This is a genomic window from Aeromonas sp. 62-46 (assembly GCF_001898585.1).
GTDB classification, from domain to species: domain Bacteria; phylum Pseudomonadota; class Gammaproteobacteria; order Enterobacterales; family Aeromonadaceae; genus Aeromonas; species Aeromonas caviae.
Map to the genome: position 1 here is coordinate 67,241 of NZ_MKUI01000018.1, position 54,533 is coordinate 121,773.

Genomic DNA, 54,533 nt, shown 5'->3' on the forward strand with positions numbered 1-54,533 from the left:
CTGATCGAAGCCCCGGTCAAGGTGCTCGGCATGAGCCGCGAGGCGGCCATCGACAAGGGAGCCTACCTGCTGGCCCAGTTGCAGCTGGCCGACAAGCGCGATGCCTGGCCGGCACGCCTCTCCGGTGGCCAGCAGCAGCGGGTGGCCATCGCCCGTACCCTGATGATGGATCCCCAGGTGCTGCTGTTTGACGAGCCGACCGCGGCCCTGGACCCCGAAATTACCAAAGAGGTGGCGGAGATCATCCGCACCCTGAGCCAGACCGGCATCACCCAGGTGGTGGTGACCCACGAGGTGGAGTTCGCCCGCAAGGTGGCCAGTCAGGTGATCTACCTGGAGAAGGGGCGGATCATCGAATCCGGCACCGCCGCCATCTTCCAGGCCCCGCAAACCAGCCGGTTTGCCGAATTCTTGATGCATTGATATTGAGTCGATAAGGAAGCTGTCATGAAAAAGAGTCTGTTGCTGGTCGCCGCCATGGGCCTGCTGAGCACTTCTGTGCTGGCGAAAGAGATCAAGTTCGCCACCGAGGCCACCTATGCGCCGTTCGAATACCTGGACGACAAGAACGAGTTCCAGGGGTTTGACATCGATCTGGCCCGCGCCGTCTGCGCCCAGGTCAAGCTGGAGTGCAGCTTCCACAACCAGGCCTTCGACAGCCTGATCCCCAGCCTCAAGTTCCGTCGCTATGATGCCGTCATCGCCGCCATGGACGTGACGCCGGAGCGGGCCGCCCAGGTCGACTTCTCCGACATCTATTACGAGAACTCCGCGGTGTTCGTCGCCAAGAAAGAGACCTTCAAGGGGCCGGACGATCTGGTGGACAAGACAGTCGGCGTGCAGAACGGCACCTCCCACCAGTCCTATCTGGTGGACAACTGGGTGAGCAAGGGTCTGCTGACCGTGCCCTACGCCAGCTACCAGAGCGCCTTCCTCGACATGATGAACGGCCGCACCGATGGCGTGTTTGCCGATACCGCGGTGGCCGCCGACTGGCTCAAGCAGCACAAGGAATACGCCGTGGTGGGTACCCCGGTGACCGACGCCAAGTACTTCGGTACCGGTTTTGGCATCGCGGTGGCCAAGGGCAACCAGGAGCTGCTGACCCAGCTGAACAAGGGGCTGGCCGAGATCAAGGCCAACGGCACCTATCAGAAGATCTATGACAAGTACTTCGCGCAGTAAGCCATGTTGAGCCTGTTGTTGGATGCAGCCTGGATGACCCTCGGGCTGGCCCTGGCATCCCTGGTCGGGGGCATGGCGCTGGCGCTGGCGTTCAGTGCGGCTGAGTTGAGCAAGCAGCGTGCGTTGGTGTGGCCCGTGGCCACCTTGACCACCTTGATCCGTGGTCTGCCCGAGCTGCTGGTGGTGCTGTTCATCTACTTCGGCTCGACCCAGGTGCTGTTCCTCATCACCGGGGAGTATGTGGAGTTCAGCCCGTTCGCCTGCGGTGTGCTGGCGCTCTCCCTGCTGTTTGCGAGCTACGCCACCCAGACCCTGCGTGCCGCCCTCAATGCGGTGCCCGCGGGGCAGCGGCTGGCGGCGCAGGCGCTCGGCCTGGGCAAGGGGCACACCTTCTTTCGCATCGTGCTGCCCCAGGCCTGGCGTCACGCCCTGCCCGGGCTCGGCAACCAGTGGCTGGTGCTGCTGAAAGACACCGCCCTGGTCTCCCTCATCGGGGTGAACGAGATGATGCGCCAGGCGCAGATGGCGTCGGCCAGCACCTATGAACCCTTCACCTGGTACGCCGCCGCGGCCCTCATCTACCTGGCCATCAGTCTGGTGAGTGAATTTGGCTTGAAGCAGGCGGCTCGTTATACCCGCCGTTACGGAGGCTGATCATGCAGGATTACCTGATGACCCTGCTGGGAGGGCTGGCGATCACCTTGCAGCTCACCGCGTTCAGCTTGTTGCTGGGCGTGCTGATGGCGGCCGGCATGACCTGGGTGCTGGAGCGCCGCATTCCGGTGGCGACCCAGCTGGTGCAGCTCTGGGTGCTGGTCTTTACCGGTACGCCGCTGCTCATCCAGATCTTCCTCATCTACTACGGGCCTGGCCAGTTCGAGTGGCTCAAGGCGGGGCCGCTCTGGCCGCTGCTCAAGCAACCCTGGTTCTGCGCCGTGCTGGCGCTCGGTTTCAATACAGCAGCCTACTCCACCCGGCTGTTCAAGGGGGCGCTCGACGCCATCCCCGCCGGTGAGGTGGAGGCCTGCCGTGCGCTCGGCTTCTCGGCCGGACAGACCCTGTGGATGAAGACCCGCCATGCCGCCCGTCGGCTGGTCCCCGCCTATTCCAACGAGGTGATCCTGGTGCTCAAGGGGAGTTCGCTCGCCAGTACCATCACCATCATGGACATCATGGGGCTGGCCCAGCGTCTCAACGCCCAGACCTATGACACCCTGGCGGTGTTCACCGTGGCCGGAGCGCTCTATCTGACCATGAATGGATTGTTAACAATTGGTTTCCGCTGGTGTGAGCGTCGGGCACTGGCTTTCCAGTCCTGAAGCAGTCACATTTACCTCTTAATGGTGAGGGGAGCACAGGAAATCTGTGTCTTTCCTCCCATTTATCGCATATTCCTCTCCGCTTTCATCGCCGCTTGTTCCCTGGCTCACAGAACCCGTGATTACAACTGTTATCAGATTGTTTTTTAGGAGGGGATCCTTTAAGGTGAGGCGCACAATAAGAATCAGCGTTAACCCAACTAGAAACAACCTTAAACCTACGCTTAGACATGGAGTTGATCATGAAAGTTGCCGTTCTGGGTGCCGCCGGTGGCATCGGCCAAGCCCTCGCTCTGCTGTTGAAAAACCGCCTGCCTGCCGGTTCCGAACTGAGCCTGTATGACATTGCCCCGGTCACTCCGGGCGTGGCGGCGGACCTGAGCCACATCCCGACTGACGTGAAAGTAAAAGGTTTCTGCGGTGAAGATCCGAGCCCGGCTCTGGTCGGCGCCGATGTCGTGCTGATCTCTGCCGGCGTGGCGCGCAAGCCCGGCATGGACCGTTCCGACCTGTTCAACATCAACGCCGGGATCGTCAAGAACCTGGTGGAAAAGTGTGCCGCTTCCTGCCCGAAAGCACTGATCGGCATCATCACCAACCCGGTCAACACCACGGTCGCCATCGCCGCCGAAGTGCTGAAGAAAGCCGGTGTCTATGACAAACGTCGCCTGTTCGGCGTGACCACCCTGGATGTGATCCGTGGCGAGACCTTCGTGGCCGAGGCCAAGGGCCTGAACGTTGACAAGGTACGCGTCAACGTCATCGGCGGTCACAGTGGCGTGACCATTCTGCCGCTGCTCTCCCAGGTTGAAGGCGCCAGCTTCACCGCTGAGGAAGTGGCTGCCATGACCAAGCGCATCCAGAATGCCGGTACCGAAGTGGTGGAAGCCAAGGCCGGTGGCGGTTCCGCCACTCTCTCCATGGGTCAGGCAGCCTGCCGTTTCGGTCTGTCGCTCATCAAGGGTCTGCAAGGGGAAGCCAACGTCATCGAGTGTGCCTATGTGGAAGGCAACGGTGAGCACGCCACCTTCTTCGCGCAGCCGGTGCTGCTCGGCAAGAACGGTGTCGAAACCGTGCTGGACTACGGCAAGCTGAGCGCCTTCGAGCAGGAAGCGATGGACAGCATGCTGGCCACCCTGAAGGCCGACATCCAGCTGGGCGTCGACTTCGTCAAGTAAGTCTCTACGTCGACCGCAAGGGGAGCCCAGGCTCCCCTTTGTCATTTTCGGGGTTGGGTGTAGCGGGCTAATGTGGTGGGCTAAGGAGATGGCCCTGGCTGCCGATAACAGAAGGCAGCAGGAGATCCCTATGATAAAACCAAGAACCCTCATCGCCATTATCGGTGTGTGCAGCTTCCCCTTGCAGGGTGCGGAGCCCACCTCGGCCGCCGCGCCCACCCAGGCGGTGGCGGTTGCAGCCGCGCCGCCATCCGCGGCGTCTGCACCCTTGTCACCGGCCTCATCATCGGCCCAGCCAGCCCTGACGGCAGCCTCTTCTGTCGCCACGCCATCCCTCCCTGTGCCAGCAGCGCCAGCCCAGGCGCCATCCTCATCCGCACCTGTACCGTCCGCACCGGCAGCTGCGCCGCTGCCCAGGGCGACGACGCAGGCATCCGCTGCTGCAGGAGAGTTGCAGGCCGTGCCGCTTTATCGCCAGGACGAACTGCTCAACTGGATAGAGCAGGGGCGCCATCTGGCCCGGGTGAAGCAGGACAGGTGCCAGCTCACCCAGGATATCGAGGCGCGGGCCTCGGTGATGAAGATCCCTGCCTATCAGTTCCTCTGGGGGGACATGCTGGCGTGGGGGGTTTGCACCAAGCCGGATGCCCAGATCGGAGTGCAGTACATGTGGGAGGCCGCCAACCAGGGGCTGGCGCCGGCGCTGGAACAGCTTGGCCGCTATTACTGGAAGGGGATCCTGGTTCAGAAGGATCTGGTGCGGGCCGAGACCCTGATGCGGGAAGCCGCGAGCCTCGGCTTCTTACGGGCACAGATGGAGTGGGTGGAGATGTTGCTGCAGGGCATGGGGAGTCCGCTGGATTACGAGGAGGCGTATCACTGGCTGCACGGCGCCGTCATCGGTGACAAGGCCATGCACCAGAAGGCGGCGAGCCTGCTCAGCCGGCTCGGCAACCGGATGCCCGCCAATGCCATCGCTCGTGCCAAGGCGATGCACTGAGTCCTGGTAGCCCGCTTTGATATTACAAGGCCCACGAAGCAGTGCTTGTGGGCCTTGTGCATTTTCCCGGTCAGGGGAGGGATCAGAGGCCCTGATGGGGGCCGAAGACCTCGTAGTGCATCCGCTTGGCAGGCACGCCCACATTCTCCAGCTGAGCTTTGACTGCCTTCATGAACGGGACAGGGCCGCAGAAATAGTAGTGGGCGTCGGCCGGAATGAGGTCGGTGACCTGCTCCAGTGCCAGAGTGCCGCTGAAGTCGTAATCCTCTCCTTTGACATCCTGCTCCCCCGGCTCCCGATACCAGATCCGGCTCTCCAGTTTCCCGTATTGCCTGCTCTTTGCCCGGATCTCGTCCCTGAACGCGTGGTGGGCGCCATGTTCGCAGGCGTGAAGCCAGCGAATATCCACATCCGGGCCATCGGCCAGCAAGTGGTTGAGCATGCTCAGCAGGGGGGTGAGGCCGACCCCGGCGGAGATCAGCACCACAGGCGTGTCTGTCACCTCTTGCAGGAAGAAGTCGCCGGCCGGCGGCATGATGTCGACCGTGTCACCGATGTGAAGATGATCATGCAACAGGTTGGAGGCCTGACCCCTGGGTTCGCGCTTGACGCTGATGCGGTAGTCGCGGCCATTGGGGGTGTCCGAGAGGGAGTACTGGCGGATCTCCTGATGCTCGAGGGCGGGATGAACCAGCTTGATACTGAGATATTGCCCCGGTTTGAAACGCAACACGGGGTTGCCATCGAGGGGGGCCAGGACGAAAGAGGTGATGAGTTCACTCTCTTGACGCTTCTCCTTGATGATGAAAGGGCGGGTTCCCTGCCAACCACCGTCCTGGCTTGCCTTCTCCCGATAGAGCTCGCTCTCCCGGCCGATAAAGATGTCGGCCAGCACACCGTAAGCCTTGCCCCAGGCGGTAAGGACCTCCTCCGTGACAGCGTTGCCACCCATTTCTTTGAGCGTGGCCAAGAGATGACTACCCACAATGTGATATTGTTCCGGTTGGATCAGGAAACCCGTGTGTTTGTGGGCGATGCGTTCAACGGCTCCGGCCAGGGCCCCCAGATTGTCAATGTTCCTGGCATAGGCCGCCACCGCACTGAACAGTGCCAAGGGCTGTCCCCCGCTACGCTGGTGAGCCAGGTTGAAGAGATCCTTCAACTCGGGATTGTGGCTGAACATGCGCTGATAAAAGTGCCGTGTGAGGTCAGGGCCCGCCGATTCGAGCAAAGGAATGGTGCTCTTGATGACGGCGATGGTGGCTTGGTCTAACATAGGAGGTCCTTTCTAATTGAACATCTGGAATGTCACTTATTAAGTTGCATCCTAAATGTTTAATTGATCTGGATCAATCATCAATTCTTCGCGCTAGGCGCTACAGGCACTATGAGACTAACGAGCTATACCGATTTTGGATTGAGAGCCCTGCTCTATCTGGCCACCCTGCCGGAGGGGGAACTGTCGAGCGTGGCCAAGGTATCCGCCTTGTACGACGTATCCCGCAACCACATGGTGAAGGTGGTGAACCAGTTGGTAAAACTGGGCTATCTGCAGTCACAACGCGGCAAGAATGGTGGCATCCGCATGGCGCGCTCCCCCGACGAGATCAATATCGGGAAAGTGATCCGGGCGTTGGAAGGCAATCTGGACGGGATCGACTGCAGCTCCCCGGTCTGCCATATCGTCTCCGTCTGCCTGCTCAAGAGTGCCTTGAAGGAGGCGATGAACGCCTTCCTCGCGGTGATGGATGGCTATACGCTGCAGGATTTGCTGGCAAACCGTGACGAGTTGCAGCAGGTGTTCGGTGAGCTCATCCCCACTCTGGTGCTGGAGCCGGATGACGAGAGCGAGTGAAACAAAAAGGCTGCCATCGGCAGCCTTTTTTCAATCCTCGTACCCTGAATCGTCCCGGTACAGGTGCGGCATGATCCTCGCCATCTTCACCATGTTGTTCTCCACTTCGAGAATCTCGATAGGGTAGCCCGCCAGCCTGACACTGATGTTGGGTTGGGGGATCTCCTCAAGGTACTCCAGGATGGCGCCATTGAGGGTCCGTGGGCCGTCCATGGGCAGGTGCCAGTCCATCTCCTTGTTCAGCTCGCGGATGCTGGCGGAGCCTTCGACCAGGAAGGAGCCGTCCGGCTGGGGATGGATCTCGTCACTCGGGGTCGGTGTCATGGAGGTGGTGAAGTCACCGACAATCTCTTCCAGGATGTCGTCCAGGGTGATCAGCCCCTGAATATCGCCATATTCGTCGACGATAAGGCCAATTCGCTCCTTGTTGCGCTGGAACTTGGCCAACTGCACGTTGAGGGGGGTCCCCTGGGGGATGAAATAGATGGGGTCGACTTCCCGCAGCAGGCTGGACTTGCTGAACTGATCCCGGGCGACCAGTCTCAGGGCGTCCCGTGAGTGCAGGAAGCCGACGACGTCATCGATGTTGTCGCGATAGAGCAGGATCTTGGTGTGGGCGCAGTGGGCCAGCTGGCGCAGTATGATCTTCCAGTCGTCATTGATGTCGATGGCGGAGATCTCGCTGCGCGGGACCATGATGTTCTCCACCGTCATCTTGTCGAGATCCAGAATGCTTATCAGCATCTCCTGGTGGTGCTTGGGAATGAGATTGCCCGCCTCGTTGACGATGGTGCGCAGCTCTTCGGAATTGAGGGAGTCATCCTTGTTGTGCTCGAGACGCAAGAGTTTCAGCAGCAGGTTCGTGATGCTGTTGATGAGCCAGACAAGGGGGGCGAACGGCACCATCAGCCCCTTGAGGATCCAGGAGGCAGGGTAGGCTATCCGCTCGGGGAACATGGCCGCAAGTGTCTTGGGGGTGACTTCCCCGAATACCAGTACCACCAGGGTCAGCCCGAAGGTGGCAATGGCGACGCCGAGATCCCCGAACAGCCGGATGCAGACGATGGTCGCGATGGCGGAGGCCAGGATGTTGACCAGATTGTTGCCGATGAGAATGAGGCCAAGCAGGCGGTCCGGCCTGGCCAGCAGCTTCTCGACCCGGCGGGCAGCCTTGTGCTTGGTCTGGGCCAGATGCCGCAGCTTGTAGCGGTTGAGCGACATCAGACCGGTTTCGGAACTGGAGAAGAAGGCTGACAAAAGGATCAAGATAACGAGAACAATCAGCAATGTACTCGTTGAGATACTGTCCAAGAAGGGCTCCTGTAAGGATGGTTGGGGAATGTTCGTGTGTCAGCTAAGCAGCACTTCCTTGACGAAACGGCTGCCAAAATAGGCCAGTGTCAGGATGAAGCTGCCGATGAGGCTCAGCATGATGACCTTGCGGCCGCGCCAGCCACGGGTATGGTGACCCCAGAGCAGCAGAGCGTAGACGCACCAGGCCAGGATAGAGAGGATGGCCTTGTGGGACTTGCCCTGGGCAAACATGTCTTCCAGGAAGAACAGGCCGGATGCGATGGAGAGGGTCAGCAGCAGCAGACCTGCGGAAATGAGCTGAAACAGGCGTTTCTCCACCGTCATCAGGGGTGGCATGGCTGGCAGGTGGCTGATCTTTCTGGATTTCAGTTGCCTGTCCAGGCAGGCAAGCTGGAGGGCAAACAAGCAGGCGATCATCAGTACCGAATAGGCCATCAGCGCGAGGCCTATGTGCAGCAGTAACTGGGGGTGCGCTTCCAGATGGGTGATGTAGCGCCCGGGAATGAGCGCGCTGGCCGCCAGCAGCAGGGCTGAAAAACTGTAGACGACGGGCAGCAGGATCCAGCCGTTGAAGCGTCGGGTGACGCAGGTCATGAAGCAACTGATGATAAGGCTGACCAGGGACGCCACGTTCAACATGCTGAGATTCTGGCCGGAATGGGTGGCCAGCACTTCGCTGCCCACCGCCATGCCATGGGCGGTCAGGGCCAGGCCGACACAGGCGAACAGCGATACTTGCCCGACGGGCTTGGCGCTGAGCAGCAGGTGCAGCGAGGCGATGATGGCCAGCAGGTAAAACGCCAGGGCCAGAACAGAGATCACGATCATAACCAGGTCGTTGTCAAACAAGCTTTATGGATAAGAGGGGCAGTATACCTTGCACAAGATATGCTCGCCAGTTGTGCCAGAGGCTAACTGCCCACATATAAGTAGGCGTTGATGGTCACCGTGCGGCGAATAATCGTCCTCCGGCGTTGACTGGGGTATACTGCCCTCCATTTGTTGACCTGCCCGCTCGATGGCAGGCCGCCGCGGCAAGCGGCGAGTAATCGTCCCTAGAGTGCTGACCGGGGTATAATGCCCCCAGTGTCACGCCAAGAACCGGAAAGCGTCATGTTTGAGAATTTGACTGAACGACTCTCGCGCACCCTGCGCAATGTCAGCGGCCGCGGCCGCCTGACCGAAGAGAACATCAAGGATACCCTGCGCGAAGTCCGCATGGCGTTGCTCGAGGCTGACGTCGCCCTGCCGGTGGTGCGCGATTTCGTGGCGCGCGTCAAGGAACGAGCCGTGGGCCAGGAAGTGGCCAAATCCCTGAGCCCGGGCCAGGCCTTCATCAAGATCGTCCATGGCGAACTGGTCACCGTGATGGGGGAGGCCAACGAACAGCTCAACCTGGCTGCCCAGCCGCCGGCCATCATCCTGATGGCAGGTCTTCAGGGGGCCGGTAAGACCACTACGGTCGGCAAACTGGCCAAACTGCTCAAGGAGCGCAGCAAGAAGAAGGTGCTGGTGGTCAGTGCGGACGTTTACCGTCCGGCGGCGATCAAGCAGCTTGAGACCCTTGCGGGCGACATCGGTGTCGACTTCTTCCCGAGTGATGCCAGCCAGAAACCGATCGCCATTGCCACTGCCGCCATCGATCAGGCGCGCAAGAAGTTCTATGACGTGGTGATCGTCGATACTGCCGGTCGTCTGCACGTCGATGGCGAAATGATGGCGGAGATCCAGGATCTGCACGCCTCCATCAAGCCGGTCGAAACCCTGTTCGTGGTGGATGCCATGACAGGTCAGGATGCTGCCAATACCGCCAAGGCCTTCAACGAGGCGCTGCCGCTCACCGGTGTGATCCTTACCAAGGCAGACGGTGATGCCCGCGGTGGTGCCGCACTGTCGGTTCGCCATATCACCGGCAAGCCGGTCAAGTTCATCGGTATGGGTGAGAAGACTGACGCGCTGGAGCCGTTCCACCCGGATCGTCTCGCCTCCCGCATCCTCGGCATGGGGGATGTGCTCTCTCTCATCGAAGAGGTGGAGCGCAACGTCGATAAAGAGAAGGCGGCCAAGCTGGCCAGCAAGGTCAAGAGCGGCAAGGGCTTCGATCTGGAAGACTTCCGTGAGCAGCTGGCCCAGATGCGCAACATGGGTGGCATGATGGGGATGCTCGACAAGCTGCCCGGCATGTCCGGCCTGCCGGACAACATCAAGGATCAGATGGATGACAAGCTCACCGTGCGGATGGAGGCCATCATCAGCTCCATGACGCCGAAAGAGCGTGCCCATCCCGATCTCATCAAGGGCTCCCGCAAGCGCCGCATCGCTGCGGGCTCCGGCATGCAGGTCCAGGATGTGAACAAGCTGCTCAAGCAGTTCACCGAGATGCAGCGCATGATGAAGAAGATGTCCGGCAAGGGCGGCATGCGCAAGATGATGGGCCAGATGAAGAACATGCTGCCCCCCGGATTCGGTGGTGGCGGTCGCGGTCCGTTCTGATTTTCCTGCTGGTCAGGCAGAAAGGCTCACCCTGGTGAGCCTTTTTCATGCCAATCCCTGCGCAAAAAATAGCTGGCTTGGTTGCAATTATTACGAATCCAAGTAGAATTACGCGGCTTATTTTAAGCTAGGGTCTGCGTATTTGCAGGCCTTGTTCATTAGATGTTTATGAGGACGATATGGTAACCATTCGTTTACAACGTGGTGGCGCGAAAAAGCGTCCGTTCTACCAGGTAGTAGTTGCTGACAGCCGTAACGCCCGTGACGGTCGTTTTATCGAGCGCGTCGGTTTCTTCAACCCGGTTGCTGCTGGTAACGCTGAAAAGCTGAACCTGGACCTGGCTCGTATCGAGCATTGGGTTGCTACTGGTGCCGCTGTTTCTGACCGCGTTGCCAAGCTGATCAAAGACGCTGCCAAAGCTGCTTAATCAGCCAAACGGTAGGGAGTTAAGGTGGAAAAACCTGTAGTTCTGGGCACCCTGGGGACCGTTTACGGAATCAAGGGCTGGCTTAAAGTGAACTCCTTCACCGATGTTGCCGAAGCGATTTTCGATTACAACCCCTGGCTGATCAATCAGAACGGGGCGTGGCGTGAAATCCGGGTGTCATCCTGGAAGCGTCACAACAAGGGTCTGATCTGCAAACTCGATGGTATCGATGTGCGTGAGGATGCCCTGGCATTGACCAACGTCGAGATTGGCGTCCCCGCCGATCTGTTGCCTGCGTTGCCCGAAGGGGAGTTCTACTGGCGTGACCTCATTGGTTGCACCGTGGTAACCACCAAGGGATACGACCTGGGCAAGGTGACCGAATTGATGGAAACCGGCTCCAACGATGTGTTGGTGGTTGAGGCCAATGTAAAAGATGCCTTTGGTGCAAAGGAGCGGTTGATACCGTTCCTGGAAGAGCAGGTGATCAAGAATATTGATCTGACTGCTCGAACAATCGAAGTTGATTGGGATCCTGGTTTCTAGTTTCCCGCGCTAACACGGGTGCCGGAGGTTTCTTATGTGGATTGGGGTGATTAGCCTCTTCCCGGAAATGTTCCGAGCCATTACCGAGCACGGGGTAACGGGTCGGGCCGTCAAGAGTGGCCTGCTGCAGATTGAGTGCTGGAACCCTCGGGACTTCACCCACGACAAACACCGTACGGTCGATGATCGTCCTTATGGTGGTGGGCCCGGCATGTTGATGATGGTTCAGCCGTTGCGTGATGCCATTCATGCAGCCAAGCAAGCGGCGGGAGACGGGGCGAAAGTCATCTATCTCTCTCCTCAGGGGCGCAAGCTGACTCAAGCGGGCGTGACCGAGTTGGCGACGAATCAGAAACTGATTCTGGTCGCCGGTCGATACGAAGGTATCGATGAACGCGTGATACAAACCGAAGTCGACGAAGAGTGGTCTATCGGGGATTACGTGTTAAGTGGTGGCGAGTTGCCTGCCATGACCCTGATCGATGCGGTTTCGCGTCTGGTCCCGGGGGTCTTGGGTGATCAGGCCAGTGCCGAGCAGGACTCCTTCACGGATGGGCTGCTGGATCATCCCCACTATACTCGGCCGGAGGTGTTGGATGGGCTGACGGTGCCCGAGGCGCTGACAAGCGGCAATCACGAAGTGATTCGGCGCTGGCGACTCAAGCAATCGCTCGGACGAACCTGGCAGAGAAGGCCGGAACTTATTAACAACCTAGCTCTGACTGACGAGCAAGAATCACTTCTTGCCGAGTATGTCCGCGAAGTGCGTGACAGCGTTAAGTAGAGTTTTCAGTTTATCCTAGGTAAGGAAAGACAATGAGCAAGATTATTCAGCAGCTTGAACAAGAGCAACTGCGTACCGACATCCCGGCTTTTGCCCAGGGCGACACCGTACGTGTTCAAGTTCGTGTTAAAGAAGGTGGTAAAGAGCGTCTGCAGGCTTTCGAAGGCATCGTGATTGCCAAGCGTAACCGCGGTCTGCACTCTGCTTTCACCGTTCGCAAGATCTCCAACGGCGAAGGTGTTGAGCGTGTATTCCAGACTCACTCTCCGCTGATCCACAGTGTAGAACTGAAGCGTCGTGGTGATGTTCGCCGCGCCAAACTGTACTACCTGCGCAACCTGTCCGGCAAAGCTGCTCGTATCAAAGAGAAGCTCAACTAATTCGATTCGAATTGGTGTCGGTATGTCGGCGAAAAGCTCGACAGGTAGTGAAAAGGCTCGCCAATGGCGAGCCTTTTTTGTATCCGTGTGCGGGGTATTGGCTCAACCGGGCTGGCTGACCCGCACCACCGAGTTGTCACGCCCGAAGGGGCCAGGCACATAGTCGTCCGCCTCCCAGTCGTTGTCATAAAGGGTTTCACCATCGGGTTGCACTAGCTGATAGCAATACTCGAAATGGCTGGGGCCATCGGTCGGCAGGTTGAGTGTCGCCTTGAACTCCCCGTTTTTCATCCTCTTCAGTTCAATGGGCTGCCACTGGCTGAATTCACCCAGCAGCAAGACCTGCTCGGCATCACCGGCGGCCTCCTTTTCGACGGCAAAGGTCACCTTGACCTCGGGACGGGATTTGAGGAATTGCTTGTTGATCGGCATATGGACTCCTTGTCACTGGCTGCGAAGAAAGTAGCGCTGGTTATTTTTATATCACTTTATGACAAGGATGTTGATAAGCAGGATCAAAGGGGGAGGGCAAAATGGCGCTGCAGGAGCTGATGGGTGAACTCGATCTTGAGGTAGAAGCCCCGTGGTAGCGTCATGATGGGTTGGCCATTGCGGCCGATGGCGCGGGTCAGCGCTTTGCTGTTGGCCGCCTTGGGGCGCAGCTGCAATACCTGGCCGTGGCGGGCGCTGATCTGCTCCACTTCCCCCAGCACTATCATGTCCATCAGCTCTTCCCAGTCCTGGCGTAGCAGTCCTTCTTCCTCTTCATTCGGGCTCCACAGCAGCGGCATGCCGACGCGACGGTCGCCGACAGGGATGTCGCGGCTGCCTTCCACCGGGATCCAGAGCACCCGCGACAGCTTGTTGCGCACGTTCGACTCCTCCCAGCGCTGGCCGCTGACCCCGATGAGGGGGGCCACGCAGACAAAGGTGGTTTCCAGCGGGCGCCCTTGAGGATCGATGGGGATCGTCTTGAGCTCGATACCGAGATCCGGAAAATCCTGCTCGGGACGGCTACCTGCACTGGCCCCCAGCTGCCACTCGATCAACTGCCCTGTCCAGCCCTTGTCACGTCTGAGATCCTGCGGTACGGGGATGTCCGCCGTTGCGGCAAGCTGGGCCAGAGTGAAGCCAGCCATGGCGTAGGCTCGACTGAGCAGCTCTTGTTCTGACTGGGGATTGGCGGGCATGAGGGCTCCTCTGGAGATAATAGACATCGCAATACGGATTCTTGCATGGTATCGCTGATTTTGTAACCGATCCTCGCCCGACTATGCACAGGGAGACATGGATGGCAAAATTCAACATATCCAAATGATTTTAAAGGGATTTACTTTCTTTATCCAGTATATCGGCACGCCGGATCCCCGCATAAACGAGTTGTCCAAGGGTTTGTGCGAGCTGTTGCACACAGTTATCCACAGAAATCTTGGATAACTGGCGTAAAGTGGTGAAAGGAAGCGTGGCACCAGAAATAAATGTGAGAGTACGCCGATTTTCAGCGCCATTTCGGTGCAGATAATGCGCCATAACTGTGGATAAATCCGTCTTGGTGGATCTTTGAGCAGCCGAACTTGTTCACAATTGACAGGCTGGATCCTCTTAGGCAAAAGACATGGATCTTGATCCAGCAATTAAACTATAACCTTATGTATTTAAATGAATATTTTGTTTTTAAGTGAATCGGGTATGATATGCTTCCGTGCAATGCCACAGTATAAAACTACTGTATATACCTGCTTGATCACAGGTTTATGCACAGTCTGGGTGGGCAACTTGCCTAGCATGAACCTTCAATTTGTTTATAACTTTGCTTGAAATGCCAAGTTATTCATGAATGGAAGATGACAGTCCCTGTTTGCCGCCACGGGGTGAATGTGGAACAATCTCGTTATAGATTCAGCCTTTATAAGGTGATCACGTGATAGATGGTGACGGATTTCGTCCCAATGTCGGCATCGTGATCTGTAACCGTGACGGACAAGTATTGTGGGCTAAGCGCTATGGGCAGCACTCCTGGCAGTTTCCGCAGGGGGGGGTTGATGATGGTGAATCGCCGGAACAGGCCATGTATCGTGAGCTGTATGAGGAGATAGGCCTCAAGCAGGACGATGTGACCATACTGGCGACCAGTCGCAACTGGCTGAAGTATCGCTTACCCAAACGACTCGTCCGCTGGGACAGTTCACCGGTCTGTATTGGCCAGAAGCAGAAATGGTTTTTGTTGCAGCTCGATCCTGGCAAAGAGTCCAGGATCCAGTTTGGCTGTCATGGTCACCCGGAATTTGATGATTGGCGTTGGGTCAGCTTCTGGTACCCGGTTCGTCAGGTCGTCTCCTTCAAGCGGGAGGTTTACCGCCGGGTGATGAAAGAGTTTGCCCCGCTGGCCATGCCAGTCCCCGTGGTGCAGGCTAACCGAAAAGATGGGCGGCGCAACCGCTCGCGTTAAGGAGCACAACTAGTTGCTGACGGAACTCAGACGCATCGTGGAAAGCATGGCCGAGGCCAACACCCTCGAACAGGCCTTGCAAGCATTGGTGAGCCAGACCCGGCTCGCCATGACGGTGGACTGCTGCTCCGTCTATGTGGCCGAGCCCGACATGCGCCGCTATCGACTGGCTGCGACCGATGGTCTGGCCGAATCGGCCGTGGGCAAGGCCACCCTGCCGTTCGAGCAGGGTATTGTCGGCCTGGTGGGTCAGCGTGAAGAGCTGATCAACCTGGCCGATGCCCCCTCTCACCCCAGTTTCAAGTTTCTGCCCGATGTGGCGGAAGAGGCGTTTCGCTCCTTCCTCGGCGCTCCCATCATGCATCAGCGTCAGGTGGTGGGGATTCTGGTCGTGCAGCAGAAGGAGAGCCGCCTCTTCGATGAGGGGGAGGAGTCCTTCATGGTCACCCTGGCGGCTCAGCTGGCTGCCCGCATCGCCCAGGCCCAGGCCAAGGGGTGGCTGCAGAAGACCGACTGGAGCAAGCCGCTGCGCGGTATTGCCGGGGCGAGTGGCATCGCCATCGCCAAGGCCTGGGTGTGGCGTCCGCGCAAGGCGCTAAATACCATCACGCCGCGCAAGGACGAGGATCATGCCAAGCAGCTTGCCCGTCTCGAGCTGGCGGTGGAGGAAGTGCGCCATGATCTGGAGAGCCTGGCACTGCGCTTTCGCGAGAGCTACAGCCAGGACTCGGTCGCCATCTTCGACATCTATCTGCACCTGTTGAACGATCCCGGCTACATCAAGCCCATCCGCAACAAGGTCAGCAAGGAACACTGGACGGCGATCTCGGCGGTCAAACTCATCAGCGATCGGCTGATAGAGCAGTTCAAGGGGATGAAGGATCCCTATCTGCGGGAACGCTCCACCGATGTGAAAGACATCGCCCAGCGGCTCATCAGCCGGCTGGTGCAGGACGAACCCGAGCAGCTCACCATCGGCGAACCCGTGGTGCTGGTCGCCGATGAAGTGACGGCCACCATCCTTGCGGAGATCCCGAGGGAATTTCTGAGCGGTGTGGTGTCGCTCAAGGGCGGGACCAACTCCCATGCCGCCATCCTGGCCCGTGCCATGGGGGTGGCGGCCATCATGGGGGTGGATCTGCCCCTCGGTGACATCGGCGGGCGCACTCTGGTCATCGATGGCTACAGCGGCGATCTCTTCATCGAACCCAACCAGGTGATCCTGACCGAGTACCGGCAACTGCTGAGTGAGGAGCGGGCACTCGACACCCTGGTGCGTAGCGTCGACAACCAGCCCTCCGAGACCGCCGACGGCACCAAGGTCTCTCTGCTGCTCAACGCAGGGCTGAGTGCGGATACCGAGATCTCCCTCAATCATCTGGCGGACGGGGTCGGGCTCTATCGCACCGAGATCCCCTTCATGCTGCAGGACAGCTTCCCTTCGGAGTGGGAGCAGACTGCCCGCTATCGCGGGATCCTGGAAACCTATCGGGATCGCCCGGTTTGCATGCGGACTCTGGACGTGGGGGGGGACAAACAACTGCCCTATTTCCCCATCGTGGAGGAAAATCCCTTCCTTGGTTGGCGGGGGATCCGGCTCACCCTGGATCACCCCGAGCTCTTCCTGGTTCAGCTCAAGGCCATGTTGCGGGCCAGCGAAGGGCTGGACAATCTGGCCATCATGCTGCCGATGATCAGCAGCGTCAGTGAAATCAAGGCCTCCCGTCGTCTGCTGGATCAGGCGTGGCGCGAGGTGTCGGAAGAAGCGGCCAGCCGCGATGCGGTGATCCGCTACCCCAGTCTCGGGGTGATGATCGAAGTCCCCTCCGCGCTGTACATCCTGCCGGAGATGGCGCCGCTCATCGACTTCTGGTCGGTGGGCAGCAACGACCTGACCCAGTACCTGCTGGCGGTGGATCGCAACAATGCCCGTGTCGCCAGCATCTACGATGCCTTCCATCCCGCGGTGATCCGCGCTTTGCAGCTGCTGGTCGATGCCTCCCGGCGCTATCACAAGCCGGTTTCTGTCTGTGGCGAGCTGGCTGGCGATCCGGTCGGGGTGCTGCTGCTGCTGGCCATGGGCTATCGCCGTTTCAGCATGAATACCCACAACATCTCCCGCATCAAATACGTGCTGCGGCAATCCGACCTTGGCGAGTTGAAGGCGCTGATGGCGGATGGTCTCAAGCATGACAATCCTCACGTGCTGCGGGGCCTGTTTGCCCGATATCTGGAAGAGCACGGTCTGGGCGGATTGCTGCGGGCTGGGCACAAGGTCAGGCTGCCCGATTGATATTCCACCTTGTTACTGCGTAAGAATGATCGGAGAATGCGGCTTTTCTTATGATTGGGGCCGCCTATGCAGCACGACGGATATTGGGTTTTCTCGCAGATTGATCCCGTAGCATTCAGTTTGGGACCATTATCGGTACGCTGGTATGGTCTCATGTACCTGTTCGGTTTTGCCTTCGCCATGTGGCTGGCAGGTCGCCGCGCCGATGCACCCAATAGCGGCTGGACCCGCAACGAGGTATCCGACCTGCTGTTCTACGGCTTTCTCGGGGTGATCCTGGGAGGGCGCATCGGTTACGTGCTGTTCTATAACTTCGATCTCTTCCTCGCCGACCCGACCTATCTGTTCAAGATATGGACCGGTGGCATGTCGTTCCACGGTGGCCTCATCGGGGTGATCACCGCCATGATCTGGTTTGCCCACAAAACCCAGCGCCACTTCTTCACCGTGGCGGATTTCGTGGCGCCGCTGATTCCGTTCGGCCTCGGTGTTGGCCGCATCGGCAACTTCATGAACGGCGAGCTGTGGGGTCGGGTGACCGATGTCCCCTGGGCAATCATCTTCCCCGAGGCTGGCCCCGAGCCGCGTCACCCGTCCCAGCTCTATCAGTTCGCGCTGGAAGGGGTGGTGCTCTTCATCATCCTGAACCTGTTCTGGCGCAAGCACCCACCACGTGGCGCCATTTCCGGGATGTTCCTGCTCTTCTACGGTCTGTTCCGCTTCCTGGTGGAGTTTGTTCGTCAGCCTGACAGCCAGCTGGGTCTCTACTTCAACGAGATCAGCATGGGCCAGATCCTCTCTACCCCGATGATAGTGGCGGGTGCGCTCATGGTCTGGGCCGCCTACAAGCAGCCCCGTCTGTTCGGCAATGCACCCAAGGAGGCGAAGTAATGCGTGCCTATCTCGACCTGATGCAGAAAATTCTGGATGAAGGGACCGTCAAATCCGATCGCACCGGGACCGGGACCGTCTCCCTGTTCGGTCATCAGATGCGCTTCAACCTGGCCGAGGGATTCCCGCTGGTGACCACCAAGAAGTGCCACCTGCGCTCCATCATTCACGAGCTGCTCTGGTTCCTCAACGGCGATACCAACACCGCCTATCTGAAAGAGCACGGTGTCAGCATCTGGGACGAGTGGGCCGACGAGCACGGTGATCTGGGGCCTGTCTATGGTGCCCAGTGGCGCTCCTGGCCGGCGGCCGATGGGTCTGTCATCGACCAGATCCAGAAGGCGGCGGACGATATCAAGCACAACCCGGATTCCCGCCGCATCATCGTCTCCGCCTGGAACGTGGGCGAGCTGGACAAAATGGCGTTGGCACCCTGCCACGCCTTCTTCCAGTTCTATGTGGCGGATGGCAAGCTCTCCTGCCAGCTCTACCAGCGTAGTTGTGATGTTTTCCTTGGCCTGCCGTTCAACATTGCCAGCTATGCGCTGCTGACCCACATGATGGCGCAGCAGTGCGATCTGGAAGTGGGTGACTTTGTCTGGACCGGTGGCGATGTGCACCTCTATTCCAACCACATGGAGCAGACGGCACTGCAACTCACCCGCGAGCCGCGCCCCCTGCCGCAACTGGTGATCAAGCGCAAACCTGACTCCATCTTCGATTACAGATTCGAGGATTTCGAGATCCAGGGCTATGATCCCCATCCTGGGATCAAGGCGCCTGTCGCTATTTGAGTAGGTAATGAGCCTGGGGCGAGTATCGTCTCCCAGGTGACGATGAATCGACACTCAGCTGTTAGAGGCACCTTCGGGTGCCTTTTTGCATTTTCTGTGAATTAATATGCAACATTCCGGGTGGAGAGATGGCTCCTGAAAAGGGGAAATAACCTGCTTATAGCAGGCATTATCTGTTTTGCTTTCGGTTTTTTCGTTGTTATCAGCCGTAAGAAACGATTTTTCATTGAGCTACTCGAGCCCTAGACTGAAAAGATGCAATTTTATGGGTAGTTAGATATGAGCGATGTATTCAAGCGTTTTCTCAAACTGGAGTCCGCTTCCGGGATCATTCTGATCCTGGCCGCCCTGCTTGCCATCGGCCTGGCCAATTCGGCGCTGGCGCAACACTATCAGAGCTTCCTCAATACCGAGGTGCAGGTTCGCATCGCGGCCCTCGACATCAACAAGCCGCTGCTGCTCTGGATCAATGATGGCTTCATGGCGATCTTCTTCCTGCTGGTGGGTCTCGAGGTGAAGCGAGAGATGCTGGAGGGAGCGCTTTCCTCCCGGGTGCAGGCAACCTTCCCGGCCATTGCTGCCGTGGGGGGCATGTTGGCACCGGCACTCATCTATAGCTTCTTCAACTACGGGGACGAGGCGACCCGTGCTGGCTGGGCGATTCCGGCCGCAACCGACATCGCCTTCGCTCTCGGGGTCATGGCGCTGCTGGGCAAGCGGGTACCGACCAGCCTCAAGGTCTTCTTGCTGGCGCTGGCTATCATGGACGATCTGGGGGTCATCATCATCATTGCCCTCTTCTACACCCAGCAACTGTCGCTGACTGCGCTGGCGATAGGTGTGGTGGCCACCCTGGCCTTGCTCTGGATGAATCGCCGTGGTGAGGACAGGATTGGACTCTATATGCTGGTCGGCCTGGTGCTCTGGGTTGCCGTGCTCAAGTCCGGTGTCCATGCGACCCTGGCGGGGGTCATCGTGGGCTTCATGATCCCCCTCAACGGCAAGCGTTACGCATCGCCACTCAAGCATCTGGAGCATGTGCTGCACCCCTGGAGCGCCTTCCTGATCCTGCCGCTGTTCGCTTTCGCCAACGCCGGGGTATCGCTGGAGGGGGTCTACTTCTCGGCTCTGCTCAATCCGCTCCCCATGGGGATCATCCTGGGGCTCTTCGTCGGCAAGCCGCTCGGGATTTTCACCATCAGCTGGCTGGCAGTGAAATCAGGCATTGCCCAATTGCCGCAAGGAGTGAACTTCAGACAGATCTTTGCCGTCAGCATCCTGTGTGGCATCGGCTTCACCATGTCGATGTTTATCGCATCGCTGGCATTCGAGCATGGCGGACTGGACTACGGCAGCTACTCGCGCCTCGGGATCTTGGCAGGTTCCACACTCGCGGCCGTGATCGGTTACATCGCTCTGCGGATATCGCTGCCCAATCGGGAGGCGAATCAAAGTACGGAGGGGTTATGAGAAAACTAGGATGGTTAGTCATGCTGGCGAGCCCTGCACTCTGGGCAGATAGTCTGGCCGATTGTCAGCGGGATGCCACCTCGGCAAGTTGTTCTGCCTATCTCAACGGGGTGGTCGACAGCGCACTCATGCTGGGAGACTCTCAGGTAAAAGCCCGGTTCGGAGAGACCTTCGCCGAACGGGCACTGAGCAGTCGTGCCGGCGAGCGAGTCAAGCTGTCCAACAAGCGCTATTGCACCGAGCGAATGCCGGATGCCGGTCGTCTCAAGGCCCATCTGCAGGCACAGTTCGACGCGAACAAGGTTGACTCGATCAGCGACATGTATGACATTCTGGCGGTTGAACTCAGCTGCTACCGGAGCCCGCCTGGCGCGGGAACCCCATCGGATGTCACACCTTAACTACAACCATCTCTACTATTTTTGGATGACTCAGAAGAAGGGCTCCGTCACGCAGGCGGCGGAAGCCCTCTTTTTGACCCCACAGACCGTGACCGGTCAGATCAAGCTGCTTGAGCAGCGTCTTGGCGGCAAGTTGCTGATCAGAAAGGGGCGCTCCCTTGAGGCCACCGAGCTTGGCCAACTGGTATTTCGCTATGCAGACAAGATGTTCAGCCTCTCCTACGAGATGCTGGATATCGTCAACTACCGCAAGGAGAGCCAGATCCTGTTCGACGTCGGCATCGCCGATGCACTCTCCAAGCGTCTTGCCAGCCGAGTGCTGCTCTCCGTGATCCCCAATGATGGTTCCATTCACCTGCGCTGCTTCGAGTCGACCCATGAACTTCTCCTGGAGCAGTTGAGCGAGCACAAGCTCGACATGATCCTCTCTGATTGCCCGGTGGACTCCAGCCAGCATGCCGGGTTGCTGTCCAAGCGTCTGGGGGGATGCGGCGTCAGTTTCTTCTGCAAGGCGCCTCTGCCCTCCCAGCCTTTCCCTGCCTGCCTGGAAGAGCGCAAGCTGCTCATCCCGGGCCGTCGCACCGCCATGGGTCGTCAACTGACCCAGTGGTTCGAGCAGCAGGGAATTTCCCCCAGCATTCTGGGAGAATTCGACGATGCGGCGCTGATGAAGGCGTTCGGCTTCTTCAACCAGGGCATCTTCATGGCACCGACCATTTATCGGGAGGAGATCCTGGAGGGGGAGGAGGTGATGCTGCTGGGTGAAACCCAGGATCTGATGGAGGAGTATTACGTCATCTTTGCCGAGCGGATGATCCAGCATCCTGCGGTCAAGCGGGTATGCGAGAGTGATTTCTCCTTCCTCTTTGCGGGGCAGGAGGATTTCACGGCCATTCAGCCGGCAAGCCTCTCGTTTTAAATCGAGGGTGACGGCGCTATGATGCCAGTCTTGGAAGAGGAGGGTGAGATGCGATTGGAAGAGATGGAAGCGAATGCCGGGCGTGCCGTCACCCTGCTCAAGGCATTGGCCAATGAGCGACGGCTGTTTATCTTGTGCCAGTTACTGGATAGGGAGCTGTCGGTCGGCGAGCTGAACGAGGTCTTGGGATTGAGCCAGTCAGCCATGTCGCAGCATCTGGCGGTGTTGCGCCGGGATGAGCTGGTGGCGACGAGGAAGGAAGCCCAGACGGTCTATTACTCCCTGCGCAGCCATGAGGTGCGCGAGATGATCGGATTGTTGCACAGACTGTACTGTAGCGACCCCAAATAAAAAACCGGCACTAGGCCGGTTTTTTCAGCTTTCATCAGCGGATGCTGATTAAGCCATGGCTTTGATCTGGGCAGACAGGCGGCTCTTGTGACGAGCAGCTTTGTTCTTGTGGATCAGGCCTTTGGTCGCCATACGATCCATGATCGGCTGAGCAACAGCGAAAGCGGCAGTGGCAGCAGCCTTGTCACCAGAGGCGATGGCAGCGATCACTTTCTTCAGGTAGGTACGGGTCATGGAACGACGGCTGGCGTTGTGCTGACGACGTTTCTCTGACTGAAGAGCACGCTTCTTAGCAGATTTGATGTTAGCCAAGGTAAAACTCCTAAAACTGTCTTAGCGAGTGTATTGAAAAGGCCCGGAAATATGCCTTCCCAACCACATATTGTCAAATGATTTGTGCAAATAAACACCGCCCCCCGGTGGTGTGTCAGATGGGAGACGGTTAAACTGTCGGCCGATTCTAACAGCATTCTTTTCTTTCCGACAGTTCCAGAGGCCTCGTCTTGAGTAAGAAATTGATCAAATCCGGCATGATAGTGTCCGGAATGACGCTGGCATCCCGTGTGATGGGCTTGGTGCGCGATGTGGTCATCGCCAATTTGCTCGGTGCCGGGGTGGCCGCAGACGTCTTCTTCTTCGCCAATCGCATTCCCAACTTCTTGCGCCGGCTCTTTGCCGAAGGGGCATTCAACCAGGCCTTCGTGCCCGTGATGACGGAGTACAAGAAAAATGGTGACGAGCAGGCGGTTCGGGAGCTGCTGGCGGCGGTGGCGGGCACCCTGGGTGGCATCGTCACCGTGGTCACCCTGCTCGGGGTGCTGGGTTCCGGTGTCCTGACGGCTCTCTTTGGCTGGGGCTGGTTCTGGGATTGGCTGCATGGCGGACCGGCGGCGGAGAAGTTCGAGCTGGCCAGTCTGATGCTCAAGATCACCTTCCCCTACCTCTGGTTCATCACCTTCACCGCCATGGCGGGGGCCATTCTCAATACCTTTGGCCGTTTTGCCGTGTCCTCCTTCACGCCGGTATTCCTCAACATCACCATGATTGCGGCGGCCTGGTGGATCGCGCCCTTGATGGAGCGCCCCGAAATCTCCCTGGCGATCGGTGTCTTCCTCGGCGGTCTGGTCCAGTTTTTGTTCCAGTATCCTTTTCTGCGCCAGCTCAACATGCTGGTCTGGCCCAAGTGGGGTTGGCACCATCCCGGGGTGGTTAAGATCCGTACCCTGATGATCCCGGCCCTGTTCGGCGTCTCGGTCAGCCAGATCAACCTGCTGATCAACACCATGCTGGCGTCGTTCCTGGCTACCGGTGCCATCAGCTATCTCTATTACTCGGACAGGTTGCTGGAGTTTCCCCTCGGTCTCTTTGCGGTGGCCATCAGCACGGTGATCCTGCCTGCCCTGGCCAGAAAACACGTGGATGCGGATCCGGCTGATTTCTCTCGCACCATGGATTGGGGGGTACGCATGGTGATGCTGCTCGGCTTGCCAGCCATGGTCGGCATCGCCGTGCTGCGCGAGCCCATACTGCGGGTACTTTTCATGCGCGGTGAGTTCGGTCTGCACGAGGTGAGCATGTCCAGTGCGAGCCTGCTGGCCTCCACCACGGGGCTGCTCTCCTTGATGCTCATCAAGGTGCTGGCCCCCGGTTATTACGCCCGCCAGGACACCAGGACGCCGGTGCGTATCGGCATCATGGCCATGGTAGCCAACATGGTGTGCAACCTCATTTTCATCTATCCGCTCGGCTACGTCGGGCTGGCGCTGGCGACCGCCTGCTCCGGCACGCTGAACGCCGTACTGCTGTTCAAGGGACTCTATCAGCAGGATGTCTATCGCCCTTCCCGCAACACCGGGTTGTTCTGCCTCAAGCTGCTGGCGGCAACGGTCTTGATGGGGGGGCTTCTGGCCTATCTGTCGCCGGATCTCACCCAATGGGGTGCCTGGAGTATGGGCAAGGCCAGCCTGGAGTTGACCCTGCTGCTCTGCCTGGGCGGAGCGCTGTATGGCATTGTCCTCTTGGCACTGGGGATCCGGCCACGGCATCTAAGAGCCGGTCAGCAATAAGGAGTCAGCTGCAAGGGAGGGGGACAGTACAGGGGAGATGGGGGAGCGGTCTCAGGGGCTGTCGTGTTGACCCGCCAACGAGGTGCGATGCTCCTGGCCGAGTCCGAGAAGCGGGCGGGATGGCTAAATCGGGTCAACGGCAGGGCTGACCCTGCCTGCTGCCTGATATATAATCCGCCGATTTCCATGGCAGCAACGCACAAGGCACTGATGGAGCTTATTCGCGGCATTCACAATATCAAGCCCCGTCACCGGGGCTGTGTATTGACCATAGGCAACTTCGATGGGGTTCATCAGGGGCACCACGCGGTGTTGGCCCGTTTGCAGGATAAGGCCGCCCAACTTGGCCTGCCAGCCTGCGTCATGTTGTTCGAACCCCAGCCGCTGGAGCTGTTTGCGGGCAGTGCCGCGCCCGCCCGCCTCAGCCGCTGGCGGGAGAAGTACGAAGCCCTCAAGGGAATGCAGATCGATCGCATGCTCTGCGTGCGTTTCACCCATCGTTTTGCCGAGCAGGCAGCCAGCACCTTCATCGAGCAACTGCTGGTGGAGAAACTCGGTGTGCACTATCTGGTGGTCGGCGACGATTTTCGCTTCGGCAAGGGGCGGGAAGGGGACTTCCACCTGCTGGAGGAGGCCGGTCGGCGCTTCGGGTTCGAGGTGATCAGCACCCAGAGTTTCCAGCTTTCCCGCCAGCGGGTCAGCAGCACCCTGGTGCGCGAGGCCCTCAAAGCGGGTCGCATGGCGGAGGTGGAATTGATGCTCGGTCGCCCCTATGCCATCAGCGGCCGGGTGGCCCATGGCGACAAGCTGGGGCGCACCATAGGTTTTCCCACCGCGAATCTGGCCCTCAAACGCCAGGTTGTCCCGGTCGGTGGCGTGTTTGCGGTGGAAGTGATATGTTCCGGCAAGACTTTCCCCGGTGTCGCCAATGTGGGTGTACGTCCGACCTTGAGCGGTACACAAGCCAGATTGGAAGTACATCTATTTGATTTTTCTGGTGATCTATATGGTCAGCAGGTCAAGGTGCTGCTTCGCCACAAGCTGCGCGAAGAGCAGAAATTTGACTCTTTCACCGCCTTGAAAGAGCAGATCGAACGAGATGCCCTGGCGGCCCGAGCCTGGTTCGGGCTGCCACAATTTCATTTACCCAGCACTCTTTTAGAAAAGAAGGGAACCCAGGACTGATGAGCGACTATAAACACACCCTGAATCTGCCGGAAACCGAGTTTCCGATGCGTGGCGATCTGGCCAAACGCGAACCCAACATGTTGAAACGTTGGTACGATCAGGATCTTTACGGCGCCATTCGCCGCGCCAAAGCGGGTAAGCCTTCTTTCATTCTGCACGATGGCCCCCCCTATGCGAACGGCAGCATTCACATCGGTCATTCGGTCAACAAGATCCTCAAAGACATCATCATCAAGTCCAAGGGCCTCTCTGGCTTCGATTCCCCCTATGTGCCGGGCTGGGATTGCCACGGTCTGCCCATCGAGCTGAAAGTGGAAGGCATGGTCGGCAAGCCGGGCGAGAAGGTTTCCGCCGCCGAGTTCCGCGCCGAGTGCCGCAAATACGCCAAGACCCAGATCGAAGCGCAGAAGACCGACTTCATCCGTCTGGGCGTGCTGGGTGACTGGGAACACCCCTACCTGACCATGGATTTTGGGACCGAAGCCAACATCATCCGTTCCATGGCCAAGATCGTTGAAAACGGCCACCTGCATAAAGGCTCCAAGCCGGTGCACTGGTGTACCGATTGCGGTTCCGCGCTGGCTGAAGCAGAAGTGGAGTACTACGACAAGAACTCCCCCTCCATCGACGTGCGCTTCAAGGCCGTCGACGAGGCTGCCGTTGCCGCCAAGTTTGATTGCGCCGAAGGCCACACCGGCAAGGGCGCGCTCTCTGCCGTGATCTGGACCACTACCCCGTGGACCCTGCCGGCCAACCGCGCCATCGCCATGCATGCCGATCTCGACTACGCGCTGGTGCAGGTTGAGGGCGACAATCCCGAGCGTCTGATCCTGGCCGCTGAGCTGGTGAAGGATGTGATGGATCGCGCAGGCATCGAGCACTTCCACAACCTGGGTTACGCCAAGGGTGCCGCACTCGAGCTGCTGCGCTTCAACCACCCCTTCTACAGCTTCGACGTACCTGTGGTGCTGGGTGACCACGTTACCCTGGACGCCGGTACCGGCGCGGTGCACACCGCCCCTGGTCACGGTCAGGAAGACTTCGTGGTCGGTCAGAAGTACGGTCTGGAAGTGGCCAACCCGGTTGGCAGCAACGGCGTCTATCTGCCGGATACCGAACTGTTTGCCGGCCAGCACGTGTTCAAGGCCAACGCCTCCGTGGTCGAGGTGCTGACCGAGCGCGGTGCCCTGCTGCACCACAAGGTATTCAACCACTCCTACCCGCACTGCTGGCGTCACAAGACCCCGATCATCTTCCGTGCCACCCCCCAGTGGTTCATCAGCATGGAGCAGAAGGGTCTGCGCAAGCGTGCTCTGGAAGAGATCGAGCGTATCGAGACTCAGGGCATTGCCGAACACGGCCAGAGCGGCTGGGTCCCGGCCTGGGGCAAGAATCGCATCCAGGCGATGGTCGAGAACCGTCCCGACTGGTGTATCTCCCGTCAGCGTACCTGGGGCGTGCCCATCTCCCTGTTCGTTCACAAGGATACCCAGGCGCTGCACCCGGATTCCGTGCGCCTGATGGAAGAGGTGGCCAAGCGGGTCGAGCAGTCCGGCATCCAGGCCTGGTGGGATCTGGACAAGGCCGAGCTGCTGGGCGTCGATGCCGACAACTACGAGAAGGTGCCCGACACCCTGGACGTCTGGTTTGACTCCGGCTCTACCCATGCCTCCGTGGTCGATGCCCGTCCCGAGTTCAACGGCAAGCCGGCCGACATGTATCTGGAAGGCTCTGACCAGCACCGTGGCTGGTTCATGTCATCCTTGATGATCGGCGTGGCGATGAAAGACAAGGCTCCCTACAACCAGGTGCTGACTCACGGCTTCACCGTGGATGGTCAGGGCCGCAAGATGTCCAAGTCCATCGGCAACGTGGTCAGCCCGCAAGACGTGATGAACAAGCTGGGTGCCGACATCCTGCGTCTGTGGGTAGCGAGCACTGACTACACCGGCGAGATGACCGTCTCCGACGAGATCCTCAAGCGCTCCGCCGACGCCTATCGTCGTATCCGCAACACTGCCCGTTTCCTCTTGGCCAACCTGAACGGCTTCAATCCGGCGACCGACATGGTGGCGCCTGCCGACATGGTGGTGGTGGATCGCTGGGCAGTGGGCCGTGCCAAAGCGGTACAGGCCGAGATCGTGGCCGCGTTCGACGAGTACAACTTCCACGGCGTGACCCAGAAGCTGATGCAGTTCTGTTCCATCGAGATGGGTTCCTTCTATCTGGACGTCATCAAGGATCGTCAGTACACAGCCAAGGCTGACAGCCTGGCCCGTCGCTCCTGCCAGACCGCCCTCTATCACATCGCCGAAGCCATGGTGCGTTGGATGGCGCCCATCATGAGCTTCACTGCCGACGAGATCTGGGCCCTGCTGCCGGGCGAGCGCGGCGAGTTCGTGTTCACCGAGGAGTGGTACGACGGCCTGTTCGGGCTGGAAGCGGGCGAAGTGCTGAACGACGAGTTCTGGGCCGAGATCCTCACCGTGCGCGGTGAAGTGAACAAGGCGCTGGAAGTGGCCCGTGGCGAGAAGCGCATCGGCGGTTCTCTGCAGGCCGAACTGACCCTGTTCGCCAAGCCTGAGCTGGCCGCGCGTCTGAACGCCCTGGCCGATGAGCTGCGCTTCGTGCTGCTCACCTCCAAGGCCAAGGTAGTCAGCGTCGATGCCGCACCGGCAGAGGCCGTGGCAACCGAGCGCGATGACCTGTGGCTCTGCGTGGCCCAGTCTGCCGCCGCCAAGTGCGATCGCTGCTGGCACCATGTGGAAGACGTGGGCACCATCGCGGGGCACGAAGAGATCTGTGGCCGCTGCGTCACCAACGTCGAGGGTGACGGCGAAACACGTCAATTTGCCTGATGAACATGACTCAACATAAAAGCGGCCTGCGTTGGCTGTGGCTGGCGGTGCTGGCCTTCGTACTGGACCAGGCGAGCAAGCTCGCCGTGGTCAAGCTGCTGCCGTTTGGCTACCCGGGGGTGGAGATCACCCCCTTCTTCAACCTGGTCCATGTCTACAACAAGGGCGCTGCTTTCAGCTTCCTGGCGGATCAGGGAGGCTGGCAGCGCTGGTTCTTCGCCGTGCTGGCGTTCGCCATCTGTGGCCTGCTGATCCACTGGCTGCGCAAGCAGTCGGTCACCCAGCGCTGGAGCGGTATCGCCTACAGCCTGATCATCGGCGGGGCGCTCGGCAACGTGTTTGACCGGCTGGTGCTGGGCCATGTGGTCGACTTCCTCGACTTCTATTGGCAGCGCGCCCATTGGCCGGCGTTCAACCTGGCTGACAGCTTCATCTTCATCGGTGCCGCCATGATCGTGCTGGACGGCTTCCGTGGCGAGAAAAAACAGGACGCGACCTCATGAGCCAGCTGATTGTTGCGGACAGCAGCGTGCTGTTCCATTTCTCTATCAAACTGGAAGATGGCTCGGTGGCCGACAGCACGGCGCTGCACGGCAAGCCTGCCCGTCTGCGGATGGGAGACGGCAGCCTGACGCCGAGCTTCGAGCAATGCCTGCTGGGGCTGCGCGAAGGGGAGAGCAAGAGCTTTACCCTGGCGCCGGAAGAGGCGTTCGGCCTTTCCAATCCTGACAACATCTACCATCTCGATCGCGCCAAATTCGGTAACGAAGTTGAGCCCAAGGTGGGTACCATCATTCTGTTTGACCAGCCCAACGGCAGCGAACTGCCCGGGATCATCCGGGCGGTGGAAGGGATGTCGGTTACGGTCGATTTCAACCACCCCCTGGCCGGTCACACCGTCACCTTCGAGGTGGAGATCCTGGGAGTTGATGACGAGGAGAAGGTTCACTGATGGATATTCTGCTGGCTAACCCCCGTGGCTTCTGTGCCGGTGTCGACCGGGCCATCAGCATCGTCGAGAGCGCGCTGGAGAAGTTCGGTGCCCCCATCTATGTCCGTCACGAGGTGGTGCACAACCGCTACGTGGTGAACAAGCTCAAGGAGGCAGGTGCCGTTTTCGTCGAAGAGCTGGACGAGGTGCCGGATGACAGCATCGTCATCTTCTCCGCTCATGGTGTCGCCAAGGTCGTGCGCGAGATGGCCAAATCCCGCGCCCTCAAGGTGTTCGATGCCACCTGTCCGCTGGTGACCAAGGTGCACATGGAGGTCCATCGCGCCAGTCGCAAAGGCTCCGAAGCCGTGCTCATCGGCCATGCCGGCCACCCCGAGGTGATCGGCACCATGGGACAGTACGAGAACAGTGAGGGTGGCATGTATCTGGTGGAGACGCCGGAAGATGTGGCCAAACTCAAGGTGAAGAACCCGGACGACCTCTGTTTCGTCACCCAGACGACACTCAGCGTGGATGAGACGTCAGATGTCATTGATGCCTTGCGTGCGCACTTCCCCAAGATCCAGGGGCCGCGCAAGGATGACATCTGCTACGCCACCCAGAACCGCCAGGATGCGGTGCGGGAGATGGCCGGGCTGGTGGACGCCATGCTGGTGGTGGGGTCGCGCAACTCTTCCAACTCCAACCGTCTGCGGGAGCTGGCCGAGAAGGTGGGCGCCAAGGCCTACCTCATCGACGATGCCTCCATGATTGAGCCGCAATGGCTGGACGGGGTTGTCCGTATCGGGGTCACGGCGGGTGCGTCAGCCCCCGATGTGCTGGTTCAGAATGTCATTGCTCGTCTGCGCGAGCTGGGAGGCAAGATAGTGACCGAGCATCCTGGCCGGGAAGAGAATGTGGTGTTTGAAGTGCCGCCCGAGCTTAGAATTATTTGAATGTGGCCAGGATGGCCTGAGAATAAAGAGTTATGTTCCTGATGCCGGATTTGTCGTTGCGACCTATCCGGCATTAGACTATATGAACCGCCAGTCACCAAGGATGGGTTATGATTGGGTTCTATCGAGGCTTTTCTCTCATTGAATTGATGATTGTCGTCGCAATCGTGGCGATTCTTGGCACTATTGCCTATCCCTCCTATCAGCGTTACCTGCTGTCCAGCCACCGAATTGATGCCAAAAAAATGCTGTTGGACGCCGCCAACAGACAAGAAACCTATTTTATGGATTTCAATCGGTATACCTCATCCGCAGCCGACTTGAATATCTCGGAGAACTCCGAATCCGGCTTCTATCACCTGGTCATCTCGGCCGGGGTCAATACATACATCCTGTTTGCCACGGCCTCTGGTGCGCAGGGGTCAGACAGCGACTGCATCATTTTCTCCATCGATCAGGATGGCACCCGGAGTGCCACCCGGCTCGGGGATACTGTCAACAATGCTTGCTGGGACTAGGCGATGAAACCACTGCGCCATCGACACATAAGAGGATTCAGTCTGCTGGAGGTGCTGATTGCGGCCGTGGTGCTCTCCTTCGGCTTGCTGGGATTGGTTGCCATGCAGGTCACCGCCAAGTTTTCCAGCTACGAAGCGCGTCAGCGCACCATCGCCAACTGGCTGGCCAATGATCTGGTGGAACGCGCCAGGATCAACAAAGACAGCTGGGCTGGTCAGGGAACGACAGTGGTATCCGGCAACGCGATCCTGGATATGCCGAGTTGTGCCAACAACAATGGCACCATGTCGGATTGCAGCAGGACAGAGCGGCAGGCACTGGACCTCTTCTACTGGCAGCAGTCCCTGCTGGGAACCGCGGTATCCGGTGCCGCGTCACCTCTGCAATCTCCGGTCGGCTGCGTGATTCGTGGCGCCAACAACAGTTTGACCATAGGGATCTTCTGGCAGGGGCGGGAGTCTTTGTCCGATGGTGCCGGTGCAGTTGCCGCGGTGCGCAACAGTTGTGGGCTGGGCAATGCGGCAGACAGACAGAGGCGTCAGTTCGTACTGACGACCACACTATGAATGCCCGCGGCTTCACCCTGATTGAATGGTTGATTGCCATGTTGATCGGCGTATTTCTGGTCGGTGGCGGCTTGAGCATCTTCGTGGCTTCCCGTGCCACAACGGAGGATGCTTTCGATCAGAGCGAGTTGCAGGAGAACGGGCGTATTGCGATGCGTCTGGTGACCCAGGACCTGAAGTGGGCGGGCTTCTGGGGGGACTACACCGGTTCCCCCATGGCAACGGGGCAAGGCGTGACTCTCAGCAGCGGGTCTGCGGTGCTTTCGGCGAACGATTGTCTGGACAATTTGGGGCGTGGCAGCTTGCCGCCCAGCGTGGGAACAAATCGGGGGGTCTGGGTCGCTCGGGTGGACAACAACAGGGCGATTAACGGGGGGGCTTTTGCCTGTATTCCCGTGACGTCACGTGTTGCCAATACGGATGTCATCAGCATCAAGAGATTGATTGGGCTGCCCCTGGCCGATGCCGCCGCTACTGGCAATCGCTTCTATCTTGCTACTACGACGCAAGCGGCGCTGATGTTCAAAGGGGGAGAAACAGTGCCCACGATGACAGATATGCCGGCTCGTCAGCTCTGGGAATATCAGCACTTTATCTATTATCTCGCTCCCAATGCCGCAGGCAACCCGGAACTGAGAAAGCGTTATCTGACAGCCAATGGGGGCTCGGTTCTGATCGGAGGCCCCATGGCGGAAGGGATTGAGCGCATGACGGTGTTGTTTGGTGTTGACGACACTCCTGTTGCCGATGGGGTTATTGATCGCTATGTTGCGTCTACAAACGTGACCGAGCAGGAATGGAGCGAAGGGCGTGTCGTTGCTGCCCGTGTCTTTATTCTGGTGCGATCATCGCAAGCATCCAGCAGCTATGTGAACAACAACATCTATCAGGTAGGCAGTACCAGCGTATCAGGCAATGGGGATGGGTTTCGTCGTTTGCTGCTGGAGAGCAGCGTGTCGTTACGCAACCCGGTGGTCATGACTGGAGGTGGTTCATGAAATCACAGCATGGCGTAGCCCTGATCGTCGCTCTGATCATCCTGGTACCTCTGACGCTGATCGCCGTGGTGGTGATGCAGTCCTCCGGGCAGGATCTCAAGATGGCAGGTTCTGCGGCCAATTTCAGGCAGGCAGAACACAGACTGGAAGGCATCATCGAAGCGGCTGTACAGAGCAATAACATATCGACGGTGATTGCAGGCATGGGTTCTGCGCTGGGGGCGAGTGCTGCCATCAGTGTCAATAGCAGCAACAATTCAGCCAATGTGGCCCTCACCAATCGCACAGAAACCGTCTGCAAACGCAAGGTGGATGCCAGCAGCAACAATGTGATTCCTGTATGCAAATACGTCGAGCTACAGGCCGGTGTCAATTATGGAAAATATTCTCGCCCGCTGACCTGGACTGCGGGTGTGGAACAGCCACTGCTCACAAAATAGGAGCGAAGGATATGTGGTCACAACGATTCGGTTCAATTTTATGCTGGTGCAGTCTTGTTTTTGGCATGACGTCAACACGAGCCGATGACACCGAGCTTTTTATATACGACTTTAATAAGGCCGGTGATTTCAGACCTAAAGTGCTGCTGATATTTGATAACTCCGGCAGTATGGCTGATACCATGGAACAGATAAAGGAAGCGTACAATCCCGCGACAGTCTATCCAGCGTTGAGCAATGATCCAGACACAAGCAACACGAAACGATATATCTATTTTTCAACCGATGGGAGCATTCCCGCCATTAACAGCAACAAGCGTTTCTCCGACAAATTGAACGCTTGTGCCACCTCCAAGGGGCCTCTTGCAAGTATCGGTTATTTTCAGTCGCAAGTCTGGACTTATGAAGTGACAAGCGGCAGTCCTCCGGGGAGAGGGAGGGGAAGCTGGTATTCAATTAGTGGTTATCAGGAAAACAACATCGACTTGGTCGATTGCAAGCAGGATGTCACCGCAAATAACCCTGCGAACCCATACACAGGCACCTGGAGTGTTGGCACCGGGTATCCGGTCAATAAAACCAGCAATAATCAAGGCTCATGGTTTTATACAGCAGCAACAAGAGATTCTGTTAATGCCAGCAATACAGCCGTAGTGCTTTATTCTGCCAACTATATCAGGTGGTATTACGGGCCTACGGGTTACTCTATAGAATCTCGTCTGCGTATTGCCAAAGATGCAGTCAAAGGATTGATATCATCTGCCCCCGGGGTTGATTTTGGTCTGGCTATTTTCAACAGGAATGACAGTAGCAGTACCAATGGCGGCAGAGTTGTCCGGGATATTCTGGGTAGCGAGATCACGTTGTCAAATGGCAAGACCGGAGAACAAGACCTGCTCGACAGGGTCGAAGGACTGACTGCCAGTACCAACACACCATTATGCGAGACGTTGAGTGAGGCGTATCGCTTCTTCGGGGGACGAAGCGTTGTTTATGGCTTGCAAGGAGGCACGAGAGATACGACCGCCGAAAGCCCAACAGGTACCTATCAAGCCCCCTATGACAACTGCTCAAACAACGGTTACGTCATATACATCACCGATGGAGAGCCGACTCAGGACGGGGATGCCAATACCTTTGTCCAGGGATTGATAAATACATTGTCCAGCGATGAAAAAGCGGCTTATGGCACTACCGTTACTTATGGGTCAGGGAACAGGTCCAGCAGCTATCTGGCCGCATTGGCGGGTTATATGAAACACAAGGATGTGAATGCCGTTTCCCCTGGTACCCAGACAGTCACGACCTTTACCGTCGGGTTTGGTGACGAGGCGATAAGCGGGGCCGGTAATTTGCTTGCTGAAACTGCCCGTCGTGGTGGCGGCGTTTATTATCCGGCAACCAACGCCTCTGCCCTGAGTGATGCGTTGAAGGCATCGCTGCTAGCGATCCTGCGGATCAATACCTCGCTGGTGTCCCCCGCCATTGCCAGCAACAACTTTGACCGGACACGCAGTCTCAACAACATCTATTACGCCATGTTTGAGCCAGATGATGGTCCCAGATGGCGGGGCAATCTGAAAAAACTGATCTTTTCTCCTGACGGTTATGTGGCTGACAGCCGGGGACTGCCTGCTATCAAGTTTGATGGCACCATCATCGACAGTGCCCAGACTTTCTGGTCATCCGGCCGTGACGGGAACGTTGTGGCCGAAGGTGGGGCGCAAGAGATGTTGGCGGGGAAAAGCAACCGCAGCCTCTATGTCATCAACAATGCCCAGAACCGTCTCGATCAGCTGACCAAGGCAAATCTGGTAACGCAGGCTGGCAGTGAAGCCGCGCTCATGACCTTCATGCAGGCAGTTACGACGACTGAACTCGATTCCCTGATCAACTGGACCAAGGGGTTGGATGTCGACGATGAGGACTTTGATACATCAACCCTGATCCGCGCCCATATCATGGGTGACCCCCTGCACTCACGTCCCCTGGTGCTGAACTATGGCCCGCAATCCGGTAACCCGACAGATGCACCGGACTTGCGTATTCTGTTTGGGACCAATGCCGGTTTCCTGCATATGTTCAAGGATATGGGGAGCACCATAGACGAAAGCTGGGCGGCGATACCTTATGAGTTCATGGCCAATCAGAAGGCGCTGCGTCTCAATGCGGAATCAGCCGAACATATCTACGGTGTTGACTCTTCTCCGGTGGCCCTTATCAAAGATGCCAATCGCAACGGGGTGCTGAAATCCTCGGAGAGCGATTTTGTCTGGGTATTCACCGGCTTGAGGAGCGGCGGCAAAGCCTATTATGCATTCAACGTTTCCAGCCCGGATACGCCGACACTGAAATGGCGTCTGAACAGTCTGACGACTGGTTTTGGTGAGCTGGGGCTGACCTGGTCGGTGCCGGAAGTCGCGTTTGTGCCGGGAGTCAGTGATCCCGTGCTTATCTTTGCTGGCGGTTATGACGTGAACAAGAGCGTGCTGGGACTGGGAACCAGTGACAGCATGGGGAGAGGTATCTACATCGTCAATGCCGATACTGGGGCGCTGATATTCAGTGCGACCCCTGCTGCGACTTCAACCAGCAACCTCAGAGTCACGGGGATGACCGACAGTATGCCCGGGTCGGTAGCTACGCTTGACAGCGATGGTGATGGCAAAGTCGATCGCATCTATGTGGGTGATACGGGGGGCAATATCTGGCGCATGGATCTCCCAGGCACCAACAAATCTGACTGGAGCGTCTTCAAATTTGCCAGCCTGGGGTCGGATGTCACTCAAGCAGATGATCGCCGTTTCTTCACCCAGCCTATCGTGGTGCGTACCATCAACAAGCAGGTCACCCGCACCGTTGTGGGGGGGAATGTGGTCTATTCCTATCAGGATCGTCCCTTTGATGCAGTGCTGATTGGGAGTGGAGACCGCAATCGCCCCTCATCGGAAGCGACCGTCCGCAATGGCTATTTCATGTTGCGTGATTATGATGTCGTGCCGCGTGCCGCCAATGCGCAGGCAAGAAGCCCCATCTTGATTACTGACCTTTATGATGTGACCTCTGATCCTTTGTCTGCCCAGACAAACACGGATGGAATATTGGCGACCAAGGCGGGAATTACCACTGCCAAAGGGTGGGTCAATTGGTTGAACGAACCGGGTGAGAAATCCATGGGGGCCGGGGTCGTACTTCAGGGCAAGCTTTACTTCACCTCGTTCCTGCCGCAAGTGCAGTCGTTCCAGCAATGCACCATTCAATCCATCGGGGCTGCACGCCAATACATGGTAGACATGCATTATGGCAGTTCCTTCCGTTATGTGGTTGATCTTGAAGGCAACCAGACACCTGAGCGTTATGTCGAAGTACAGAACAAGGTTGCCGACGATTTGGTGGTGCATGCAGGAGACGATGCCAAGATCCGCATTATTGGAGGCGGTGTCGGGGAAGAGGTCATCCTGAAAGATGAAGGGGATGGTGAGCCTGAGCGTTGTACCGGAGCGGGAGAGTGCAACCAGGGGGCAGAGGAGGCTGAGATGGATATGTCGCCCAAGAAAATTTATCTCTACGAAGGAGAGGCACAATGAAAACACGCAGCGGGGTGTTGGGTTTGTGCCTCTTGTTATCCGGGTCCGTCTTGGCAGATGACATAAAATGTTATGTCGAGCTGGTTAACGGCCAGAAGGTTGTCCTGCACGGTACTGTGGCAGACAACACGCCAAAGGCGGTGCAGGATAAATTCAAACAAAGAGGATACGAGGTGGATGGTGCGGTACAGCCTGTGAAGAAAATCCTGGAATGCCGCACTGCGGAGGAAAATTTCCAGTCAAAAGAGGGTCAGCAACAGGATGCCCGTCAACTGCGATAGCGAAGGACTTCATTCAGAGGCAGATATTTGCCTGGGTAGATTGGGTGGTGCGGCCGGAGGGAGAGATGACCAGATTTATCTGGGCATTTCCTGAACGACACAGCGTGATGGTGGCATTGGTACCCAGGCTGGTGCCATCAGGGCTGAAGGTAGTGGAAGTTCGATTGTTTGCAGCAGTCAGCGAGTCAGATAGCTGAGGGCTTCTTGCCAGAATCTGCTCACCGTTATTGAAAATGTCATTGCCATTACCGTCGACGAACACGAGGAATTGGGTCGGATTAGCGGTGACACAATTGTCACTGGCATTGGCAAGGCACACAGTGACAGATTGCTGGTTGTCGATGGCTTGGCTACGAGCAAAACGCAGATATTTCAAGAGTGTGCGAGATTCAAATTTCAAGGCATTCTCATTGAGCAGGCTCGACATGGCCGGTGCACCAATACCAAGCAAGATGACCCCCAGACTGACGGCGATCATCAGTTCCAGCAGGGTGAATCCTTTCTCGTCCTTGATCATGGCAATATCTCCCTCGATTAGTTACATCTTATCTCCAGACAGCCAGAACACCAGCGCAAAGCCCAAGTGTTGAGCTGGCACAGCCAGCGCCTTTTCTTTATCATTCCCCATCATTTTCGAATTCAAGATGCATCGCCATGGCAAAAGCCCTCTCTCTGATGCTTGCCCAGTTAAATCTGACGGTAGGCGCCATCGAAGATAACTGTGACAAGGTACTGGCGGCAGCAGCCCTGGCCGATCAGCAAGGGGCCGATCTGCTGGTTTGCTCCGAGCTGGCCTTGACAGGATACCCGCCTGAGGATCTGCTGCTGCGCGCCGACCTGATGATCCGGGTCGAGGCTGCGCTGTCCCGCATCGCGGCATGGCAGGGACAATGTGCCATTCTGGTGGGCCATCCCTGGCGCGAAGAGGGGGCGCTTTACAATACGGCGTCTCTCTACGAGCGCGGTCAACTGCGGGCACGTTATTTCAAACAGGACTTGCCCAACTACGGGGTGTTCGACGAGAAGCGCTACTTCACTGCGGCGGCCGATACCTGTGTGGTGCCGTTCCGTGGCCATCAGCTGGGTTTGCTCATCTGCGAAGATCTCTGGCAGCCGGGTCCGGCGCTGGCCGCCAAGGCGGCGGGGGCCGAGCTGCTGCTCACCATCAATGCCTCTCCTTATGATCAGGAAAAACCCTGGATCCGCCGCGAGCTGATGGCGGAGCGCTGCGATCAGACCGGCCTGCCGCTCATCTACCTCAATCAGGTATGCGGCCAGGACGAGCTGATCTTCGACGGCTGCTCCAAGGTGTTCAACAGCCAGGGCGAGCTGACCCACAAGCTGGCACCGTTTGCCGAAGAGCTGGCGCTGGTGCGCTTTGCCGATGGTCAGCCGGTGAAGGAGCGGGAACCCGCTGCGCCGCTGGCGCCGTTGGCCGAGACCTATCAGGCCCTGGTGCTGGCGGTGCGCGACTATGTCACCAAGAACGGTTTTCAGGGCGCCGTGCTGGGCCTCTCCGGCGGCATCGACTCGGCGCTGACCCTGGCGATTGCGGCCGACGCCATCGGGGCGGACAAGGTGCAGGCGGTGATGATGCCGTTCCGCTACACCGCCCAGATGAGCGTGGAGGATGCCAAGGAGCAGGCCGAGCGAATGGGGGTGGAGTTCAACATCATCTCCATCGAACCCATGTTCGAAGGCTTCATGACCCAGCTGGCGCCTCTGTTTGAAGGGACTGCCCGCGACACCACCGAAGAGAACCTGCAGGCCCGCTGCCGCGGCGTGCTCTTGATGGCGCTGTCCAACAAGCGCCGCCGTATCGTGCTGACCACTGGCAACAAGAGCGAGATGGCCGTGGGATACGCCACGCTGTATGGCGACATGGCGGGTGGCTTTGATGTGCTCAAGGACGTCCCCAAGACCCTGGTCTTCAAGCTGTGCGAATATCGCAACAGCGTGGAGTACGTGATCCCGCAGCGGGTCATCGATCGTCCCCCGTCGGCCGAACTGGCACCGGATCAGGTGGACCAGGACAGCCTGCCCCCCTATGACATTCTGGATGCCATCCTCAAGCGCTACGTGGAAGAGGATGCGTCTGTCGCCGACATGGTGGCGGAAGGTTTCGAAGAGGCGGTGGTACGCAAGGTGATCCGCCTGGTGGATCTCAACGAATACAAGCGCCGTCAGGCCGCCGTCGGCCCCCGCATCACTGCTCGCAACTTTGGTAAGGACCGCCGCTATCCCATCACGTCCGGGTTCGGCAAACAGAACTGGTAAGGAGTCACCATGAAGAAGATTGAAGCCATCATCAAACCATTCAAGCTGGACGATGTGCGCGAGGCCCTGGCCGAGATCGGCATCAACGGCATGACAGTGTCCGAGGTCAAGGGGTTCGGCCGTCAGAAGGGCCATACCGAGCTCTATCGCGGTGCCGAGTACATGGTCGACTTCCTGCCCAAGGTCAAGGTGGAGCTGGTGGTGCAGGACGAGGATCTGGATGCCTGCCTGGAAGCCATCCAGAACACAGCGCGTACCGGCAAGATCGGTGATGGCAAGATCTTCGTCTGCGAGGTGGAGCGCGTCATTCGTATTCGTACTGGTGAAGAGAACGAAGACGCGATCTGATGTGGTGGATGTGCCCTGTGATGAACAGCAAGAGTCTGTCGTTCTGATGTCGTTTTACCGTATCGGGGTGGTTGCGGCGTGCCTGATGGCACTCACCGCGTGCAGTACCCGGCCGCCGGCCCAGCCGGAAAACCTGTGCCAGATCTTTCGGGAGAAACCCGAGTGGCACGAGGCGGCGCTCAAGATGAACGAGAAGTGGGGGACACCTGTCCAGGTAGTGATGGCCATGATGTACCAGGAATCTTCCTTCGTGCATGATGCCCAGCCGCCGATGCAGTATTTCCTCTTCATCCCCACCGGGCGGGCCAGTTCAGCCTACGGCTATGCCCAGGTGAAAGACGAAACCTGGGCCGACTACCAGCGGGAAACCGGCAACAGCTGGAGCGATCGCGACGACTTTGCCGACGCCATCGATTTCATGGGCTGGTACACTCACAAGGCACAGCGGCTCAACGGCACGTCCAAGTGGGATGCCTATGGCCAGTATCTCAATTATCACGAAGGCTGGGGGGGCTACCGACGTGGCAGCTACCGCAGCAAGGGATGGCTGATGAAGGTCTCCCGCAAGGTGGAGGCCCGTGCCCAGCGCTACGGTGCCCAGTATCGACAATGCAAGGATCAGCTCTCCAGCGGGGGCTGGTTCTGGTAACCAAATCAGGAGTCAGAAATGCCGTTATTGGACAGTTTTACCGTCGACCATACCCGCATGGCCGCCCCGGCAGTGCGAGTGGCGAAGACCATGCAGACCCCGAACAAGGACACCATCACCGTGTTCGACCTGCGTTTCTGCGTGCCGAACGAGGAGATCCTCTCCGAGCGCGGCATCCATACCCTGGAGCATCTTTTTGCCGGCTTCATGCGTGATCATCTCAATGGGAATGGGGTGGAGATCATCGACATCTCTCCCATGGGTTGCCGCACCGGCTTCTACATGAGCCTGATCGGTGCGCCGGATGAAGCCCGTGTTGGCGCTGCCTGGCAGGCCGCCATGAGCGACGTGCTGACCGTGCAGGATCAGGGCAAGATCCCCGAGCTGAACGAATACCAGTGCGGTACTTACAGCATGCATTCGCTGGAAGAGGCCCATGCCATCGCCCGCCATGTGCTGGAGCGCGGTATCGGTGTCAACCACAATGACGAGCTGGCCCTGCCGGAAGAGAAGCTGAAAAGCCTCTGATCCCGAGAAGGGAAGCATGAAAAAGGCCGGTCAATGACCGGCCTTTTTGCATCTGGTGGGATCAGGAGGGCAGTGGCATCACCCGATTGCGTCCCAGCTCCTTGGCCTTGTAGAGCAGCTTGTCGGTACGCTCGATCAGGGTGTCTGCCGTCTCCTGGGGGATGTATTCCCCCACGCCGAACGAGGCGGTGATGTGATCGATGCGTCGCCCGGATTTGCGATCCAGAATCGACATCCGCTCGATGACGCGACGCAGGCTCTCGGCCATCTGGCGGGTCAGCGCCAGGGCGCGGTTTGGCACCAAGAGGGCAAACTCCTCACCCCCCAGGCGATAGGCGGTTATGCCCTCCTTGCTGGCCTCTCGCAGCCGCTTGCCGACGATGCGCAGCACCTGGTCCCCCAGCAGATGTCCGTATTCGTCGTTGAAGTTCTTGAAGCGATCGATATCGGTCAGGATCAGCGAGAAGGGCTGCTTGCTGCGAATGAGGCTGTCCATCTCGAGATCGAAGGCGCGTCGATTGAGCAGAGACGTAAGCGGGTCCTCGGTGGCCAGCTTTCTCGTCTCGTTCAGGGCCTGTTTCAGCTCCTTTATCTCTTTCTCGGCGCTGCTTAGCTGGTTGCGAAAGTGGAGGGTGGACATGCGTACGTCACGCGACTCGCGCACGAGATCCCGCAGGATCCCCATGGTGTCTTCCAGACTGAGCCCCTCGTCGTCTATCTTGCTCAGCTTGTCGAAACTCTTGTCGAGCATCTCCTGAAACAGCCCGGTATCGGAGATGGCATCCTGCATCGAGTGACTCAGCTCGCTGGCCATGGCCGCCAGGTTGAGTTTCATCGCCTCGATCTGCTGCTCGTCCTGAGCCGCAAGGTGCTGGTGGTAGAGACGCTCACAGGTGGTCAGGGAGAAGGTCCCCTGTTGTTTTATCGCCTGATCGACGGCATGGTTGAGTTCGGGCATGTCGCCGGAGACATAGCTGTACCAAAGGTGATAGTTGTTCGGCGTGGTGGGAATTTGATACTTGATCATCAGGGGAACCGCCTGTTTCAAATAGGCGGCAGATTGGGCGAACGAGTCCTTGCTCATGAGTTCCGAGTCTCACATACCTGCAAACTGTGTCCAGTATGACAGAGAGAATGGCCAAAAGGCAGTCGATGGATGCCATTAGCTCCCCCCTCCGATATAATGTCTGCGTTATTACCTACCCTAAGGCCTGCTTATGTCTCAAAAAGATCCTTTCCTCCAACGCGAGGCCGAAAAATACGAAAACCCCATCGCCAGTCGCGAGATGCTGCTGGAGCTCATCAAGGGCCATGAGAAACCCATGTCCCGGGAAGAGCTGGCCAAGGTCCTCAAGCTGACCGATGAAGAGCCGTTGGAAGCCTTGCGACGTCGTCTGCGCGCCATGGAGCGCGACGGGCAGCTCGTGTTCACCCGCAACCAATGTTACGCCCTGCCGGATCGCCTGAATCTGGTCAAAGGCTATGTGCTTGGCCACAAAGATGGATTCGGTTTTCTGCGCCCCGAGGGTGGTGGAGCGGATCTCTTCCTGAACAACCGCGAGATGCAGCGCCTGATGCATGGCGACTATGCCCTGGTGCAGCCGACCGAGATCGATCGCAAGGGTCGTCAGGAAGCGCGTCTGGTGCGCCTGCTCAAATCCCGCGAGGCGGACATCGTCGGTCGTTACTTCGTCGAGAACGGCGTCGGTTTTGTGGTACCCGATGACAGCCGCATCGGCCAGGACATCATCATCCCGGAAGGGGAGAACAAGGGGGCTCGCCAGAGCCAGGTCGTGGTCGTGCGCATCAACCAGCGCGCCACTGCCCGCTTCAATGCGGTCGGTACCGTCTTGGAAGTCCTGGGTGAGAACATGGCGCCCGGTATGGAGATCGAGATCGCCCTGCGTACCCACGGCATTCCGCACACCTGGCCGGAAGAGGTGACCAAGGAGGTCGCCGGTCTCGGCGAGCAGGTGCCGGAGAAGGCCAAAGAGGGTCGCATCGACCTGCGCGCCCTGCCGCTGGTGACCATCGACGGGGAAGACGCCCGTGACTTCGATGACGCCGTCTTCTGTGAAGCCAAGCGCGGAGGCGGCTGGCGCCTGTGGGTCGCCATCGCGGACGTTTCTGCCTATGTGAAACCGGGCACGGCCCTCGACACCGAAGCCTATCAGCGCGGCAACTCGGTCTATTTCCCCGAGTTCGTGGTGCCCATGCTGCCGGAGGTGCTCTCCAACGGTCTCTGTTCCCTGAACCCGCAGGTCGACCGGCTCTGCATGGTGTGCGAGATGACCATCTCCGCCGCCGGCCGCATGTCCGGCTACAAGTTCTACGAAGCGGTAATGAACTCCCACGCTCGCCTGACCTACACCAAGGTAGCGGCGATCCTGGACGGGGATCCCAAGCTGCGTCAGCAGTATGATCCGCTGGTGGGCCACATCGAAGAGCTGAGCAACCTCTACAAGGCGCTCAAGCATGCTCGCCATCAACGCGGTGCGGTGGAGTTCGAAAGCGAGGAGACCCGCTTTATCTTCAACGCCCAGCGCAAGATCGACCGTATCGTACCGCTGGTGCGCAATGACGCCCACAAGATCATCGAAGAGTGCATGATCCAGGCGAACGTGGCTGCCGCCCGCTACATCGAGAAGAACGAGGCCGCCGCCCTGTTCCGGGTGCACGACCGCCCGGGCGAGGAGCGTCTCACCGGCTTCCGCGACTTCCTGGCCGAACTGGGTCTGGAGCTCAAGGGGGGCCTGGAGCCCGAGCCGAAGGACTTTGCCGACCTGGCCGCCAAATTCGAAGGGCGCCCGGATGCGGAACTGCTCTCCACCATGCTGCTGCGCTCCATGCGTCAGGCCATCTATCAGGCCGACAACATCGGTCACTTCGGTCTGGCCCTGAAGTCCTACGCTCACTTCACCTCGCCAATCCGTCGCTACCCGGATCTCATCCTGCACCGGGCGATCAAGTACCAGACCGCCAAGGAGCAGCAGGGCAACCTGCGCCACAAGTGGACCCCGAGCGGTGGCTACCACTACCAGCTGGAAGAAGTGGACCCGATGGGCGAGCACTGCTCCATGACGGAGCGCCGTGCCGATGATGCCACCCGCGACGTGGCAGACTGGCTCAAGTGCGAGTACATGCTGGATCACGTGGGTGACGAGTTTGACGGCGTCATCGCCAGCGTCACCGGTTTTGGCTTCTTCGTGCGTCTGGCGGAGATCCACATCGACGGTCTGGTGCACGTCAGCACCCTCACCAACGACTACTACCAGTTCGACCCGCTGCACCAGCAGCTGATCGGCGAGAACTTCCGCCGTCGCTACCGTCTGGGTGACAAGGTGCGGGTCAAGGTGATGGGCGTGAACCTGGACGATCGCAAGATCGACTTCGTCATGGTGGAAGAGCCCCTCAAGGCCACCGGCAAGAACGCCAAGGAGATGGCGCGCAAGCAGGCCGAGATCAAGAAAGAGAAGGCCAAGAGCGCCCAGCGCCACGAGAAACGCAAAGAGGGCAAGGAGAGCGGCAAATCCGACAAGGGTGGCCGTGCCAAGCCCAGCAACAGACGACCGAGCAAAAAGGCTCGCGACAAGGCCAAGAGCACTAAATGAGTACTGAACTGATCTACGGCATTCACGCCGTCTCCGCGCTGCTGGAGCGCACCCCCGAGCGCTTCATCGAGGTGTGGGCTCTCAAGGGCCGCGATGACGAGCGGCTGCATCCCCTGCTGGCCGAGCTGGAGTCCCTCGGTATCAGGGTGCAGAGCGTGAACCGCAAGACGCTGGATGACAAGGCGGAAGGCAACAATCACCAGGGCATCATGGCCAAGGTGATTGAAGCGCCCAAGCTGGCCGAGCACGACCTGGCCAGTCTGCTGGACGATCTGGCGGCGCAAGAGACAGCGCCCTTCCTGCTGGTACTGGACGGGGTGACCGATCCGCACAATCTCGGCGCCTGTCTGCGCAGTGCCGATGCGGCCGGGGTACATGCGGTGATCGTGCCGCGGGACAAGGCCACAGGCCTCACGTCCGTGGTGCGCAAGGTCGCCTGTGGCGCTGCCGAAGTGGTGCCGCTCATCCAGGTCACCAACCTGGCCCGCAGCCTGCGCGAGCTGCAGGAGCGCGGCGTCTGGATCGTGGGTACCGCCGGTGAGGCGGATCACGATCTCTATCAGGCCAAACTCACCGGCCCCATGGCGCTGGTGATGGGGGCCGAAGGCAAGGGGATGCGCCGCCTGACCCGCGAACATTGCGACGAGCTGGTGAGCATCCCGATGGCGGGGGCAGTATCCAGCCTCAACGTCTCGGTGGCGAGCGGTGTCTGCCTGTTCGAAGCCGTGCGCCAGCGCCGCGTCTGACAAGACGATGACCGACAGACCCCCCTTTGTCTGGGAACGGGTTGCAGATGAGCAGGAGGCCGAGCGCCTCCTCTCTTTTGTCCGCTCCCTGACCTTGCCCCCTCGCACCTGCCTCTGGCATGCCGGCGACAGTCCGGCTCTGCTGGTCAGAGTGGAGGAGGGGTTGCTGCGGGCCAGGGTGGTGCTGGCGGATGGCCGCGAGTACATCAAGGAGTTCTATTGGGAGGGGGACGAGTTTCTCGACTTCCACCACCTGCTCAGTGGTGAGCCCGCCCGCTACAGCGTGGAGGCGCTGGAGCCTTGCCGGCTGCAGCTTCTTCCGCTGGCGGATCTGCGCCGACTCCCTTGCTGGCCCGCCTGGTATCACCATCTCCTTGAAGTGCAACTGCGCATCAAGGAGGAGAAAGAGTTGTTGCTGCTGACCGGGGGCCCAGAGGCGCGGTATCAGCATTTTCTGCGAAGCTTCCCCGTGCTGGATGCCAGGGTTCCGGATCACCAGATTGCCGCCTATCTGGGGATCACCCCCATCAGCCTGAGCCGCATCCGCAGGCGGCTGAAAACGCGCGATCAGGGTTGAGCCAGAAGGGATTGCCGATGAACCTGGGCAGAGATCGGCTCTTTGCCGGCCATGTCCGCATTGGATGAGAAGGGGGGCAACTTAACCAAGGTTAATGCCCCTCGTCGGGAGCAAGATTATGCTGTCAGACCCCATTAAACAGGAGTCATTCATGAACTGGAGTATGAAATCCTGGTCCGAGCTGACCACGGATGAATTGTATGAGCTGCTTGCCCTGCGCGCCGAGGTGTTCGTGGTGGAGCAGACCTGTCCCTTCCAGGATCTGGACGGGCTGGATCGCCGTGACGGCGTGCTGCATCTGCTCGGTCGTGAGGGGGATCACCTGGCGGCCTATGCCCGCATCATGGCGCCCGGCATTGGTGATGACAGCGGCGCCGCCATCGGCCGCGTGGTCACCTCTCCCACGTCGCGGGGGGGCGGACTGGGTCACCGCCTGCTGGCGCAAGCGGTCAGAGAGTGCGAGGCACGCTGGCCTGCACACAGCATCTGGCTCGGTGCACAGGCCCACCTGCAAGGTTTTTACGGTCAGCATGGTTTCGTGGCCGAAGGGGAAGGGTATCTGGAAGATGACATCCCTCACATGGGGATGCGAAGGGAGCCTGCCTGACATCGTCAGGCGCCAGGAAAGGGGCAAGTGGCCCCTCACCCGTGGTGCATCGCATGGTTTTTTGCTACCCCGTGGCCATGTGGTCGTCAGCCCGAGGTGAGATACCGCCGCGCTGATCTGCCTGCGGTCTCTCTGTCGGGACACCGCCCCGGTCAGGGCGGCACGGCATAAGGAAGGCTGGAGTGGTTCAGGGGGTGACCCGGGTGGTGAGGGTAAATCCCACTTCACTGGAGGCCAGCGTCACCTGAACCTGGCCCAACTCGGTCAGACTGCCCACATGGGTGCCGCCACAGGGAATGGTGATCTCCCGACCGTCCAGCATGCCATGCCAGTAGCGGGAATCGATGATGGCATCACCGGCCCGGCTGCGGCGGATCTCGCCTCCCTCTTTGAGCCAGCGCATCAGCTGCTCGTTGACCTGGATCGCTATCCTGTCGAGGTCGGCCAGCAGTGCCTCGCTGTTAATTCCCTTTTTTCGAAGGCTCTTGCCGATCCGGTACTGCTCCTTTGATCCTCTGGGCTCGACCCGGGAGAGCTGGATGGCGAGGCGGTCGAAATCCGGCTGCCCGAGAGCGTCAAGCTCGCTTGTCTCCTTTCGCCAATAGGGCGTGAGCGCCCGATTGAGGGCCAGTGCCACCAGGTGGCAGGCGCTGTGGCCCAGGCTCAGGGCATGGCGTGCCTCGGCATCCACTGTCAGTTCCACAGGCGAGCCAATGGCAAGGTGATGGGAACCGGCGAGGGGATGCACCACCACGAAAGCCCACCCATCCGCCCCTCGCGTGACCGGAATCTCCGTATCCACGAACAGCTCGCCCTCGGGACTGATGGCGCCCATGCGGCAGGGGCCCACGGCCGCTTCCCCCCCTTCCCAGCGCACAGTGCCCACGTCACCGGGTTGATCGGGCCAGAGGTGGCTCTGGGGATGAAAGGGGGTGAGGTCGGTGACCAGCAGGGTCGGATCCCCCTGTTTGCAACAGACGACGCTGGCCTGTTCCTGATGGTGGCCCAGTACGAAGCTGGCTCGGGTATGTTCCATGGCAGGGCTCCCGCAACGAGATGATGAGAAGGGAAAGGGGCAGCATACGCGAAAGTGCGAAGAGGCTCATCAACCCGGGTCAATGAGCCTCAAGATGGCGTTAGAGGGTGGTGACCAGCAGATAGGCATTGAGGCCGATCACCAGGGCGACGATGAGGCGCCCCACGGCCTGGGTGACGGGGTGATTGCGATGTGCTCCCATCAGGGCGCGATCACCGGTCAGGATCAGCAGCGGAATGAGAGCGAGGGCGATGCCGAAGCTCAGCACTACCTGGCTCAGTACCAGAATTTCCGTGGTGTTGAGGCCCATGGCGATCACCACGAAGGCGGGAGCCATGGTGATGGCTCGGCGCAGCCAGAGCGGAATGGTGAAGCGCACGAAGCCCTGCATCACCACTTGCCCCGCCAGCGTTCCCACCACGGTGGAGGAGATGCCGGAGGCGACCAGGGAGAGGCCGAACAGGGTGGCGGCTGCCGGGCCCAGCAGGGGCGTGAGGGTCTGGTAGGCCGTTTCCAGCTCGGCCACCTGCTGATTGCCGGAGCTGTGGAAGGCGGCCGCCGCCATGGCCATCATGGCCAGGTTGACGAAGCCGGCGATGGTCATGGCGATGGCCACGTCGACCCGGGTGCTGTGCAGTCGCTGGGTCACCGTGCCCTGCTCCTGGGTATGCTGGGTCAGGGCCGAGTGCAGGTAGATGACATGGGGCATCACGGTGGCACCAAGCACGCCGGCGGCAAGATAGACAGCATCACCATTGGGGAGGCCGGGGAAGAGTGCCCCTTCCAGCAGACTCGGCAGGTGGGGGCGCGAGAAGATCAGCTCGACGATGTAGGCGGCGGCCACGAACAGCAGCAGGCCGCCCACCACGAACTCCAGCGGCTTCTGGCCGCGGGATTGAAGCATCAGGATCCCCCAGGTGACCACGGCGGTGATGCAGGCCCCTTCCAGCAGGGTGATACCGAGCAGCAGTTTGAAGCCGACCGCAGCGCCGATGAACTCGGCGAGATCGGTGGCCATGGCGATGATTTCGGCCTGCACCCAATAGGCCCAGACTGCGGGCCTGGGCAGACGATCACGAATGTGTTCCGCCAGGTTCTTGCCAGTGACGATACCGAGCTTGGCCGAGAGGGTCTGCACCAGCATGGCCATCAGGTTGGCCCACACCACTACCCACAGCAGTTGATAGCCGAAGGTGGAGCCGGCCTGGATATTGGTCGCAAAATTGCCCGGGTCGATATAACCGATGGCGGCGATGAAGGCGGGGCCGAGCAGGGTCAGCTTGAATTTGCGGGCCGGGATGGCCGTGGTGAGCGCAGGTTGCATACTGTCATCCTCCGTGGGGATATGAGGAGAGTATGGATCTAAATGATAATTGTTATCAATTAAAGTTTTGTATCGGGCTCATCGAGAAAAACATCTCGCTTCGCCAGTTGCAGTGGGAGAGGTGATTTCGTACAATACGCCGCCCTAGAAAGCAGCGTCTAAACATCACTATGTTCCTTGCCTCCGAGGTCTGGCTGCACCTGGGCGGAGGCTGAATTAATCCGTAAGGAGCTAAAATGCGTCATTACGAAATCGTCTTCATGGTTCATCCGGACCAGAGCGAGCAAGTACCTGGCATGATCGAGCGTTACACCGGCGCTATCACCACCGCTGGTGGTACCATTCATCGCCTGGAAGATTGGGGCCGTCGTCAACTGGCTTACCCGATCGACAAGCTGCACAAGGCTCACTACGTTCTGATGAACGTAGAAGCTGAACAGGCCGTTATCGATGAGCTGGAAACCAACTTCCGCTTCAACGATGCCGTTATCCGCAACATGATCATGCGCACCAAGCACGCCGTGACTGAAGTTTCTCCGATGGCCAAGGCCAAGGAAGAGCGCTTCACCCGTCGTGACGACGAGCGTCGCGAAGATGCTGTTGAAGCGTCTTCCGAAGAGTAATTCTTAGATCACCGCATTAGAGGATAAAGGCCATGGCACGTTATTTCCGTCGTCGTAAGTTCTGCCGCTTCACCGCCGAGAACGTTACCGAGATCGACTACAAAGATATCGTTACTCTGAAAAACTACGTCACTGAATCTGGCAAGATCGTACCGAGCCGTATCACCGGTACCCGCGCCAAGTATCAGCGTCAGCTGGCACGCGCCATCAAGCGTGCTCGTTACCTGGCTCTGCTGCCGTACACCGATCTGCACAACAAGTAAGAATCGGCCCGGCGCTTACGCCTAACTCAACGAAATTTATAGAGGAAAGGTAATGCAAGTTATCCTGCTCGATAAGATCGCCAAACTGGGCGGTCTGGGTGACCAAGTTTCCGTAAAAGCTGGTTATGCCCGTAACTACCTGATCCCGCAAGGCAAAGCTGTTATGGCCACCAAGGCCAACATCGAAGCCTTCGGTGCTCGTCGCGCTGAGCTGGAAGCCAAACTGGCTGCCAACAAGGCTGCTGCCGAAGAGCGCGCTGCCAAGCTGGGTGAGCTGGCTGCCGTTGTCATCGCCTCCAAGTCTGGCGACGAAGGCAAGCTGTTCGGTTCCATCGGTACCCGTGATGTGGCTGAAGCCATCACTGCTGCCGGCGTAGCCGTTGCCAAGAGCGAAGTCCGCATGGGCAACGTTCTGCGTAACACCGGTGAGTACGAAGTTGTTGTTCAGCTGCACGCTGACGTCAAAGCAACCGTACAAATCCAGGTTGTTGCTCTGTAATAGCGTTCCGCTCTTGCAGAAAAACCCGCGCACATGCGCGGGTTTTTTATTTTCAGATCAAGGGGTAAAGTGAAGATCTGTTCCTCTGGAGGAGAACCTTTATGGCTGCCTGGGTTGAAGGTCGGGTCATCGAGCGCATCGAGTGGACACCCACCCTGCTCTCACTGCGTGTGGAGGCGGAACTTGCCCCCTACAAGGCGGGTCAATTCACCAAGCTGGCCCTGGAGCAGGGCGAGCGTCGCGTCCAGCGTGCCTATTCCTTCGTCAATCCTCCCGGCACGCCCTATCACGAATTCTATCTGGTGGAGATCCCCGGCGGTGAACTGAGCCCCTCTCTCGGTTCCCTGCAGGTGGGCGACAGCCTGCTGGTGCAGTCCCAGGCCACCGGTTTCCTGACCCTGGATGAGATTCCCCCGGGACGGGATCTCTGGCTGCTCTCAACCGGCACCGCCATCGGCCCCTTCCTCGCCATGCTGGCTGAGGGACAGGTCTTCGACCGCTTCGAGCATCTGGTGCTGGTACACGGGGTGAGAAAAGGGGAAGAGCTCAGCTATCAGCCGCTTATCGCCAGTTTTGCCGAGCAGCATGGCGAGCGTTTTCGCTATGTTCCCTTCGTCAGTCGTGAGACCTGGCCGGGGGCGATGGCAGGGCGTATCCCGGCAGCCATCGTCGATGGCAGCTTGCAGGCAAGGGTGGGGCTGAACTTCTCCCCCGAGTTGAGCCAAGTGATGATCTGCGGCAACCCCGCCATGGTGAAAGAGACTCAGCAGACCCTGCTCGGGCTGGGGCTTGCCAAGAACCTGCGTCGCGCCCCCGGCAATATCAGCATGGAAAACTACTGGTAGGGGACATGACTCCAGGGGCCACAGGCCCCTCAACCATGTCCATGGGCATGCTGGTCAGTGTTTTTGGTGGCCGTTGCCGCCGTGCTTGTTCCTGGGCTTGTCATGGCCCTGACCCGGGTTGTTGCCACTGTGAATGCTGCGGTTGTAATGGTCGCGGTATTTTCCATCCATGTTGTCGCAGTTGAGCTGGATACGGCTGGTCCGGGTGCTGACATCCAGGCAGTTGTGCTGCCACCACTCGTACTCCTTGTCGTCCCAATCCAGGCTTACCCGGCCCTGGTCGGTGGAGATCCGGATGTCGTCATCGTGTTTGGAAGGGGGTGCAGCAAAGGCCATTTCCTGAACCAGAAGCAGGGAGAGCAGCAGTGCGCCGCGGGAAGTCATGGTCATGTGGGTCATCGCATCAAGGCTCCTGTCAGGGGGATCATTGATCCGGTTGCGTGCTGATCTGGTTGGTGCTGGGGGGCTGGTTGCGCTGCGTCTCGTCCTCCAGATTGAGGTTGATCCTCTTGCAGTCGGCGGCGGCCGTGTCACCGCTCCCGAGATCGAAGCAGTTGCTCTGGGACCAGTCAAACTGCGTGTCATTCCAGTCCAGATTGAAGGTCAGCGCATCCACGGAGAAGGTCTGGCTCCCTTCGTCCTGTGCCAGGGCGCTACCGGTGATCAGAAAAAGAGAGAGCAACAAAGCCGTCGTTCTGTTCATGATGTCCTCGAGTCGTGTTCGGTGGAAATGAGTGTAATGCGGCGGGCTTAACCCGAGCATAACCGCAGATGTCCTTCAGGTACGGGGTCGATTGTAGTGTTTTTCTGCTGCCGATTTGCACGTTTTGGTCGCACTCTGGGCAGCTGATCGTCCATGGGCGGGAATTCGGGGATTTGCCCTTCTCTCCGGGGGAGTGGCGACTATAATCGGCAGCCAACTTTTCCTGCAGATGTTTCCCGCTTCATCATGACTACACAGGCTTGCGCCGCATTGCGTTACCCCAAGGGATGGTTCGCCCTCACGACTGTCTACAGTTTTACCGGGCTGGCCATTCTGGCTTCCATCGTCTTCTCCCTGCTGCTGTTTCTCTCCATCGACGAAAACCCCCTGATGAAGTGGCTGTTCGGCGGGCTGGCCATCATCTTCGAGCTGGGCAAGTTCTATGTCTGGTACGAGTACGGCGAGTGCAAGGCGAGGCGGGATCTGGGCGGCGCCTTCTGGTCGCTGCTGTTCTACAGCGTGCTGGCCGCCATCTCCATCGGGGGCAGTATCGGCGGCATCAACAGCGCCACCAACACCATCCTGAGCCAGCAGGCGCGTCACGAGCGGGAGATAGCCCGTTTCGACGAGCAGATAGCCAGCATAGAGCGGCAGATCCAGCTCAACGAAGAGGCGGCCCGCAAATACATCGAGATGGCGCGTATCTCGAGCGGCGTCAGCGGTCTGCAGCAGGCCAACACCAAGCTCAGGCTGCGTCAGGACGAGCTGCGCCAGGAGCGGGACGCCAAGCCGCTGGGGGAGCAGTCCTCCATGCTGGGGCTGATGAGCAGTCTGGCGGACGGGGTGGGCATGAGCATCGGCCAGGTGCAGTTCCTGCTGGTCTGCTTCCTGTCTATCCTGCTCGATGCGTTTGGTGCCTTTTTCGTCAGCCTGATCGGTGAGGAGAACCGCTTCCGCCGTCAATGGATGTGGCAACGGGAGAAGGCGCAAGCCGAGGCCCGGGTCGCAGTGCCGACCCCGGAGCCGCCAGCCATCAGCAGACCCATGCCCGAGCCAGCCGTGGTCGCCCAGGTGCGCGGCGCGCTGGAGAGCGGCGAGCTCAAATGCAGCAAACGCAAGGTGGCAGAGGCATTGTCACTGTCTCTGGAGGAGGTGGACCGGGTGTTCCAGCATCTGTTGGCGCAGGGCGTGCTGGGGCAGGGCAGCAATCGTCACTACCATCTTCGTGCCGAGCAGGGGTGATCCGGCTCAGTCGAACCAGATAAGATCCTCATAGGGCTGCTGTCTGAGAGAGGCGAGGCGGCTATCCAGGTTGCCTGCATGGATTTCTAGTCGGTGCCCGTCGGGATCCAGCAGATAGAGTGAATCCCCTTCACTGCTGTTCTTCTTCCACTCCACGACGCCCGCCGCGCGCAGACGGGCGCAGAAGGCTGGAAACTGTTCAGGCGAGATGCCAAACGCGACATGGCTGTAATCTCTGGCCGGTTGGGGAGGATCGCAGGAGAGACAGAGCCAGAGATCGCCGAGGGTGAGATAGGCTCCCCGTGCCCATCTCACCCTGGGGCGACATCCCAGCAAGTCGACATAAAAGGCAACGCTGCTGTCGAGATCGCCGGTTGCCAGCGTGAGATGGTTCAGTCCATGCAGCATCTTCTCTTCTTCCCCCTTGTCCCCGAACCCTAGTGAGTGAGCACCATCATCAGGCTGAGGAAGGCGGCAAGCCCGCCGCCGATGCCGATGATCCAGTAAAAGCCCTTGGCCCCCTGTTTGAGCGGAATGCGGAAGTAGAGCAGAAACGCCCACCACCCCAGGGCCAGCAACAGAGGAATAAGAAACATTCGAGCCATGGTGTCCTCGCTGTTATTCTGTTGACCCTTGATCAATCAACAGGATGGATTGTGCAATGACGCAGTTACAGATTACCGCATTCGGCGACCCCTCGGTACTCAGGCTCAACCCTTCCCTGGACAAGGTGCCCGCGGAGGGAGAGGTCCGGGTGCGCATCTGCTTTGCGGGGGTCAACCCCATCGATGCCAAGACCCGGGCCGGTCTCGGCTGGGCGGCCGCCCAGAACAAGGACAACCTGCCCTGGACGCCGGGTTATGACGTCTCCGGCGTGGTGGAAAAGGTGGGGCCCGGCGTGACCTCCCTGGCCGAGGGGGATCAGGTGTGCGGCATGGTGGGTTTCCCCCTCGCCGCCGGTGCATATGCCGAATCCGTGGTGGCCCGCGAGGAGGAGCTAGTCAAGCTCGATGGGGTGAGCCTCAGGCAGGGAGCGGCCCTACCGCTGGCGGGTCTCACCGCCTGGCAGGGGCTGCTGGAGCACGGTGGCCTGCAGTCGGGGCAGCGGGTACTGATCCTGGCCGGTGCCGGTGGCGTCGGCCACCTGGCGGTGCAGTTTGCCGCCGCCTATGGTGCCCACGTGGTTGCCACGGCAAGTGGCGACAATCACAGCTTCCTTCATAGTCTCGGGGCGAGCCGGATGGTGGATTACCACCAGGCCGGGTGGTGCACCGAGGCGATCACCGATGGTCCGTTCGATCTGGTGCTGGATCTGGTGGGGGGCGAGAGCGGCAAGGCGGCGCTGGCCTGCGTCAAGCCGGGCGGCCGTCTGGTGACGGTCCCCACCATCACGGCCCAGCAGATCAAGGACGCGGGGGCCGAGCTCGGCGTCGAGGTTGTCGGCATGCTGGTCCATCCCGATCGAACGCAGCTGACCCAGATGCTGACGCTGCTTCGCCAGGGGGAGGTGAAGATCACTGTCTCCGGTGAATACACGCTGGCAGAAGGGGCGCTGGCCCATCAGGCCATCGAGCAGGGCCATGTGCGCGGCAAGCTGTTGCTGCACATGTCCGCCGCAGACGGCCAGCCCGGATGATAGACTTCACCGGGATGGGGCTGGGAGGGCTGTTTCTGAGCGCCTTCACCTCCGCCACCCTGTTGCCCGGCAGCTCGGAAGTGCTGCTGGGCGCCATGGCGGTCAAGGGGGAGTGGAGCATGACCAGCCTGCTTTTCTGGGCGACGCTGGGCAATACCCTGGGTTCCATGACCACCTGGTGGCTCGGCTGGCTCGCCACCCACAAGAAAAAACCGGAAGATTTTCAAGGCCGTGGGGAACAAAAAGCCCTTGGTTGGCTCAAACGTCATGGCCACTGGTGTCTGCTGCTTGCCTGGACGCCTGTGGTCGGCGATGGTCTCTGTCTGCTGGCTGGTTGGCTGCGCCTCTCCTTCTGGCGCTCCCTCATCTTGATCGGGCTCGGCAAATTGCTTCGTTATGCCCTGGTGTTTCTGCTGGCCAGTCAGATCTTCTAGCCCTTTTGTCACTCACGAGGTACCCGTGAACAAACTCATTCCATTAAGCATGCTGCTGGGCTTCTCCCTTCCCGTGCTGGCGGCCCCGACCCTGGTGTCCGAGCAGGTCAAACAAGAGGGCAAGCTCGGCATCCCCTACCAGATG

Annotated in this window: 62 protein-coding genes (2 of these 62 running past the window's edge); 48 read left to right on the top strand and 14 right to left on the bottom strand. The window is 59.1% G+C overall.

Translation table 11 applies throughout. The features are described 5' to 3' along the window. From BGO64_RS06350 to BGO64_RS06375, 6 genes are all read left to right on the top strand, one after another. Positions 1 to 423, top strand: partial view of an ATP-binding cassette domain-containing protein gene (locus BGO64_RS06350; RefSeq protein WP_286700353.1) — the 3' portion only. The gene continues 318 nt to the left of window position 1, outside the view; 423 of the gene's 741 nt are visible here — the last part of the coding sequence; the start codon falls outside the window, past its left edge; it ends in the stop codon at positions 421 to 423. A 24-nt stretch (positions 424 to 447) separates the two neighbouring features. Further along, entirely contained in the window at positions 448 to 1,185 is a 738-nt protein-coding gene (locus tag BGO64_RS06355; RefSeq protein ID WP_286700354.1) for an arginine ABC transporter substrate-binding protein, read from the top strand. 3 nt (positions 1,186 to 1,188) lie between these two features. Beyond that, positions 1,189 to 1,839: an arginine ABC transporter permease ArtQ gene (gene artQ, locus BGO64_RS06360; RefSeq protein ID WP_286700355.1), complete on the top strand. Its 651-nt coding sequence runs from the start codon at positions 1,189 to 1,191 to the stop codon at positions 1,837 to 1,839. Positions 1,840 to 1,841: 2 nt separating this feature from the next. Beyond that, positions 1,842 to 2,504, top strand: a complete 663-nt coding sequence (gene artM / locus BGO64_RS06365; protein WP_010673075.1) for an arginine ABC transporter permease ArtM — start codon at positions 1,842 to 1,844, stop codon at positions 2,502 to 2,504. Between the two features lie 242 nt (positions 2,505 to 2,746). Further along, positions 2,747 to 3,682, top strand: a complete 936-nt coding sequence (gene mdh / locus BGO64_RS06370; protein ID WP_010673076.1) for a malate dehydrogenase — start codon at positions 2,747 to 2,749, stop codon at positions 3,680 to 3,682. A gap of 409 nt (positions 3,683 to 4,091) precedes the next feature. Beyond that, entirely contained in the window at positions 4,092 to 4,682 is a 591-nt protein-coding gene (locus BGO64_RS06375) for a tetratricopeptide repeat protein (protein WP_029313773.1), read from the top strand. A gap of 82 nt (positions 4,683 to 4,764) precedes the next feature. Here BGO64_RS06375 and hmpA read toward each other — a convergent pair whose 3' ends face one another. Then, entirely contained in the window at positions 4,765 to 5,958 is a 1,194-nt protein-coding gene (hmpA, locus tag BGO64_RS06380; protein WP_286700356.1) for an NO-inducible flavohemoprotein, read from the bottom strand. 111 nt (positions 5,959 to 6,069) lie between these two features. Between hmpA and BGO64_RS06385 the strand changes: the two genes are divergently transcribed. Further along, the gene (locus BGO64_RS06385; protein ID WP_286700357.1) at positions 6,070 to 6,537 is read left to right on the top strand and encodes an Rrf2 family transcriptional regulator; all 468 of its coding nucleotides are present in this window, start codon (positions 6,070 to 6,072) and stop codon (positions 6,535 to 6,537) included. A 30-nt stretch (positions 6,538 to 6,567) separates the two neighbouring features. Here the strand turns inward: BGO64_RS06385 and BGO64_RS06390 are convergent, their stop codons facing one another. Both BGO64_RS06390 and BGO64_RS06395 read right to left on the bottom strand, forming a co-directional pair. Then, positions 6,568 to 7,848, bottom strand: a complete 1,281-nt coding sequence (locus BGO64_RS06390; protein ID WP_010673081.1) for an HlyC/CorC family transporter — start codon at positions 7,846 to 7,848, stop codon at positions 6,568 to 6,570. A 39-nt stretch (positions 7,849 to 7,887) separates the two neighbouring features. Beyond that, a complete protein-coding gene (locus BGO64_RS06395; protein WP_039040017.1) occupies positions 7,888 to 8,679 on the bottom strand; it encodes a cytochrome C assembly family protein in 792 nt (263 codons plus the stop codon). A gap of 285 nt (positions 8,680 to 8,964) precedes the next feature. On the opposite strand from BGO64_RS06395, the gene ffh reads away from it, so the two are divergent. The 5 genes from ffh to rplS all read left to right on the top strand — a co-directional run bounded on the left by ffh (position 8,965) and on the right by rplS (position 12,482). Next, entirely contained in the window at positions 8,965 to 10,344 is a 1,380-nt protein-coding gene (gene ffh, locus BGO64_RS06400) for a signal recognition particle protein (protein ID WP_069652212.1), read from the top strand. A gap of 179 nt (positions 10,345 to 10,523) precedes the next feature. Beyond that, a complete protein-coding gene (rpsP, locus tag BGO64_RS06405) occupies positions 10,524 to 10,772 on the top strand; it encodes a 30S ribosomal protein S16 (protein ID WP_010673084.1) in 249 nt (82 codons plus the stop codon). Between the two features lie 24 nt (positions 10,773 to 10,796). Further along, on the top strand, positions 10,797 to 11,318 hold the full coding sequence (gene rimM, locus BGO64_RS06410; RefSeq protein WP_039039979.1) for a ribosome maturation factor RimM: 522 nt from the start codon (positions 10,797 to 10,799) through the stop codon (positions 11,316 to 11,318). A gap of 34 nt (positions 11,319 to 11,352) precedes the next feature. Continuing rightward, positions 11,353 to 12,102 (top strand): tRNA (guanosine(37)-N1)-methyltransferase TrmD, encoded by a 750-nt coding sequence (gene trmD / locus BGO64_RS06415; protein WP_010673086.1) that lies wholly within the window; start codon positions 11,353 to 11,355, stop codon positions 12,100 to 12,102. Positions 12,103 to 12,134: 32 nt separating this feature from the next. After that, the gene (gene rplS / locus BGO64_RS06420) at positions 12,135 to 12,482 is read left to right on the top strand and encodes a 50S ribosomal protein L19 (protein ID WP_005313505.1); all 348 of its coding nucleotides are present in this window, start codon (positions 12,135 to 12,137) and stop codon (positions 12,480 to 12,482) included. Positions 12,483 to 12,584: 102 nt separating this feature from the next. Here the strand turns inward: rplS and BGO64_RS06425 are convergent, their stop codons facing one another. After that, on the bottom strand, positions 12,585 to 12,914 hold the full coding sequence (locus BGO64_RS06425; RefSeq protein ID WP_010673087.1) for an isoamylase early set domain-containing protein: 330 nt from the start codon (positions 12,912 to 12,914) through the stop codon (positions 12,585 to 12,587). Positions 12,915 to 12,997: 83 nt separating this feature from the next. After that, on the bottom strand, positions 12,998 to 13,672 hold the full coding sequence (gene mutH, locus BGO64_RS06430) for a DNA mismatch repair endonuclease MutH (protein WP_202044597.1): 675 nt from the start codon (positions 13,670 to 13,672) through the stop codon (positions 12,998 to 13,000). Between the two features lie 731 nt (positions 13,673 to 14,403). Between mutH and rppH the strand changes: the two genes are divergently transcribed. From rppH to BGO64_RS06470, 8 genes are all read left to right on the top strand, one after another. After that, positions 14,404 to 14,931: an RNA pyrophosphohydrolase gene (gene rppH, locus BGO64_RS06435; RefSeq protein ID WP_010673089.1), complete on the top strand. Its 528-nt coding sequence runs from the start codon at positions 14,404 to 14,406 to the stop codon at positions 14,929 to 14,931. A gap of 13 nt (positions 14,932 to 14,944) precedes the next feature. Next, on the top strand, positions 14,945 to 17,224 hold the full coding sequence (ptsP, locus tag BGO64_RS06440; RefSeq protein ID WP_041214477.1) for a phosphoenolpyruvate--protein phosphotransferase: 2,280 nt from the start codon (positions 14,945 to 14,947) through the stop codon (positions 17,222 to 17,224). A 66-nt stretch (positions 17,225 to 17,290) separates the two neighbouring features. Further along, positions 17,291 to 18,115, top strand: a complete 825-nt coding sequence (gene lgt / locus BGO64_RS06445; RefSeq protein ID WP_039039982.1) for a prolipoprotein diacylglyceryl transferase — start codon at positions 17,291 to 17,293, stop codon at positions 18,113 to 18,115. Continuing rightward, on the top strand, positions 18,115 to 18,909 hold the full coding sequence (thyA, locus tag BGO64_RS06450; protein WP_286700358.1) for a thymidylate synthase: 795 nt from the start codon (positions 18,115 to 18,117) through the stop codon (positions 18,907 to 18,909). The genes lgt and thyA overlap by 1 nt, the downstream gene beginning before the upstream one ends. Before the next feature lie 279 nt (positions 18,910 to 19,188). After that, on the top strand, positions 19,189 to 20,379 hold the full coding sequence (nhaA, locus tag BGO64_RS06455) for a Na+/H+ antiporter NhaA (protein ID WP_286700359.1): 1,191 nt from the start codon (positions 19,189 to 19,191) through the stop codon (positions 20,377 to 20,379). A gap of 20 nt (positions 20,380 to 20,399) precedes the next feature. Next, positions 20,400 to 20,780: a hypothetical protein gene (locus BGO64_RS06460; protein WP_175429470.1), complete on the top strand. Its 381-nt coding sequence runs from the start codon at positions 20,400 to 20,402 to the stop codon at positions 20,778 to 20,780. Next, entirely contained in the window at positions 20,767 to 21,699 is a 933-nt protein-coding gene (gene nhaR / locus BGO64_RS06465) for a transcriptional activator NhaR (protein ID WP_010673095.1), read from the top strand. The genes BGO64_RS06460 and nhaR overlap by 14 nt, the downstream gene beginning before the upstream one ends. Positions 21,700 to 21,747: 48 nt before the next feature. Further along, complete coding sequence (locus BGO64_RS06470; RefSeq protein ID WP_042878863.1) at positions 21,748 to 22,050, top strand: ArsR/SmtB family transcription factor; 303 nt, start codon at positions 21,748 to 21,750, stop codon at positions 22,048 to 22,050. 48 nt (positions 22,051 to 22,098) lie between these two features. Here BGO64_RS06470 and rpsT read toward each other — a convergent pair whose 3' ends face one another. Further along, entirely contained in the window at positions 22,099 to 22,362 is a 264-nt protein-coding gene (gene rpsT, locus BGO64_RS06475; RefSeq protein WP_005308808.1) for a 30S ribosomal protein S20, read from the bottom strand. A 191-nt stretch (positions 22,363 to 22,553) separates the two neighbouring features. On the opposite strand from rpsT, the gene murJ reads away from it, so the two are divergent. The 12 genes from murJ (at position 22,554) to BGO64_RS06535 (ending at position 36,440) form a co-directional block, all read left to right on the top strand. Beyond that, on the top strand, positions 22,554 to 24,116 hold the full coding sequence (gene murJ / locus BGO64_RS06480; RefSeq protein WP_052814606.1) for a murein biosynthesis integral membrane protein MurJ: 1,563 nt from the start codon (positions 22,554 to 22,556) through the stop codon (positions 24,114 to 24,116). A gap of 210 nt (positions 24,117 to 24,326) precedes the next feature. Further along, complete coding sequence (ribF, locus tag BGO64_RS06485) at positions 24,327 to 25,301, top strand: bifunctional riboflavin kinase/FAD synthetase (RefSeq protein WP_048209146.1); 975 nt, start codon at positions 24,327 to 24,329, stop codon at positions 25,299 to 25,301. After that, entirely contained in the window at positions 25,301 to 28,162 is a 2,862-nt protein-coding gene (gene ileS / locus BGO64_RS06490; protein WP_286700360.1) for an isoleucine--tRNA ligase, read from the top strand. The genes ribF and ileS overlap by 1 nt, the downstream gene beginning before the upstream one ends. Then, the gene (gene lspA, locus BGO64_RS06495) at positions 28,162 to 28,665 is read left to right on the top strand and encodes a signal peptidase II (protein ID WP_010673100.1); all 504 of its coding nucleotides are present in this window, start codon (positions 28,162 to 28,164) and stop codon (positions 28,663 to 28,665) included. Before ileS ends, lspA begins: the two co-directional genes overlap by 1 nt. Next, the gene (fkpB, locus tag BGO64_RS06500) at positions 28,662 to 29,114 is read left to right on the top strand and encodes an FKBP-type peptidyl-prolyl cis-trans isomerase (RefSeq protein WP_010673101.1); all 453 of its coding nucleotides are present in this window, start codon (positions 28,662 to 28,664) and stop codon (positions 29,112 to 29,114) included. Before lspA ends, fkpB begins: the two co-directional genes overlap by 4 nt. Beyond that, on the top strand, positions 29,114 to 30,049 hold the full coding sequence (ispH, locus tag BGO64_RS06505) for a 4-hydroxy-3-methylbut-2-enyl diphosphate reductase (protein ID WP_042878840.1): 936 nt from the start codon (positions 29,114 to 29,116) through the stop codon (positions 30,047 to 30,049). The genes fkpB and ispH overlap by 1 nt, the downstream gene beginning before the upstream one ends. A 110-nt stretch (positions 30,050 to 30,159) precedes the next feature. Next, positions 30,160 to 30,567, top strand: coding sequence for a type IVa pilus pseudopilin TppA (tppA, locus tag BGO64_RS06510; RefSeq protein WP_039039991.1), 408 nt, complete (start codon positions 30,160 to 30,162; stop codon positions 30,565 to 30,567). A 3-nt stretch (positions 30,568 to 30,570) separates the two neighbouring features. Continuing rightward, positions 30,571 to 31,134, top strand: a complete 564-nt coding sequence (gene pilV / locus BGO64_RS06515; RefSeq protein WP_069652207.1) for a type IV pilus modification protein PilV — start codon at positions 30,571 to 30,573, stop codon at positions 31,132 to 31,134. Beyond that, entirely contained in the window at positions 31,131 to 32,132 is a 1,002-nt protein-coding gene (locus tag BGO64_RS06520; RefSeq protein WP_286700361.1) for a PilW family protein, read from the top strand. Before pilV ends, BGO64_RS06520 begins: the two co-directional genes overlap by 4 nt. Further along, on the top strand, positions 32,129 to 32,572 hold the full coding sequence (gene tppD, locus BGO64_RS06525; RefSeq protein ID WP_069652206.1) for a type IVa pilus pseudopilin TppD: 444 nt from the start codon (positions 32,129 to 32,131) through the stop codon (positions 32,570 to 32,572). The genes BGO64_RS06520 and tppD overlap by 4 nt, the downstream gene beginning before the upstream one ends. Positions 32,573 to 32,583: 11 nt before the next feature. After that, complete coding sequence (locus BGO64_RS06530) at positions 32,584 to 36,159, top strand: pilus assembly protein (protein ID WP_406568533.1); 3,576 nt, start codon at positions 32,584 to 32,586, stop codon at positions 36,157 to 36,159. After that, positions 36,156 to 36,440, top strand: a complete 285-nt coding sequence (locus BGO64_RS06535; RefSeq protein WP_041210962.1) for a TapY2 family type IVa secretion system protein — start codon at positions 36,156 to 36,158, stop codon at positions 36,438 to 36,440. The genes BGO64_RS06530 and BGO64_RS06535 overlap by 4 nt, the downstream gene beginning before the upstream one ends. Before the next feature lie 13 nt (positions 36,441 to 36,453). Here the strand turns inward: BGO64_RS06535 and BGO64_RS06540 are convergent, their stop codons facing one another. Then, entirely contained in the window at positions 36,454 to 36,957 is a 504-nt protein-coding gene (locus BGO64_RS06540) for a GspH/FimT family pseudopilin (RefSeq protein ID WP_010673109.1), read from the bottom strand. Between the two features lie 137 nt (positions 36,958 to 37,094). Here BGO64_RS06540 and BGO64_RS06545 point away from each other — a divergent pair, with 137 nt between their 5' ends. The 4 genes from BGO64_RS06545 to luxS are packed head-to-tail and all read left to right on the top strand — an operon-like array spanning position 37,095 to position 40,242. Continuing rightward, positions 37,095 to 38,717, top strand: coding sequence for an NAD+ synthase (locus BGO64_RS06545; protein ID WP_244054084.1), 1,623 nt, complete (start codon positions 37,095 to 37,097; stop codon positions 38,715 to 38,717). A gap of 9 nt (positions 38,718 to 38,726) precedes the next feature. Next, the gene (glnB, locus tag BGO64_RS06550) at positions 38,727 to 39,065 is read left to right on the top strand and encodes a nitrogen regulatory protein P-II (protein ID WP_005308848.1); all 339 of its coding nucleotides are present in this window, start codon (positions 38,727 to 38,729) and stop codon (positions 39,063 to 39,065) included. Positions 39,066 to 39,111: 46 nt separating this feature from the next. After that, complete coding sequence (locus tag BGO64_RS06555; RefSeq protein ID WP_041210965.1) at positions 39,112 to 39,714, top strand: transglycosylase SLT domain-containing protein; 603 nt, start codon at positions 39,112 to 39,114, stop codon at positions 39,712 to 39,714. A gap of 18 nt (positions 39,715 to 39,732) precedes the next feature. After that, positions 39,733 to 40,242, top strand: a complete 510-nt coding sequence (luxS, locus tag BGO64_RS06560) for an S-ribosylhomocysteine lyase (protein ID WP_010673112.1) — start codon at positions 39,733 to 39,735, stop codon at positions 40,240 to 40,242. 61 nt (positions 40,243 to 40,303) lie between these two features. On the opposite strand, the gene BGO64_RS06565 is transcribed toward luxS, so the two are convergent. Next, positions 40,304 to 41,326, bottom strand: coding sequence for a GGDEF domain-containing protein (locus BGO64_RS06565; RefSeq protein WP_010673113.1), 1,023 nt, complete (start codon positions 41,324 to 41,326; stop codon positions 40,304 to 40,306). Positions 41,327 to 41,459: 133 nt separating this feature from the next. Between BGO64_RS06565 and rnr the strand changes: the two genes are divergently transcribed. From rnr to BGO64_RS06585, 4 genes are all read left to right on the top strand, one after another. Further along, positions 41,460 to 43,853 (top strand): ribonuclease R, encoded by a 2,394-nt coding sequence (gene rnr, locus BGO64_RS06570; RefSeq protein ID WP_010673114.1) that lies wholly within the window; start codon positions 41,460 to 41,462, stop codon positions 43,851 to 43,853. Beyond that, positions 43,850 to 44,599: a 23S rRNA (guanosine(2251)-2'-O)-methyltransferase RlmB gene (gene rlmB, locus BGO64_RS06575; protein WP_010673115.1), complete on the top strand. Its 750-nt coding sequence runs from the start codon at positions 43,850 to 43,852 to the stop codon at positions 44,597 to 44,599. The genes rnr and rlmB overlap by 4 nt, the downstream gene beginning before the upstream one ends. A gap of 7 nt (positions 44,600 to 44,606) precedes the next feature. After that, a complete protein-coding gene (locus BGO64_RS06580) occupies positions 44,607 to 45,176 on the top strand; it encodes a Crp/Fnr family transcriptional regulator (RefSeq protein ID WP_286700362.1) in 570 nt (189 codons plus the stop codon). A 151-nt stretch (positions 45,177 to 45,327) separates the two neighbouring features. After that, the gene (locus tag BGO64_RS06585; RefSeq protein WP_049636452.1) at positions 45,328 to 45,783 is read left to right on the top strand and encodes a GNAT family N-acetyltransferase; all 456 of its coding nucleotides are present in this window, start codon (positions 45,328 to 45,330) and stop codon (positions 45,781 to 45,783) included. A 187-nt stretch (positions 45,784 to 45,970) separates the two neighbouring features. Here BGO64_RS06585 and BGO64_RS06590 read toward each other — a convergent pair whose 3' ends face one another. Both BGO64_RS06590 and BGO64_RS06595 read right to left on the bottom strand, forming a co-directional pair. Further along, positions 45,971 to 46,819 carry an alanyl-tRNA editing protein gene (locus BGO64_RS06590; protein WP_286700363.1) on the bottom strand — a complete coding sequence of 283 codons (849 nt, stop codon included), beginning with the start codon at positions 46,817 to 46,819 and terminating at the stop codon, positions 45,971 to 45,973. A gap of 100 nt (positions 46,820 to 46,919) precedes the next feature. Next, on the bottom strand, positions 46,920 to 48,143 hold the full coding sequence (locus BGO64_RS06595) for an Nramp family divalent metal transporter (RefSeq protein WP_052814587.1): 1,224 nt from the start codon (positions 48,141 to 48,143) through the stop codon (positions 46,920 to 46,922). A gap of 236 nt (positions 48,144 to 48,379) precedes the next feature. On the opposite strand from BGO64_RS06595, the gene rpsF reads away from it, so the two are divergent. The 4 genes from rpsF to BGO64_RS06615 all read left to right on the top strand — a co-directional run bounded on the left by rpsF (position 48,380) and on the right by BGO64_RS06615 (position 50,373). After that, positions 48,380 to 48,766, top strand: coding sequence for a 30S ribosomal protein S6 (gene rpsF, locus BGO64_RS06600; RefSeq protein WP_005331771.1), 387 nt, complete (start codon positions 48,380 to 48,382; stop codon positions 48,764 to 48,766). 32 nt (positions 48,767 to 48,798) lie between these two features. After that, on the top strand, positions 48,799 to 49,029 hold the full coding sequence (gene rpsR, locus BGO64_RS06605; RefSeq protein WP_005313392.1) for a 30S ribosomal protein S18: 231 nt from the start codon (positions 48,799 to 48,801) through the stop codon (positions 49,027 to 49,029). A 52-nt stretch (positions 49,030 to 49,081) separates the two neighbouring features. Next, complete coding sequence (rplI, locus tag BGO64_RS06610; RefSeq protein WP_010673120.1) at positions 49,082 to 49,528, top strand: 50S ribosomal protein L9; 447 nt, start codon at positions 49,082 to 49,084, stop codon at positions 49,526 to 49,528. Between the two features lie 101 nt (positions 49,529 to 49,629). Then, complete coding sequence (locus tag BGO64_RS06615; protein WP_039040002.1) at positions 49,630 to 50,373, top strand: ferredoxin--NADP reductase; 744 nt, start codon at positions 49,630 to 49,632, stop codon at positions 50,371 to 50,373. Positions 50,374 to 50,427: 54 nt separating this feature from the next. Here the strand turns inward: BGO64_RS06615 and BGO64_RS06620 are convergent, their stop codons facing one another. Together BGO64_RS06620 and BGO64_RS06625 are read right to left on the bottom strand one after the other, a co-directional pair. Continuing rightward, a complete protein-coding gene (locus BGO64_RS06620) occupies positions 50,428 to 50,772 on the bottom strand; it encodes a hypothetical protein (protein WP_286700364.1) in 345 nt (114 codons plus the stop codon). A gap of 25 nt (positions 50,773 to 50,797) precedes the next feature. Beyond that, positions 50,798 to 51,076: a hypothetical protein gene (locus tag BGO64_RS06625; protein WP_050485177.1), complete on the bottom strand. Its 279-nt coding sequence runs from the start codon at positions 51,074 to 51,076 to the stop codon at positions 50,798 to 50,800. 246 nt (positions 51,077 to 51,322) lie between these two features. Here BGO64_RS06625 and BGO64_RS06630 point away from each other — a divergent pair, with 246 nt between their 5' ends. Further along, complete coding sequence (locus BGO64_RS06630; protein WP_049636447.1) at positions 51,323 to 52,318, top strand: hypothetical protein; 996 nt, start codon at positions 51,323 to 51,325, stop codon at positions 52,316 to 52,318. A 6-nt stretch (positions 52,319 to 52,324) separates the two neighbouring features. Here BGO64_RS06630 and fos read toward each other — a convergent pair whose 3' ends face one another. After that, positions 52,325 to 52,726: a fosfomycin resistance glutathione transferase gene (gene fos, locus BGO64_RS06635; protein WP_279981135.1), complete on the bottom strand. Its 402-nt coding sequence runs from the start codon at positions 52,724 to 52,726 to the stop codon at positions 52,325 to 52,327. Between the two features lie 29 nt (positions 52,727 to 52,755). After that, positions 52,756 to 52,923, bottom strand: coding sequence for a hypothetical protein (locus BGO64_RS06640; RefSeq protein WP_005308905.1), 168 nt, complete (start codon positions 52,921 to 52,923; stop codon positions 52,756 to 52,758). A 56-nt stretch (positions 52,924 to 52,979) separates the two neighbouring features. On the opposite strand from BGO64_RS06640, the gene BGO64_RS06645 reads away from it, so the two are divergent. The 3 genes in view from BGO64_RS06645 to BGO64_RS06655 are tightly spaced (at most 25 nt apart) and all read left to right on the top strand, a layout consistent with a single transcriptional unit that may run on beyond the window. Beyond that, a complete protein-coding gene (locus tag BGO64_RS06645) occupies positions 52,980 to 53,954 on the top strand; it encodes an NADP-dependent oxidoreductase (protein WP_286700365.1) in 975 nt (324 codons plus the stop codon). Next, positions 53,951 to 54,388, top strand: a complete 438-nt coding sequence (locus BGO64_RS06650; RefSeq protein WP_029313803.1) for a YqaA family protein — start codon at positions 53,951 to 53,953, stop codon at positions 54,386 to 54,388. Before BGO64_RS06645 ends, BGO64_RS06650 begins: the two co-directional genes overlap by 4 nt. Before the next feature lie 25 nt (positions 54,389 to 54,413). Next, positions 54,414 to 54,533, top strand: the 5' portion of a protein-coding gene (locus tag BGO64_RS06655; RefSeq protein ID WP_286700366.1) for a M16 family metallopeptidase. 2,694 nt of this gene lie beyond the right edge of the window; the window shows 120 of its 2,814 coding nt (coding positions 1-120); its start codon is at positions 54,414 to 54,416; the stop codon falls past the right edge of the window.

Excerpts from the sequence above, each read along its gene's own strand:
- BGO64_RS06355 (WP_286700354.1), top strand. The coding sequence starts at position 448 with ATGAAAAAGAGTCTGTTGCTGGTCGCCGCCATGGGCCTGCTGAGCACT.
- artQ (WP_286700355.1), top strand. The coding sequence starts at position 1,189 with ATGTTGAGCCTGTTGTTGGATGCAGCCTGGATGACCCTCGGGCTGGCC.
- artM (WP_010673075.1), top strand. The coding sequence starts at position 1,842 with ATGCAGGATTACCTGATGACCCTGCTGGGAGGGCTGGCGATCACCTTG.
- mdh (WP_010673076.1), top strand. The coding sequence starts at position 2,747 with ATGAAAGTTGCCGTTCTGGGTGCCGCCGGTGGCATCGGCCAAGCCCTC.
- hmpA (WP_286700356.1), bottom strand. The coding sequence starts at position 5,958 with ATGTTAGACCAAGCCACCATCGCCGTCATCAAGAGCACCATTCCTTTG.
- BGO64_RS06385 (WP_286700357.1), top strand. The coding sequence starts at position 6,070 with ATGAGACTAACGAGCTATACCGATTTTGGATTGAGAGCCCTGCTCTAT.
- BGO64_RS06395 (WP_039040017.1), bottom strand. The coding sequence starts at position 8,679 with ATGATCGTGATCTCTGTTCTGGCCCTGGCGTTTTACCTGCTGGCCATC.
- ffh (WP_069652212.1), top strand. The coding sequence starts at position 8,965 with ATGTTTGAGAATTTGACTGAACGACTCTCGCGCACCCTGCGCAATGTC.
- rpsP (WP_010673084.1), top strand. The coding sequence starts at position 10,524 with ATGGTAACCATTCGTTTACAACGTGGTGGCGCGAAAAAGCGTCCGTTC.
- trmD (WP_010673086.1), top strand. The coding sequence starts at position 11,353 with ATGTGGATTGGGGTGATTAGCCTCTTCCCGGAAATGTTCCGAGCCATT.
- rplS (WP_005313505.1), top strand. The coding sequence starts at position 12,135 with ATGAGCAAGATTATTCAGCAGCTTGAACAAGAGCAACTGCGTACCGAC.
- BGO64_RS06425 (WP_010673087.1), bottom strand. The coding sequence starts at position 12,914 with ATGCCGATCAACAAGCAATTCCTCAAATCCCGTCCCGAGGTCAAGGTG.
- mutH (WP_202044597.1), bottom strand. The coding sequence starts at position 13,672 with ATGCCCGCCAATCCCCAGTCAGAACAAGAGCTGCTCAGTCGAGCCTAC.
- lgt (WP_039039982.1), top strand. The coding sequence starts at position 17,291 with ATGCAGCACGACGGATATTGGGTTTTCTCGCAGATTGATCCCGTAGCA.
- thyA (WP_286700358.1), top strand. The coding sequence starts at position 18,115 with ATGCGTGCCTATCTCGACCTGATGCAGAAAATTCTGGATGAAGGGACC.
- nhaA (WP_286700359.1), top strand. The coding sequence starts at position 19,189 with ATGAGCGATGTATTCAAGCGTTTTCTCAAACTGGAGTCCGCTTCCGGG.
- BGO64_RS06460 (WP_175429470.1), top strand. The coding sequence starts at position 20,400 with ATGCTGGCGAGCCCTGCACTCTGGGCAGATAGTCTGGCCGATTGTCAG.
- nhaR (WP_010673095.1), top strand. The coding sequence starts at position 20,767 with ATGTCACACCTTAACTACAACCATCTCTACTATTTTTGGATGACTCAG.
- BGO64_RS06470 (WP_042878863.1), top strand. The coding sequence starts at position 21,748 with ATGCGATTGGAAGAGATGGAAGCGAATGCCGGGCGTGCCGTCACCCTG.
- ribF (WP_048209146.1), top strand. The coding sequence starts at position 24,327 with ATGGAGCTTATTCGCGGCATTCACAATATCAAGCCCCGTCACCGGGGC.
- ileS (WP_286700360.1), top strand. The coding sequence starts at position 25,301 with ATGAGCGACTATAAACACACCCTGAATCTGCCGGAAACCGAGTTTCCG.
- lspA (WP_010673100.1), top strand. The coding sequence starts at position 28,162 with ATGAACATGACTCAACATAAAAGCGGCCTGCGTTGGCTGTGGCTGGCG.
- fkpB (WP_010673101.1), top strand. The coding sequence starts at position 28,662 with ATGAGCCAGCTGATTGTTGCGGACAGCAGCGTGCTGTTCCATTTCTCT.
- ispH (WP_042878840.1), top strand. The coding sequence starts at position 29,114 with ATGGATATTCTGCTGGCTAACCCCCGTGGCTTCTGTGCCGGTGTCGAC.
- tppA (WP_039039991.1), top strand. The coding sequence starts at position 30,160 with ATGATTGGGTTCTATCGAGGCTTTTCTCTCATTGAATTGATGATTGTC.
- pilV (WP_069652207.1), top strand. The coding sequence starts at position 30,571 with ATGAAACCACTGCGCCATCGACACATAAGAGGATTCAGTCTGCTGGAG.
- BGO64_RS06520 (WP_286700361.1), top strand. The coding sequence starts at position 31,131 with ATGAATGCCCGCGGCTTCACCCTGATTGAATGGTTGATTGCCATGTTG.
- tppD (WP_069652206.1), top strand. The coding sequence starts at position 32,129 with ATGAAATCACAGCATGGCGTAGCCCTGATCGTCGCTCTGATCATCCTG.
- BGO64_RS06530 (WP_406568533.1), top strand. The coding sequence starts at position 32,584 with ATGTGGTCACAACGATTCGGTTCAATTTTATGCTGGTGCAGTCTTGTT.
- BGO64_RS06535 (WP_041210962.1), top strand. The coding sequence starts at position 36,156 with ATGAAAACACGCAGCGGGGTGTTGGGTTTGTGCCTCTTGTTATCCGGG.
- BGO64_RS06540 (WP_010673109.1), bottom strand. The coding sequence starts at position 36,957 with ATGATCAAGGACGAGAAAGGATTCACCCTGCTGGAACTGATGATCGCC.
- BGO64_RS06545 (WP_244054084.1), top strand. The coding sequence starts at position 37,095 with ATGGCAAAAGCCCTCTCTCTGATGCTTGCCCAGTTAAATCTGACGGTA.
- glnB (WP_005308848.1), top strand. The coding sequence starts at position 38,727 with ATGAAGAAGATTGAAGCCATCATCAAACCATTCAAGCTGGACGATGTG.
- BGO64_RS06555 (WP_041210965.1), top strand. The coding sequence starts at position 39,112 with ATGTCGTTTTACCGTATCGGGGTGGTTGCGGCGTGCCTGATGGCACTC.
- luxS (WP_010673112.1), top strand. The coding sequence starts at position 39,733 with ATGCCGTTATTGGACAGTTTTACCGTCGACCATACCCGCATGGCCGCC.
- BGO64_RS06565 (WP_010673113.1), bottom strand. The coding sequence starts at position 41,326 with ATGAGCAAGGACTCGTTCGCCCAATCTGCCGCCTATTTGAAACAGGCG.
- rnr (WP_010673114.1), top strand. The coding sequence starts at position 41,460 with ATGTCTCAAAAAGATCCTTTCCTCCAACGCGAGGCCGAAAAATACGAA.
- rlmB (WP_010673115.1), top strand. The coding sequence starts at position 43,850 with ATGAGTACTGAACTGATCTACGGCATTCACGCCGTCTCCGCGCTGCTG.
- BGO64_RS06580 (WP_286700362.1), top strand. The coding sequence starts at position 44,607 with ATGACCGACAGACCCCCCTTTGTCTGGGAACGGGTTGCAGATGAGCAG.
- BGO64_RS06585 (WP_049636452.1), top strand. The coding sequence starts at position 45,328 with ATGAACTGGAGTATGAAATCCTGGTCCGAGCTGACCACGGATGAATTG.
- BGO64_RS06590 (WP_286700363.1), bottom strand. The coding sequence starts at position 46,819 with ATGGAACATACCCGAGCCAGCTTCGTACTGGGCCACCATCAGGAACAG.
- BGO64_RS06595 (WP_052814587.1), bottom strand. The coding sequence starts at position 48,143 with ATGCAACCTGCGCTCACCACGGCCATCCCGGCCCGCAAATTCAAGCTG.
- rpsF (WP_005331771.1), top strand. The coding sequence starts at position 48,380 with ATGCGTCATTACGAAATCGTCTTCATGGTTCATCCGGACCAGAGCGAG.
- rpsR (WP_005313392.1), top strand. The coding sequence starts at position 48,799 with ATGGCACGTTATTTCCGTCGTCGTAAGTTCTGCCGCTTCACCGCCGAG.
- rplI (WP_010673120.1), top strand. The coding sequence starts at position 49,082 with ATGCAAGTTATCCTGCTCGATAAGATCGCCAAACTGGGCGGTCTGGGT.
- BGO64_RS06615 (WP_039040002.1), top strand. The coding sequence starts at position 49,630 with ATGGCTGCCTGGGTTGAAGGTCGGGTCATCGAGCGCATCGAGTGGACA.
- BGO64_RS06620 (WP_286700364.1), bottom strand. The coding sequence starts at position 50,772 with ATGACCCACATGACCATGACTTCCCGCGGCGCACTGCTGCTCTCCCTG.
- BGO64_RS06625 (WP_050485177.1), bottom strand. The coding sequence starts at position 51,076 with ATGAACAGAACGACGGCTTTGTTGCTCTCTCTTTTTCTGATCACCGGT.
- BGO64_RS06630 (WP_049636447.1), top strand. The coding sequence starts at position 51,323 with ATGACTACACAGGCTTGCGCCGCATTGCGTTACCCCAAGGGATGGTTC.
- fos (WP_279981135.1), bottom strand. The coding sequence starts at position 52,726 with ATGCTGCATGGACTGAACCATCTCACGCTGGCAACCGGCGATCTCGAC.
- BGO64_RS06640 (WP_005308905.1), bottom strand. The coding sequence starts at position 52,923 with ATGGCTCGAATGTTTCTTATTCCTCTGTTGCTGGCCCTGGGGTGGTGG.
- BGO64_RS06645 (WP_286700365.1), top strand. The coding sequence starts at position 52,980 with ATGACGCAGTTACAGATTACCGCATTCGGCGACCCCTCGGTACTCAGG.
- BGO64_RS06650 (WP_029313803.1), top strand. The coding sequence starts at position 53,951 with ATGATAGACTTCACCGGGATGGGGCTGGGAGGGCTGTTTCTGAGCGCC.